This is a genomic window from Ruegeria profundi (assembly GCF_020171505.1).
Lineage (GTDB): Bacteria > Pseudomonadota > Alphaproteobacteria > Rhodobacterales > Rhodobacteraceae > Ruegeria > Ruegeria profundi.
In genome coordinates, this window is the sequence record NZ_JAIUZS010000004.1 from 170,747 (window position 1) to 226,812 (window position 56,066).

57 protein-coding genes and 3 tRNA genes (2 of these 60 running past the window's edge) are annotated in these 56,066 nt (G+C 57.8%); 24 read left to right on the forward strand and 36 right to left on the reverse strand.

Translation table 11 applies throughout. The features are described 5' to 3' along the window. From LCM21_RS11140 to LCM21_RS11150, 3 genes are all read right to left on the reverse strand, one after another. Nucleotides 1-273, reverse strand: the start of a protein-coding gene (locus tag LCM21_RS11140) for a UDP-N-acetylglucosamine--N-acetylmuramyl-(pentapeptide) pyrophosphoryl-undecaprenol N-acetylglucosamine transferase (protein WP_224890678.1). 825 nt of this gene lie to the left of the window's left edge; the window shows 273 of its 1,098 coding nt (coding positions 1-273); its start codon is at nt 271-273; its stop codon lies beyond the left edge, outside the window. Next, the gene (ftsW, locus tag LCM21_RS11145; RefSeq protein ID WP_068335700.1) at nt 273-1,436 is read right to left on the reverse strand and encodes a putative lipid II flippase FtsW; all 1,164 of its coding nucleotides are present in this window, start codon (nt 1,434-1,436) and stop codon (nt 273-275) included. The genes LCM21_RS11140 and ftsW overlap by 1 nt, the downstream gene beginning before the upstream one ends. Before the next feature lie 169 nt (nt 1,437-1,605). Beyond that, nucleotides 1,606-1,899: an antibiotic biosynthesis monooxygenase family protein gene (locus LCM21_RS11150; protein ID WP_224890679.1), complete on the reverse strand. Its 294-nt coding sequence runs from the start codon at nt 1,897-1,899 to the stop codon at nt 1,606-1,608. Between the two features lie 140 nt (nt 1,900-2,039). Here LCM21_RS11150 and LCM21_RS11155 point away from each other — a divergent pair, with 140 nt between their 5' ends. Beyond that, complete coding sequence (locus LCM21_RS11155; RefSeq protein ID WP_224890680.1) at nt 2,040-3,218, forward strand: BaiN/RdsA family NAD(P)/FAD-dependent oxidoreductase; 1,179 nt, start codon at nt 2,040-2,042, stop codon at nt 3,216-3,218. On the opposite strand, the gene LCM21_RS11160 is transcribed toward LCM21_RS11155, so the two are convergent. The 9 genes from LCM21_RS11160 to mraZ form a co-directional block, all read right to left on the reverse strand. Then, nucleotides 3,215-3,589, reverse strand: coding sequence for a glycine zipper family protein (locus LCM21_RS11160; RefSeq protein WP_224890681.1), 375 nt, complete (start codon nt 3,587-3,589; stop codon nt 3,215-3,217). The two genes, LCM21_RS11155 and LCM21_RS11160, sit on opposite strands and share 4 nt — an antisense overlap. A gap of 105 nt (nt 3,590-3,694) precedes the next feature. Further along, nucleotides 3,695-5,095, reverse strand: coding sequence for a UDP-N-acetylmuramoyl-L-alanine--D-glutamate ligase (gene murD, locus LCM21_RS11165; RefSeq protein WP_224890898.1), 1,401 nt, complete (start codon nt 5,093-5,095; stop codon nt 3,695-3,697). Between the two features lie 150 nt (nt 5,096-5,245). Further along, nucleotides 5,246-6,328, reverse strand: a complete 1,083-nt coding sequence (gene mraY / locus LCM21_RS11170; protein WP_068335706.1) for a phospho-N-acetylmuramoyl-pentapeptide-transferase — start codon at nt 6,326-6,328, stop codon at nt 5,246-5,248. 24 nt (nt 6,329-6,352) lie between these two features. Continuing rightward, on the reverse strand, nt 6,353-7,747 hold the full coding sequence (locus tag LCM21_RS11175) for a UDP-N-acetylmuramoyl-tripeptide--D-alanyl-D-alanine ligase (protein WP_224890682.1): 1,395 nt from the start codon (nt 7,745-7,747) through the stop codon (nt 6,353-6,355). Next, complete coding sequence (locus LCM21_RS11180) at nt 7,744-9,225, reverse strand: UDP-N-acetylmuramoyl-L-alanyl-D-glutamate--2,6-diaminopimelate ligase (RefSeq protein ID WP_224890683.1); 1,482 nt, start codon at nt 9,223-9,225, stop codon at nt 7,744-7,746. The genes LCM21_RS11175 and LCM21_RS11180 overlap by 4 nt, the downstream gene beginning before the upstream one ends. Nucleotides 9,226-9,246: 21 nt before the next feature. After that, nucleotides 9,247-11,034, reverse strand: coding sequence for a peptidoglycan D,D-transpeptidase FtsI family protein (locus LCM21_RS11185; protein ID WP_224890684.1), 1,788 nt, complete (start codon nt 11,032-11,034; stop codon nt 9,247-9,249). Further along, a complete protein-coding gene (gene ftsL / locus LCM21_RS11190; protein WP_224890685.1) occupies nt 11,031-11,399 on the reverse strand; it encodes a cell division protein FtsL in 369 nt (122 codons plus the stop codon). Before ftsL ends, LCM21_RS11185 begins: the two co-directional genes overlap by 4 nt. Next, nucleotides 11,396-12,388: a 16S rRNA (cytosine(1402)-N(4))-methyltransferase RsmH gene (gene rsmH, locus LCM21_RS11195; protein ID WP_224890686.1), complete on the reverse strand. Its 993-nt coding sequence runs from the start codon at nt 12,386-12,388 to the stop codon at nt 11,396-11,398. The genes ftsL and rsmH overlap by 4 nt, the downstream gene beginning before the upstream one ends. Before the next feature lie 4 nt (nt 12,389-12,392). Then, nucleotides 12,393-12,896 carry a division/cell wall cluster transcriptional repressor MraZ gene (gene mraZ, locus LCM21_RS11200; RefSeq protein ID WP_224890687.1) on the reverse strand — a complete coding sequence of 168 codons (504 nt, stop codon included), beginning with the start codon at nt 12,894-12,896 and terminating at the stop codon, nt 12,393-12,395. A 908-nt stretch (nt 12,897-13,804) separates the two neighbouring features. Between mraZ and LCM21_RS11205 the strand changes: the two genes are divergently transcribed. Continuing rightward, on the forward strand, nt 13,805-14,029 hold the full coding sequence (locus LCM21_RS11205; protein WP_068336363.1) for a DUF1127 domain-containing protein: 225 nt from the start codon (nt 13,805-13,807) through the stop codon (nt 14,027-14,029). Between the two features lie 516 nt (nt 14,030-14,545). On the opposite strand, the gene LCM21_RS11210 is transcribed toward LCM21_RS11205, so the two are convergent. Beyond that, on the reverse strand, nt 14,546-16,939 hold the full coding sequence (locus LCM21_RS11210; protein WP_224890688.1) for an ATP-dependent helicase: 2,394 nt from the start codon (nt 16,937-16,939) through the stop codon (nt 14,546-14,548). Nucleotides 16,940-17,281: 342 nt separating this feature from the next. On the opposite strand from LCM21_RS11210, the gene LCM21_RS11215 reads away from it, so the two are divergent. From LCM21_RS11215 to LCM21_RS11225, 3 genes are all read left to right on the forward strand, one after another. Beyond that, entirely contained in the window at nt 17,282-18,418 is a 1,137-nt protein-coding gene (locus LCM21_RS11215) for an alpha-hydroxy acid oxidase (RefSeq protein ID WP_224890689.1), read from the forward strand. Between the two features lie 145 nt (nt 18,419-18,563). Then, nucleotides 18,564-22,001, forward strand: a complete 3,438-nt coding sequence (locus tag LCM21_RS11220; protein WP_224890690.1) for a pyruvate carboxylase — start codon at nt 18,564-18,566, stop codon at nt 21,999-22,001. A gap of 72 nt (nt 22,002-22,073) precedes the next feature. Continuing rightward, complete coding sequence (locus LCM21_RS11225) at nt 22,074-22,457, forward strand: MAPEG family protein (RefSeq protein ID WP_224890691.1); 384 nt, start codon at nt 22,074-22,076, stop codon at nt 22,455-22,457. Nucleotides 22,458-22,472: 15 nt separating this feature from the next. On the opposite strand, the gene LCM21_RS11230 is transcribed toward LCM21_RS11225, so the two are convergent. Next, entirely contained in the window at nt 22,473-22,625 is a 153-nt protein-coding gene (locus LCM21_RS11230) for a hypothetical protein (protein ID WP_224890692.1), read from the reverse strand. Nucleotides 22,626-22,774: 149 nt separating this feature from the next. Between LCM21_RS11230 and LCM21_RS11235 the strand changes: the two genes are divergently transcribed. The 3 genes from LCM21_RS11235 to LCM21_RS11245 all read left to right on the forward strand — a co-directional run bounded on the left by LCM21_RS11235 (nt 22,775) and on the right by LCM21_RS11245 (nt 23,906). After that, nucleotides 22,775-22,849 (forward strand) — tRNA-Gly (locus LCM21_RS11235). Nucleotides 22,850-22,882: 33 nt separating this feature from the next. Beyond that, nucleotides 22,883-22,957: transfer RNA gene (locus tag LCM21_RS11240), tRNA-Gly, on the forward strand. A gap of 82 nt (nt 22,958-23,039) precedes the next feature. Continuing rightward, nucleotides 23,040-23,906 carry a GNAT family N-acetyltransferase gene (locus LCM21_RS11245; RefSeq protein WP_224890693.1) on the forward strand — a complete coding sequence of 289 codons (867 nt, stop codon included), beginning with the start codon at nt 23,040-23,042 and terminating at the stop codon, nt 23,904-23,906. On the opposite strand, the gene LCM21_RS11250 is transcribed toward LCM21_RS11245, so the two are convergent. After that, entirely contained in the window at nt 23,903-24,142 is a 240-nt protein-coding gene (locus tag LCM21_RS11250; protein ID WP_068335738.1) for an Lrp/AsnC family transcriptional regulator, read from the reverse strand. The genes LCM21_RS11245 and LCM21_RS11250 overlap by 4 nt on opposite strands. A gap of 154 nt (nt 24,143-24,296) precedes the next feature. Between LCM21_RS11250 and hisB the strand changes: the two genes are divergently transcribed. Then, on the forward strand, nt 24,297-24,884 hold the full coding sequence (gene hisB, locus LCM21_RS11255) for an imidazoleglycerol-phosphate dehydratase HisB (RefSeq protein WP_224890694.1): 588 nt from the start codon (nt 24,297-24,299) through the stop codon (nt 24,882-24,884). Next, nucleotides 24,885-25,523: an imidazole glycerol phosphate synthase subunit HisH gene (gene hisH, locus LCM21_RS11260; RefSeq protein ID WP_068335743.1), complete on the forward strand. Its 639-nt coding sequence runs from the start codon at nt 24,885-24,887 to the stop codon at nt 25,521-25,523. It abuts the gene before it with no gap. 3 nt (nt 25,524-25,526) lie between these two features. Here hisH and LCM21_RS11265 read toward each other — a convergent pair whose 3' ends face one another. Then, nucleotides 25,527-25,928, reverse strand: coding sequence for a DUF2147 domain-containing protein (locus tag LCM21_RS11265; RefSeq protein WP_068335745.1), 402 nt, complete (start codon nt 25,926-25,928; stop codon nt 25,527-25,529). A 135-nt stretch (nt 25,929-26,063) separates the two neighbouring features. Here LCM21_RS11265 and hisA point away from each other — a divergent pair, with 135 nt between their 5' ends. After that, complete coding sequence (gene hisA, locus LCM21_RS11270) at nt 26,064-26,786, forward strand: 1-(5-phosphoribosyl)-5-[(5-phosphoribosylamino)methylideneamino]imidazole-4-carboxamide isomerase (protein WP_224890695.1); 723 nt, start codon at nt 26,064-26,066, stop codon at nt 26,784-26,786. Between the two features lie 332 nt (nt 26,787-27,118). Here hisA and LCM21_RS11275 read toward each other — a convergent pair whose 3' ends face one another. Beyond that, nucleotides 27,119-27,511, reverse strand: coding sequence for a DUF302 domain-containing protein (locus LCM21_RS11275; RefSeq protein WP_224890696.1), 393 nt, complete (start codon nt 27,509-27,511; stop codon nt 27,119-27,121). Between the two features lie 576 nt (nt 27,512-28,087). On the opposite strand from LCM21_RS11275, the gene hisF reads away from it, so the two are divergent. From hisF to LCM21_RS11290, 3 genes are all read left to right on the forward strand, one after another. Next, nucleotides 28,088-28,849, forward strand: a complete 762-nt coding sequence (hisF, locus tag LCM21_RS11280; RefSeq protein ID WP_224890697.1) for an imidazole glycerol phosphate synthase subunit HisF — start codon at nt 28,088-28,090, stop codon at nt 28,847-28,849. Beyond that, the gene (locus tag LCM21_RS11285; RefSeq protein WP_224890698.1) at nt 28,846-29,163 is read left to right on the forward strand and encodes a phosphoribosyl-ATP diphosphatase; all 318 of its coding nucleotides are present in this window, start codon (nt 28,846-28,848) and stop codon (nt 29,161-29,163) included. Before hisF ends, LCM21_RS11285 begins: the two co-directional genes overlap by 4 nt. A 73-nt stretch (nt 29,164-29,236) precedes the next feature. Continuing rightward, complete coding sequence (locus tag LCM21_RS11290) at nt 29,237-29,803, forward strand: hypothetical protein (RefSeq protein WP_224890699.1); 567 nt, start codon at nt 29,237-29,239, stop codon at nt 29,801-29,803. 2 nt (nt 29,804-29,805) lie between these two features. Here LCM21_RS11290 and LCM21_RS11295 read toward each other — a convergent pair whose 3' ends face one another. The 4 genes from LCM21_RS11295 to rlmB form a co-directional block, all read right to left on the reverse strand. Continuing rightward, complete coding sequence (locus tag LCM21_RS11295) at nt 29,806-30,276, reverse strand: CoA-binding protein (RefSeq protein WP_224890700.1); 471 nt, start codon at nt 30,274-30,276, stop codon at nt 29,806-29,808. Nucleotides 30,277-30,474: 198 nt separating this feature from the next. Then, nucleotides 30,475-30,927, reverse strand: coding sequence for a YHS domain-containing (seleno)protein (locus LCM21_RS11300; RefSeq protein ID WP_224890701.1), 453 nt, complete (start codon nt 30,925-30,927; stop codon nt 30,475-30,477). 106 nt (nt 30,928-31,033) lie between these two features. Further along, nucleotides 31,034-31,315 carry a hypothetical protein gene (locus LCM21_RS20860; protein ID WP_224890899.1) on the reverse strand — a complete coding sequence of 94 codons (282 nt, stop codon included), beginning with the start codon at nt 31,313-31,315 and terminating at the stop codon, nt 31,034-31,036. A gap of 14 nt (nt 31,316-31,329) precedes the next feature. Further along, on the reverse strand, nt 31,330-32,103 hold the full coding sequence (gene rlmB / locus LCM21_RS11310; RefSeq protein ID WP_224890702.1) for a 23S rRNA (guanosine(2251)-2'-O)-methyltransferase RlmB: 774 nt from the start codon (nt 32,101-32,103) through the stop codon (nt 31,330-31,332). A 115-nt stretch (nt 32,104-32,218) separates the two neighbouring features. On the opposite strand from rlmB, the gene LCM21_RS11315 reads away from it, so the two are divergent. Then, a tRNA-Tyr gene (locus LCM21_RS11315) sits at nt 32,219-32,302 on the forward strand. 250 nt (nt 32,303-32,552) lie between these two features. On the opposite strand, the gene LCM21_RS11320 is transcribed toward LCM21_RS11315, so the two are convergent. After that, complete coding sequence (locus tag LCM21_RS11320) at nt 32,553-33,074, reverse strand: DUF2478 domain-containing protein (RefSeq protein ID WP_224890703.1); 522 nt, start codon at nt 33,072-33,074, stop codon at nt 32,553-32,555. A 230-nt stretch (nt 33,075-33,304) separates the two neighbouring features. Here LCM21_RS11320 and LCM21_RS11325 point away from each other — a divergent pair, with 230 nt between their 5' ends. Next, nucleotides 33,305-33,991: a hypothetical protein gene (locus LCM21_RS11325; protein WP_068335772.1), complete on the forward strand. Its 687-nt coding sequence runs from the start codon at nt 33,305-33,307 to the stop codon at nt 33,989-33,991. Nucleotides 33,992-33,994: 3 nt separating this feature from the next. Here LCM21_RS11325 and LCM21_RS11330 read toward each other — a convergent pair whose 3' ends face one another. The 3 genes from LCM21_RS11330 to LCM21_RS11340 form a co-directional block, all read right to left on the reverse strand. After that, nucleotides 33,995-34,399, reverse strand: a complete 405-nt coding sequence (locus LCM21_RS11330; protein WP_082677456.1) for a c-type cytochrome — start codon at nt 34,397-34,399, stop codon at nt 33,995-33,997. A 133-nt stretch (nt 34,400-34,532) separates the two neighbouring features. Continuing rightward, nucleotides 34,533-35,219 (reverse strand): ABC transporter ATP-binding protein, encoded by a 687-nt coding sequence (locus LCM21_RS11335; protein WP_224890704.1) that lies wholly within the window; start codon nt 35,217-35,219, stop codon nt 34,533-34,535. Next, nucleotides 35,212-36,507, reverse strand: coding sequence for a lipoprotein-releasing ABC transporter permease subunit (locus LCM21_RS11340; RefSeq protein WP_224890705.1), 1,296 nt, complete (start codon nt 36,505-36,507; stop codon nt 35,212-35,214). The genes LCM21_RS11335 and LCM21_RS11340 overlap by 8 nt, the downstream gene beginning before the upstream one ends. Nucleotides 36,508-36,884: 377 nt before the next feature. Between LCM21_RS11340 and LCM21_RS11345 the strand changes: the two genes are divergently transcribed. Further along, entirely contained in the window at nt 36,885-37,235 is a 351-nt protein-coding gene (locus tag LCM21_RS11345) for a hypothetical protein (protein WP_224890706.1), read from the forward strand. A gap of 5 nt (nt 37,236-37,240) precedes the next feature. Here the strand turns inward: LCM21_RS11345 and LCM21_RS11350 are convergent, their stop codons facing one another. Together LCM21_RS11350 and proS are read right to left on the reverse strand one after the other, a co-directional pair. Then, nucleotides 37,241-38,152, reverse strand: coding sequence for a glycosyltransferase family 2 protein (locus LCM21_RS11350; RefSeq protein ID WP_224890707.1), 912 nt, complete (start codon nt 38,150-38,152; stop codon nt 37,241-37,243). After that, on the reverse strand, nt 38,136-39,476 hold the full coding sequence (gene proS, locus LCM21_RS11355) for a proline--tRNA ligase (RefSeq protein ID WP_224890708.1): 1,341 nt from the start codon (nt 39,474-39,476) through the stop codon (nt 38,136-38,138). The genes LCM21_RS11350 and proS overlap by 17 nt, the downstream gene beginning before the upstream one ends. A 167-nt stretch (nt 39,477-39,643) precedes the next feature. Here proS and LCM21_RS11360 point away from each other — a divergent pair, with 167 nt between their 5' ends. The 5 genes from LCM21_RS11360 (at nt 39,644) to LCM21_RS11380 (ending at nt 45,430) form a co-directional block, all read left to right on the forward strand. Then, nucleotides 39,644-41,008, forward strand: coding sequence for an FAD-dependent oxidoreductase (locus LCM21_RS11360; RefSeq protein ID WP_224890709.1), 1,365 nt, complete (start codon nt 39,644-39,646; stop codon nt 41,006-41,008). Further along, complete coding sequence (locus LCM21_RS11365; RefSeq protein WP_224890710.1) at nt 41,008-41,982, forward strand: isopenicillin N synthase family dioxygenase; 975 nt, start codon at nt 41,008-41,010, stop codon at nt 41,980-41,982. Before LCM21_RS11360 ends, LCM21_RS11365 begins: the two co-directional genes overlap by 1 nt. 90 nt (nt 41,983-42,072) lie before the next feature. Continuing rightward, nucleotides 42,073-43,146 (forward strand): AI-2E family transporter, encoded by a 1,074-nt coding sequence (locus tag LCM21_RS11370; protein WP_224890711.1) that lies wholly within the window; start codon nt 42,073-42,075, stop codon nt 43,144-43,146. Continuing rightward, the gene (locus LCM21_RS11375; protein ID WP_224890712.1) at nt 43,147-43,836 is read left to right on the forward strand and encodes a P-loop NTPase family protein; all 690 of its coding nucleotides are present in this window, start codon (nt 43,147-43,149) and stop codon (nt 43,834-43,836) included. It begins immediately after the preceding gene. A gap of 49 nt (nt 43,837-43,885) precedes the next feature. After that, nucleotides 43,886-45,430, forward strand: a complete 1,545-nt coding sequence (locus tag LCM21_RS11380) for a Ppx/GppA family phosphatase (RefSeq protein WP_224890713.1) — start codon at nt 43,886-43,888, stop codon at nt 45,428-45,430. Between the two features lie 3 nt (nt 45,431-45,433). Here LCM21_RS11380 and LCM21_RS11385 read toward each other — a convergent pair whose 3' ends face one another. The 6 genes from LCM21_RS11385 to scpA all read right to left on the reverse strand — a co-directional run bounded on the left by LCM21_RS11385 (nt 45,434) and on the right by scpA (nt 50,872). Beyond that, on the reverse strand, nt 45,434-45,808 hold the full coding sequence (locus LCM21_RS11385) for a hypothetical protein (protein ID WP_224890714.1): 375 nt from the start codon (nt 45,806-45,808) through the stop codon (nt 45,434-45,436). A 38-nt stretch (nt 45,809-45,846) separates the two neighbouring features. Next, on the reverse strand, nt 45,847-46,824 hold the full coding sequence (locus tag LCM21_RS11390) for an endonuclease/exonuclease/phosphatase family protein (RefSeq protein WP_224890715.1): 978 nt from the start codon (nt 46,822-46,824) through the stop codon (nt 45,847-45,849). A gap of 5 nt (nt 46,825-46,829) precedes the next feature. Beyond that, nucleotides 46,830-47,510 carry a molecular chaperone DjiA gene (locus tag LCM21_RS11395; RefSeq protein ID WP_068335816.1) on the reverse strand — a complete coding sequence of 227 codons (681 nt, stop codon included), beginning with the start codon at nt 47,508-47,510 and terminating at the stop codon, nt 46,830-46,832. 45 nt (nt 47,511-47,555) lie between these two features. After that, nucleotides 47,556-48,044: a GNAT family N-acetyltransferase gene (locus LCM21_RS11400; RefSeq protein WP_224890716.1), complete on the reverse strand. Its 489-nt coding sequence runs from the start codon at nt 48,042-48,044 to the stop codon at nt 47,556-47,558. After that, on the reverse strand, nt 48,041-48,643 hold the full coding sequence (locus LCM21_RS11405) for a VOC family protein (protein ID WP_224890717.1): 603 nt from the start codon (nt 48,641-48,643) through the stop codon (nt 48,041-48,043). Before LCM21_RS11405 ends, LCM21_RS11400 begins: the two co-directional genes overlap by 4 nt. 102 nt (nt 48,644-48,745) lie before the next feature. Beyond that, complete coding sequence (gene scpA / locus LCM21_RS11410) at nt 48,746-50,872, reverse strand: methylmalonyl-CoA mutase (protein ID WP_224890718.1); 2,127 nt, start codon at nt 50,870-50,872, stop codon at nt 48,746-48,748. Between the two features lie 168 nt (nt 50,873-51,040). On the opposite strand from scpA, the gene LCM21_RS11415 reads away from it, so the two are divergent. After that, nucleotides 51,041-51,487, forward strand: coding sequence for a DUF4174 domain-containing protein (locus tag LCM21_RS11415; protein WP_224890719.1), 447 nt, complete (start codon nt 51,041-51,043; stop codon nt 51,485-51,487). Nucleotides 51,488-51,554: 67 nt separating this feature from the next. On the opposite strand, the gene LCM21_RS11420 is transcribed toward LCM21_RS11415, so the two are convergent. Together LCM21_RS11420 and LCM21_RS11425 are read right to left on the reverse strand one after the other, a co-directional pair. Continuing rightward, nucleotides 51,555-53,600 (reverse strand): acetyl-CoA carboxylase biotin carboxylase subunit, encoded by a 2,046-nt coding sequence (locus tag LCM21_RS11420; protein ID WP_224890720.1) that lies wholly within the window; start codon nt 53,598-53,600, stop codon nt 51,555-51,557. 114 nt (nt 53,601-53,714) lie between these two features. Beyond that, nucleotides 53,715-53,918 (reverse strand): hypothetical protein, encoded by a 204-nt coding sequence (locus LCM21_RS11425; RefSeq protein WP_224890721.1) that lies wholly within the window; start codon nt 53,916-53,918, stop codon nt 53,715-53,717. 641 nt (nt 53,919-54,559) lie between these two features. Here LCM21_RS11425 and LCM21_RS11430 point away from each other — a divergent pair. Further along, nucleotides 54,560-55,717 (forward strand): DcaP family trimeric outer membrane transporter, encoded by a 1,158-nt coding sequence (locus LCM21_RS11430; RefSeq protein ID WP_224890722.1) that lies wholly within the window; start codon nt 54,560-54,562, stop codon nt 55,715-55,717. Between the two features lie 87 nt (nt 55,718-55,804). Here LCM21_RS11430 and LCM21_RS11435 read toward each other — a convergent pair whose 3' ends face one another. After that, on the reverse strand, nt 55,805-56,066 hold the 3' portion of the coding sequence (locus tag LCM21_RS11435) for a hypothetical protein (RefSeq protein WP_068335833.1). It continues 92 nt past the right edge of the window; the window shows 262 of its 354 coding nt (coding positions 93-354); its start codon lies beyond the right edge, outside the window; the stop codon is at nt 55,805-55,807.

Here is a 56,066-nt window from a genome sequence, read left to right on the forward strand (position 1 = left end):
GCGCATCATCTGCATTGCCATGCTGGTCACGCCGCCCGCAATCTTGGGTCCGACCAGCGCCTTGGCGGCCAGACCACCGCGCGCGAATGTGGCCGAGGACGCCTCAACAATCTCGGTCGAATGCGGAAAACCAAGAGTATAACGCGCACCACGCGGGTCGGTGGACAGACGCACGCGCCACCCCTTGTTCAGCATCGCCTCGGCCAGCGCCTGCGCGGGGAACATATGCCCGCCGGTGCCGCCCGCAGCAATCAGAAGATACGGTTTGCTCATCAACCTCGTCCGCGCAGAATGTCACCGAATTCGCCCTGAGGGCGGGTCCGGGTGAAGGCCAGCAACATGCCAACCGCAATACCACCCGCAATAAGTGACGAGCCGCCATAGCTGACAAACGGTAGCGTCATGCCCTTGGCGGGCAGCAACCGCACTGCGACCCCCATGTTGATCATGGCCTGAACGCCAAAAATGCAGGCCAAACCGGTACCGGCCAGACGGATGAACATATCCCGTTCGCGCATCAGGCGCAGCAACGACCGCACGACGATCAGCGCGTAGAGCGCAATGATGATCAGGACCAGAACAAGGCCGTATTCTTCGGCCGCAACCGCAATGATGAAATCCGTGTGCGCGTCGGGCAGTGACCATTTCACCTGCCCCTCGCCTACGCCAACACCGAACAATCCACCTTCACGGATGGCGTTGGTGGCATAGCCGATTTGCGTGGTCGGATCGACTTCCTGATTCAGAAATCCATCTATGCGACGGGCAAAATGTTCTGAATTCGAGTAGGCCAGCATACCGGCCAGCACGACCGCCCCGGCCATCCCCACCAGCAGCAGCATCGGCGCCCCGGCCACGAAGTACATCACGCCCCAGCCGAACAAAATCAAACAGGCCTGCCCGAAGTCGGGCTGTAATACCAACATACCAACGATCGCCATGCACAACGCAAACGACCAAAGCCGCCCCGGAGGGCCGTTAATTTCCTGCGATGCGGCCAGCAACCATGCGGCCACGACGATAAAGCCGGGCTTCAAAAACTCCGATGGTTGCAACGAGCCAAAACCCAGCGAGTACCAGCGCACGGCGCCTTTACCAAAATCGGTGCCAAAAACGGGCAGAAAGACCAGCGCCACGAAAGCACCCAAAAACCCAAGAATGGCCAGACGCCGAACCAGCGTCGGCGACATCATCGAGGTCAACAGCATCGCAATCAGCGCCAATCCACCAAAGATCGCCTGACGTTCGACATAGTGGAATGGATCAAACCCGTTGCGGCCTGCCAGCGGTGGCGATGAAGCCAACCCAAGCAACAGCCCGATGACAAACAGGATCAGCACGCAGGACATGGTCCAGCGATCAATCGTGCGCCACCATTTTGGTAGAATCGGTTCACCGCGCTGGTCCTGGACCGCGCCATACACCATCTCAGTCATGAGATACCGCCACTCTCTGCCTCATCCGCGCCTCGTTTTTCGAGGTCTACTAATGAGTCTACAGGGATTTTGGCATTTGGGCCAGCAGAATGAGGGCGCAACAGCGGAATTTGGCCCCCAAAGCCGCCGTTCCGGGTAAGGAAGATAGTTTCCTATCCCGCAGACCTACTTATTCGACAAGATCGTAGTGCTTGATCGTCCGGGATTCGACCAATTCAGCCTCGGCCGGGTCAATATGCGGGCTGTTGTAATCCTCACCCACAAAGGCCTTTAACGCATCCAGGCTGCGCCAGACCATAACGAAACTAAACTCGCGCGGCGTTTCCGAACGCGGAGCACCGGGAAGGACCTCAACAATTCCTTGTGTGTTTTTCATTAGGGGTATCGCGGTCTCGTGGAAGAACTCTGAGAACTCCGCCTCTTTACCGGGTCGAACCGTGACTTGGAAAATGCGCACGATCATTGGGGTGCCCTCCTTCAGCGCAGATCTGTCTCGATGTCTGCGCCTGCAGAAGTTTACCACAACACCTCTCATTTCCCTTACATGGGCTTTCTGGTCTGCTTCCACTTGATATCCGGCACAATTCACGCCATGCGCTGCCCATGACCTTTGATACGATCATCCTGGGGGCCGGTGCTGCCGGCATGATGTGCGCGGCCCATTGCGGCGGGCGCGTTCTGGTGATCGACCATGCAAAAGCCCCGGGTGAGAAAATCCGCATCTCGGGCGGTGGGCGCTGCAACTTTACCAATATGTATGCTGGACCCGACAACTTCTTGTCGCAGAACTCTCATTTCTGCAAATCCGCATTGGCGCGCTACACACAGTGGGATTTCATCGATCTGGTTGGGCGCCACAAGATCGCGTGGCATGAGAAAACCTTGGGCCAACTGTTTTGCGACGGGTCGTCTAAGCAAATTATTCAACTGTTGCTGTCCGAGATGGACCGCGCCGGGGCTGAGCTGTGGCTGCGCACCGAGTTGAAGGACCTGCGCAAGACAGACTCAGGGTTCATGTTGGATTTTGACCGCGAGGGGCAGCGCCTCAACGTGACCTGTACCAATCTGGTCCTGGCTACAGGTGGCAAGTCAATCCCCAAGATGGGTGCAACCGGGCTGGCCTATGATATTGCCCGCCAGTTCGGCCTGCGGATCACCGATACGCGCGCCGCGCTTGTGCCCTTAACATTCTCGGACGGTAAGTTCAAAGACCTGTCCGGTGTATCCTTGCCCGTACGTCTGTCCAACGACCGCACCAGCTTTGACGAGGCGCTGCTTTTCACCCATCGCGGCCTTAGCGGACCGGCGGTTCTGCAGCTGTCGTCCTATTGGCGCGAAGGTGAAGCGATCCGGGTCAACATGATCCCTGATCTGCCCCTGTTTGACCTGCTGCGAGATCAGCGACAGGCCGCAGGCCGCAAGGCGTTGACCACCGAATTGGCGCGTCACCTTCCCGCGCGGCTTGTGGATTACCTGTCCCAGAATATCCAGATGCAGGGCAATCTGGCCGATCAGCCCGACTCTGCGCTGACCAAGTTAACCGCAGCGCTCAGCAACTGGGAACTGACCCCCTCAGGCACCGAAGGCTATCGCACTGCCGAGGTCACGCTGGGCGGGATCGACACTGATGACCTGTCTTCAAAAACAATGGAGGCCAGGAATGTCCCCGGCCTCTATGCAATTGGTGAAGCGGTCGATATCACCGGGTGGCTGGGCGGCTACAACTTCCAGTGGGCGTGGTCCTCTGGCCATGCCGCCGGAACAGCCATCGCAGCCCATTAGCCTACGACGTTATAGCCACGTCCGCGCATGCAGTTGCGCACGATGACTTCCTGGTTCTGGGTGTTGTTGATCGCACTTGCGCCAGCCCCAACCAAAGCACCCGCGGCCGCTGCACGGCCCAGATTGTCGCTGCTGTCCTGAATGATTGCAGTCGTTGCCGCGGCACCCGCGGCACCAACCGCTGCCGCACCGGCGGTTCTGCCGTCCACAGTGCCTTGTGTTCTTGCCAAGGCCTGACAATTCGCCAGGTCGGATTGGTAATTCGGTCCAACTGGCCCATCAACGATTGGGACATAGTTTGCGCCCACATTCGTGCAGGCGGCAACCGCCAGACAAGCGGGAAAGATTAATGAAAACTTACGGTATGGCATAGTCATAACCTCGTGTTGCATTTGCCCGAAGCCAAACGCAATTGCCAAGGCGCGTCAAGCTGATAGCACCCTAGCTTGGCCCAACAGGCGGTCTATTGCAAATGGCTATTCCGCAAGCCTTTGCCGAACCTGCGCAGTAAAGTCTTCTCCGCGCTGTTCGAAGTTGTCGTATTGATCAAAACTGGCCGCTGCCGGTGCAAGCAACACTGTCTCTCCTGGTTGCGCATCGGCCATGGCTTGCGCAACGGCTTCCTCCATCGTTGTGCAGACCTGCGCCTCAGCTTTTAGCTGCATGGCAAAGCCAGCAGCCTCTCGCCCGATCACGTAGGCTTTTATCACTTGGTCTGCTGCGGCGTTCAGGGCGGCCAAGCCACCTTCTTTCTCAAGTCCGCCGCAAATCCACCTGATCTTCTTGAAGGCATTCAAAGCCCTCAGCGCACTTTCCACGTTGGTGGCCTTGGAGTCGTTCACATAAGTCACGCCGTTAGCTTCGGCGATGATCTGGCTTCGATGTGGCAAGCCGGGATAGCTGTAAAGCGCATCCTCAATCACACGCGGTGCAAGACCTAGGGCGCGACAGGCCGCATAGGCGGCGCAGGCGTTCTGATGATTATGCGCGCCCGGTAACCCCTTGATCTGGCGCAGGTCAATTGATCCAGCCTGCCGCCCTTTTCGATACTCGGACAGAAAGCCCTTGCGCGCAAAGACCTGCCACCCCGGCCCAGTCAGCTTCCGCGATACCGAGATACGGATGACACGATCGTCAACCGGCCCTTCCGAAAGCTGCCCCGCCAAGAACGCGCCTTCTTTTTCATCCACCCCGATGATGGCGCGGTCTGGGCCACCCTCGGCAAACAAACGACGTTTGGCTGCAAAATAGCCGCCCATCCCCCCATGCCGGTCCAGATGATCTGGTGAGAGATTGGTGAACACGGCCACGTCTGGCGTCAACGCGCGCGCCAGCTCGGTCTGATAGCTGGAAAGTTCAAGAACAACGACGGACCCATCCCCGCCGGGTTCGATATCCAACACTCCGCGTCCGATATTGCCCGCCAACTGCGCCTCACGCCCAGCTTCGGTAAGAATGTGATGGATTAGTGCCGCAGTGGTCGATTTCCCATTCGACCCCGTCACCGCAATCACACGCGGCGGAGTGTCATAGCTGTTCCATTCTGGCCCTGCAAAGGACCGGAAAAACAGCCCTATGTCGTTGTCTACCGGAACGCCTGCCTCTAGCGCGGCTGCCACAACCGGGTTTGGTTCGGGATAAAGATGCGGAATACCCGGCGACACAATCAGCGACGCGACCCCTTCGAAAGCACCGTTGCGAAGCAGATCGACACAGACGAGCCCTTCGGCTTCGGCCCTTTCCCGCGCGGCTGGATTGTCATCCCAACAAAGCGGCTCGGCCATGCCAGCCCGCAATGCGCGGGCCGCGGCCAGACCTGACCGACCAAGCCCCAGAACCGCAACCTTCTGACCCGAGAACCCTTTCACAGGGATCATGCCACCCACCTTTTTCTGACGTCCAATTCGCCGCCACACTGCGCAGAAGAAATCACCGATGGCAAGGGCAGCAAAAGGCTCGCGCATCAGCGCGAGCCGGGCCCAACAGGTGGCAGGTGGACCGCAGGTCCGCCGAACCTGGCGGGAGCGTTACCGGACCTTCAAAGTCGCAAGACCAATCATCGCAAGGATCAGCGAGATAATCCAAAAGCGGATCACGATTGTCGGCTCAGCCCAGCCCTTTTTCTCATAGTGATGGTGTATTGGTGCCATCAAGAAAACACGCCGCCCGGTTCGTTTGAAATACAGCACCTGAATGATCACACTCAGCGCTTCGACCACGAACAACCCACCGACTACCGCCAATACCAGCTCGTGCTTGGTCGCCACTGCGATCGCGCCCAACGCGCCGCCCAGTGCCAGCGATCCGGTATCGCCCATGAACACAGCCGCGGGCGGGGCGTTATACCACAGAAACCCAAGACCGCCCCCAAACAATGCTGCGGTAAAGATCAGGATTTCTCCGGTTCCCGGCACGTAATGCACATCCAGATACTCGGTGAAGTCGACCCGCCCGACGGCATAGGCGATGACACCCAAGGTCGACGCCGCGATCATTGCCGGCATGATCGCCAGCCCGTCCAGACCATCAGTCAGGTTCACTGCATTCGCCGCCCCTACGATAACCACGACCGCAAAGGGAATATAGAAAACCCCAAGGTTGACCAGAGTGTCCTTGAAGACCGGAACCGCCATCTGGTTCTGCAAGGCTTCGGGATGATGCAATGACGCCCAAAGCGACGCCAGAACGGCAATTATCACGCCCAGCGCCAGTCGCATCCTACTCGACACACCCTTGGTGTTCTGTTTCGATACCTTGGCGAAATCATCCGCAAAACCAATCGCCGCATATGCCAGCGTCACGAACAGCACCATCCAAACATAAGGGTTGTCCCACCGCGCCCAGACCAGCGTTGACGTCACCAACGCGCCAACAATCAGCAACCCGCCCATCGTGGGCGTTCCTGCCTTGGAAAAATGCCCCTCGGGTCCGTCATCCCGGATTGGCTGACCCTTACCTTGCTTCTTTCGAAGCACGTTGATCAGGGGCTTGCCAAAGATGAACCCAAAAATCAGCGCCGTCAAAAAGGCCCCGCCCGCACGGAACGTGATATAGCGGAAGAGGTTAAAGAAATCGCCTCCATCCGACAGGGCGGTCAACCAATACAGCATGTCAAAACCTTTCCAACGCGGCGATCATAAGCCAGGCGCGCTCCCTTGCCCCATTTTCCGCAAACCGTCAACAATCTGAGCCAGCGCCATGCTCAGTGAACCCTTGGCCAAAACCGTGTCGCCTGCGCGGACCAGCTCCGGCAGATGCTTAGCCATTTCGGCGCTGGTTTCACACCACCGCCCACGCTTGTCTTTGGGCAGCGCATCATGCAGCGCCTTCATCAGCGGACCAATACTATGGACTTGATCCACCCGCGCCATCGCGCCAATGCCTGCCAACCCGGCATGCATGGCGACTTCCTGTCCGCCCAATTCCTTCATATCCCCCAGAAACGCAATCCTGCGCGCAGCTTTCGACGCCGCGAGAACGTCCAGCGCAGCCTCCATCGAGGTGGGGTTGGCATTATAGCTGTCGTCCAGCAGCTCGATTTCGCCCCCTGTAGCCAAGGGTAAGATTTCGCGCACGCCCCTACCCTTGACCGGCGACCATTGCTTCAGGCCAGCGATTGCGTCGTCAAGATCAACGCCCATCTCAACGCAGGCCGCCAGAGCACCCAGAGCGTTCATGGCGAAATGAGCGCCCGCCGACTGCACATCGTATGTAAAAGCCTGGGTTTCCAATGTTGCATCGGCGCGGACCGAGCCGTTTACTTGTGCAACGCCGGTCAGGACGTAATCCGCGGCCTTGCGGCCAAAATCGACGATCTTTGCACCCTGATCCCGCGCGGTCTGGCGCAGAATGTTTGCATATTCGATATCGGCATTCACGATGGCCACACCGCCGGGTTCAAGCCCTTCGAAAATCGCGGCTTTTTCATGAGCGATGCCTGCAACTGAATCAAAAGCCTCCAGATGCACCGCCGCCACGGTCGTAACCAATGCGACATGCGGCCGTGCCTGACGGGCCAAGGGCGCAATCTCTCCGGGGTGGTTCATTCCGATCTCGATCACGGCGAATTCGGTATCGCGCGGCATCCGCGCCAACGTCAGTGGTACGCCCCAATGGTTGTTGTAGCTGGCGACGCTGGCATGAGTTTTTCCCTGCGTTTCAAAGATGGTGGCCAGCATTTCCTTGGTCGACGTCTTTCCCACACTACCGGTGACACCCACCACCCGCGCCCCGGTGCGGGCGCGCCCGGCCTTGCCCAGCGCCTCTAGCCCGGCCTGGACATCCGCGACAACAAGCAACGGTGCGTCTTGGGAAACGCCATCAGGGATGCGCGACACGAGCGCTGCTCCAGCGCCCTTTTCCAAGGCCTGCGCTACGAAATCATGCCCGTCACGCGCGGCTTTCAACGCTACAAACAGGTCGCCGGGTTGGAGGGTTCTCGTGTCGATCGACACGCCATTCACGTCCCAGTCGGTTGTTGCATGCCCGCCGGTGGCTTCGGCAGCCTCGGCTGCGGTCCACAGCGTCATGCCACCCTCCCATCCAGCGCGGCCACGCTGATGCTGGCTTGTTCCACGTCGTCAAACGGCAAGACCTGATCGCCGACAATCTGGCCCGTTTCGTGCCCCTTCCCTGCAATCAGCAGCGCGTCACCGGGTTGGAGCGCATCAACGCCGCGCAGGATGGCCTCGGCGCGGTCACCCACTTCGGTGGCGTCGGGTGCGCCCAAAAGGACAGCGGCGCGGATGGTCGCCGGATCTTCGCTGCGAGGGTTGTCGTCAGTGACAAACACAACATCTGCGTGATCAGCGGCGGCTTTGCCCATGAGCGGACGTTTGGTTGCATCGCGATCCCCTCCAGCACCGACAATCGCAATCAGGCGCCCCATGACATGCGGTCGCATCGCCTTTAGCGCCGTCGCTACAGCATCTGGCGTATGGGCATAGTCGACAAAAACCGTTGCTCCGTTCTGGCGTGTGGCAGCCAGTTGCATCCGGCCCCGGACAGTCGTGAGATGAGGCAAGGTTTCGAACACGCGCTCGGGGTCGTCACCCGCCGCGATGACCAGACCACAGGCCAGCAGAATATTTTCGGCCTGGAACCCGCCGATCAGATTCAAGCGCGCTTGGAGCACTTTGCCTTGCCAGGAAAAGCGCAAATCCTGCCCGGTTGCATCAAAACGCTGGCCTATCAAGCTCAGATCGGCATCGCCCGACCCAACCGTAAGAACCGATTGCCCGCGCGCTTCGGCGATTTTGCGGACGTCTGCGCCTTTGGGGTCGCTCATATTGATCACAACGGTGCCGTCCTGCGGCAGAACACGGTCGAACAGCCCGGCCTTGGCGGCAAAATACGCCTCGAAAGTTTCGTGGTAATCCAGATGGTCCTGCGAAAAGTTCGAAAATCCTGCGGCGGTCAGATGCACACCGTCCAAACGGCGCTGTTCGAGCCCGTGCGAGGATGCCTCCATCGCGGCATGGGTCACACCGTTTTCTGCGGCCTCGGCCAGGCAACGATGCAACGTAATGGGTTCCGGCGTGGTATGCGCCAGCGGGGTTGTCCATGCCCCTTCGACACCCGTGGTCCCAAGGTTGACGGCCGAATGTCCAAGCTCGGTCCAGATTTGGCGGACAAAGGTGGCGACCGAGGTCTTCCCATTGGTTCCTGTAACAGCAACGATGGTCTCAGGCTGCACGCCGAACCAAAGGGCGGCGCACCCGGCCAGTGCCTGACGCGGGTCTTCGGCCACGATCAGCGCGGCGTGCGACGCGGCCAGCTCCTCAGCGGCAATTTCAGCACCCTTGGCGTCTGTCAGGATCGCCGCAGCCCCCATCCGCAAAGCATATTGGATGAACTCTCCACCATGCACGCGGGTACCGGGCAAAGCGGCAAAAAGGAAGCCGTCCTTTACCTCGCGGCTATCAACGGCAAGGCCAGTGATGTCGGGATTTGCACCACCCCGGGCGGTCAGGGCCAATTGGCTGAGTGTTTTTGTCCTTGTGCCCATGCCCCACCTCTACCGCACAGCCTAATTCGAGGTCAGGGTTATAGCAGCGCTCGCCTCAGGCTCAAGCCGGGGGCGCAGGCCCAATAATGGTGCAATGCGTCCAATCAACTCGGCGGCAACGGGAACTGCCGTCCAACCCGCCGTCCGACGCTTTTCACCATAGGCAACGATGGACGGTTCATCCAACGTCACGATCAGCACATATTTGGGATCGTACGCGGGGAAGAAGGTCGCAAAAGTGGCAATCACCTTGTCATCGTAATAGCCACCGCGCGGTTTGGACTTGTCCGCCGTGCCTGTTTTGCCGGCCACATCATATCCCGCGACATCGCCAAAGCTTGCAGTTCCATCCGTCACCACGCGGCGCAGCATATTCTGCGCTTGTTTGGCCGCGTTCTCTGACATGACGCGCGGGCCATATTGCGGCCCGTTCTTGCGCAGGATGGTCGGGCTGACATAGTGACCGCCATTGGCAATCGCCGCATACCCCGCAGCCAGATGCATCGGGCTGGTCGAAAGACCGTGGCCATAGGAAATGGTTACAGTGCTCAGTTCGCCCCATTTCTTGGGCTTCAGCGGTTCGCCCCCGGCTGCCTCGACGATTTCAAAAGGCGTAGGCTTGAACATACCCAGCGCCTCAAGGAAATCCTGCTGGCGTTTTGCACCGATCTGCAAGGCCAGCCGCCCGGTCCCCCGGTTCGAGCTGTGGACGATCACGTCCGCCACGCTGATCTTGCCGTAATTCTTGCCGTTGAATTCACCGATCGGGAAACGCCCGATCCGCATCGGACCCGAGGTGTCGATGATCGTTTCGGAATTCACCAAGCCCAACTGCACCGCCTGAGCGGCCGTGAAAATCTTGAAAACCGATCCCAGCTCGTAAACGCCCTGCACATAGCGGTTGAACAGCGGACTGTCCGAGGGGTCAAAGCCCGATGTAGGCGGGCGTGGGCGGTCGTTCGGGTCGAAAGACGGTAGCGAAGCAGCCGAGACGACCTCACCCGTATGCGCGTTCATCAACACGGCGGACGCGCCCTTGGCATTCATGATCTTCATGCCGCCGTAAAGCACCTGCTCGACCGCAGCCTGAACGGTCAAATCCAGCGACAGCTGCAGAGGCTTGTTGCCGTTGGCCGGGTCACGCAGATAGTCGTCGAATTGCTTTTCAACGCCCGCGACACCAATCACCTCGGCGGCGCTGACGCCTTCGCGGCCAAAGCCCGAGCCGCCCAGAATATGCGCGGCCAGCTTGCCGTTGGGATAAAGCCGCATCTCACGCGGGCCGAACAGGATGCCGGGGTCGCCAATGTCATGGACGGCCTGCTTCTGCTCGGGCGAGATGCGTTTCTTGATCCACAGGAATTTACGATTTCCGGTGAAGTCTTTGATCAGGCGTTCTTTTTCAAGATCAGGGAAGATCGCAACCAGTTGATCGGCGGCGGCCTCGGGGTCGATCATCAAAGGGGGCTGCGCATAGACCGAGTAGGTATCCAGATTAGTCGCCAGAATACGGCCTTCGCGATCGACGATATTTGCGCGCTGCATGGCAATCGCGGCACCGGGGGCACTGGCCAGCGGCTCTTGCGCCTCGGACGTGGCGAGCATCCCCATCCGCACCCCGACTACCGAGAACGCGCAGAAAAAGAAGAGACCCAATACCAAAAGACGCCCTTCGGCACGAGCGCGGGCACGGTCTTTCATATCCTCATGACGCTGGCGGATATTTTCTCGTTCAATTGCCTTGGGGTTTTCGCCCCGCGCGCGGGCGTCAAGAATACGGGCCAGAGGGCGCAGCGGTGTCCGTGTCATGGAATCTGCACCTCACCCAGCGCCTGAGTGCTGGTAATGGCCTGTAACTCGATCGGATCAACGATGGGCAGGTCCGGGTCCTCGGCATAGGCAACCTGATCGGCCCGACCGAATTGTTCGGCGCGCAGTGGCAACAAACCCAGACGTTCAAAGTTCAGATCCGCTAGTTCGCGCAGCCGGTCAGGCCGGTTGAGATAGGCCCATTCAGCGTTCAATACAGCCAAACGCACCTGCGCGATCCCGATCTCGCGCTGCAGTTTCTGCGTTTCCTTGACCACCTGTTGAGTGCGGAAGTTTTCCTGATATGCCCAAAGCGCCAGCCCAAACACGGACAAGGCAGTCAATACATACAAAACACTCTTCATTTCATCCTTCCCCCGAGTTGCGGCATCCCAATGGCGCGGGCCTCAATTTCCCCCGCCGGAGCATCTGTCCGCACCGCGACACGCAATTTAGCCGAGCGCGCACGCGGATTTTCCTGCAATTCCTGCGCATCTGGTCCAATGGCCTTGCGTGTTTTGAGCGTGAATTGCGGCTGCTCCTGTTCCACCTCAGGCGCATAGCGGTTGGCACGCCCCGTCTTGCCCGCACGTGACTGAAAGAACCGTTTGACCATCCGATCCTCGATCGAATGAAAGGTGACCACGGCCAACTGCCCACCGGGTCTCAATGCCCGTTCAGCGGCCATAAGGCCTTGGAATAACTCTTCGTATTCTGCGTTCACCGCAATCCGAAGCCCTTGAAAGCTGCGCGTCGCAGGATGAGACTGGCCGGGTTTCGGGCGCGGCAGGCAGGATTCGATGATTTCAGCTAAACGCAGGGTCGTGGTGATCGGGTCCTGTGCCCGCGCTGTCACAATGGCCTTCGCGATCCGGCGGCTGGCGCGCTCTTCACCATAGTGGAAAAGAATATCCGCCAACTGCGCCTCGGTTGCCGTGTTGACCAAATCAGCGGCGCTTTCACCTTCCTGGCTCATCCGCATGTCCAGCGGACCGTCTTTCATGAAAGAAAACCCGCGCTCGGCTTGATCCAACTGCATGGAGGACACGCCAAGGTCCAACACTACCCCGTCCAGGTCCAAAGCGTATTCATCCATCCGCGAAAAAACGCCTTGTTGCATCACCAGCCGGTCGCCATAGGCAGACGCCCACGCTGCAGCCATTTCAAACGCCAAAGGATCACGATCAACGGCGATAACCTTGTCAGCTCCAGCGTCCAACAGGCCGCGTGTGTACCCGCCCGCACCAAAAGTGCCGTCCAGCCAAACTCCCGACACCGGCGCAACGGCGGCCAGTAACGGGCGCAGCAGAACAGGGATGTGAGGTTTGTCAGAAGGGGTTTCAGCGTCGGCCATGCCGCTACGCCTCCCCGACGCCATCTAGGAATTCGAGGGGGTCAAAGTCCTCAGGCTGTTCATCCAGCCATTCCTCGGCTGCGGCAAGCTCTTCCGACTCGTAAGTTTCGGGCTTCCAAATCTGAAACGTGTCGCCAGCAGCAATAAAAAACGCCTCGCCCTCTAGCCCGATCTTAGTCCGCAGCTTGGCCGGTAGAACAAGACGCCCTGTCTCATCGACTGTGGTGGGAAAAGACTGCCCGTGAAACATGCGCTGCAGCATTTTTCGTTGCATCGAGCCGCGCGGCAAGGCGTCAATCTTCTCATCGACGTCGTCAATCGCCTGCATGGTATAACATTCAAGGAATTTCCGCCGGTGGTCCCCGTACACAATTACAAGCTCTGGATTGTCTCCGGGCTGCCAATTGGGGTCCGACGATTCAAGCACGCGGCGAAAAGAGGCCGGGATCGAGACCCTGCCCTTCGTATCCACCTTGTGGTGGCTTTCACCTCTGAACCTGCGCGCCAAGACGACTGTCCCTTTCGCTTGCGCCCCACCAAATCTTCACGTCCCCCGGATGAAAAACGGCGGGTTGATCTGCTGCCACTGATCAACCCGCCGCATTAACCCGCTGTGCGGGATGTCCAGCTGCGCGCGCCACCTGGGGGGATGTCTGCTCGCCCGCGCGCCGGATCTCTGAGTGATGAAAGCGAGATGCCTGTATGAAACCTGTTTTTTTGGTTCGGGGTCGTTTGGCGCCCCATGTGCCTCGTCCTCATCTTATGATTAAGGGATGACATGGGAATTCATGGAAATCAACAAAAACTTTTGCCAATACCTGCATGCGTTGCACCATAACTGAAGCTGACCCAAATGAAAACTAGCCAAGTTAGACTACATTTGGTTAAATTTCCCCCAAGATACACAACTGGTAGCGAAATTGTATCCGTATCCTACATTTCCCACAATTTCCCACTTTTTTTTAAAAGATCATGAGATTCTCCCACTCAAGTGTTCAAAACTGTCCCTAAATGCGTCGAATCACCCCCAGGCCAACGCGCGCAGACAGCAAAACCACCGGATATTTACGACACGCCCATAATTTCCCATGCAGACAGTTACCCGACATCGGTACGAAATCTCGCGTTTCACCGGATTCTCAATTTGCCCAAATTTCAAAGCAACGCGCGTAAAGAAAAAGCAATCTTTAACTCCCCGGTTGCCGCAGGCGTTTGCGTTAACTGCATGGATTGGCCTAAAACCTATATTTTAAAGGCACTTATGTCCATTTTCGACCAACGCGTTGATATCTATGCATTTGCTGCATAGCAGCATTGACCATGTAGGCTGTTGTGCAAGCGCAGCATTCCCTTATCTTCAGTCTCAAGCAAACGCCGGAACACATCGGCAAGAACGAAACTTATCGGGTAACGCAGATGGCAGCAGCAACACATCAAACCGTACTTAAAGGCGCACCGGCGACTGGCTTGTCGTCACTGATCGACGTCGCGAAAGCCCGCTTCCTCCGGTACCGCATCTACCGTCAAACAGTTAACGAACTGTCCGTATTGTCGAACCGCGAGCTGGCCGATCTTGGTCTGCACCGTTCGATGATCCGTCGGATGGCAATGCAGGCGGCAGAAGACTACGTCGCGTCCTAGGCGCGCACTGACATACCGAGATCAGGTCCTTCTCCTCCCTTTTGGACCTGTATTTCAGCGGCGATATCTCTCCTCCTCCCTGATATCGCCGCAATTATACCGGCCCAGGATGCCGGACACTGACACACCGGGTACTCCTCCTCCCTTTCCCGGTGTTGAAAGAGCGCGGCGACGTCTTCCTCCTCCCTGACGTCGCCGCGTCCTTACAGATACCGGGGCTAAACCCGGGTTCAGATGCATCGGGGCGTTTCTCCTCCCTGCCCTGATGTTCAAAGCGCGCGGTGACGTCCTCCTCCTCCCTGACGTCACCGCGTCTTGATAGATACCGGGTCAAACCCGGGTTCAGATGCATCGGTGTTCTCCTCCTCCCTTGCCCTGGTGTTAAAAAAACGGCGGCGTCCCTCCTCCCTGGGAACCGTCGTTTTTCATTTCTCAGGCACGAAAAAAGGCGCCACGGCCAACGCCGGGCGCCCATCACAAAAATCGAGCATGTGCCGAAAGGCACATTCTATTTGGTTAAAAAGGCACGTCGTCCTTGGCGGACAGGAATCGCGAGACCACTTTCTTGATCCCCGCTTTGTCGAAATCCACTTCGACCTTGTCCCCTTCGATGCCGATCACCGCACCATACCCGAATTTCTGGTGAAACACGCGTTCACCCATCGTAAAGCTGGCCACCGCAGTTGCGTCGATCACCGTATTGCGGCTTTCGCGCGGCTGAGAGGTGCCATACTGCCCTTTTCGCGCCTGCATCCGCTTCCACCCCGGGGAGTTATAGACATTCGCTTCAGCCGCGCGGGTTTCGATCCCAGCCGTGGGTTGACCACCGCCGTAAAGCCCCGGAGGTGTTAGCACTTCAACATGATCTTCGGGCAATTCGTCGATGAACCGTGACGGCATTGCGTTCTGCCATTGCCCAAACACGCGCCGATTTGCAGCAAAAGATATCGTACAGACTTCTTCCGCACGGGTGATCCCGACATAGGCCAAACGCCGTTCTTCCTCGAGCCCCTTGATCCCGGATTCGTCCATGGACCGCTGAGAAGGGAATAACCCGTCTTCCCACCCCGGCAGGAAAACAGCCGGAAACTCCAACCCTTTGGCTGCGTGCAAGGTCATGATCGAGACCTTGGCCCCGTCGCCCTCCTGCTCATTATCCATGACCAGGCTGACATGCTCCAGAAACCCTTGCAGGTTCTCGAAATTATCCAGCTGGTTCACCAGTTCTTTCAGATTTTCCAGCCGCCCAGGAGCCTCAGGCGTCTTTTCGTTCTGCCAATGGGCGGTGTAACCGGATTCGTCCAAGATGATCTGCGCCAGTTCAATATGCGAGACCTCAGGCTCTCCAAACCGCATCGGGGCGCCGTCATCAATGACCGAGTCATCGTCCACCTCGATCCGGGACCCGCGCGTCATCGCGTTCCACCGCGCCAGCCCGTCAGTCAACTCACGCAGCGCTTTTCCGCCCTTGCCCTTGATCAACCCATTGTCGACCGCAATACGCGCGCCGTCGACCAGTGACACGCCATGCTCGCGTGCAGTCATTTGGATCGTCTGCTGCGCCTTGTCACCGAGACCCCGTTTCGGCGTATTTACGATCCGCTCGAACGCCAGATCGTCGCCGGGGCTGACCACGAGCCGGAAATAAGCCATGGCATCGCGGATCTCCATCCGCTCATAGAACCGGGGGCCGCCGATCACCTTATAGGGCAGACCGATGGTCAGGAACCGATCCTCAAACGCGCGCATCTGGTGCGAGGCGCGGACCAGAATGGCGATCTCATCCAACCCAATGGGCCGCATACCGCGCGTCCCGCCCTGCATCGCGTCGATCTCTTCACCGATCCAGCGGGCCTCTTCCTCGCCATCCCAATGACCGATAAGCCGAACCTTTTCGCCCTCTTCAGCGTCTGTCCAAAGCTCTTTGCCCAAGCGGCTTTCATTGCCCCGGATCACATTCGACGCGGCGGCCAGAATATGCGGGGTCGAGCGATAGTTCTGCTCCAACCGAACAACGTAGGCACCGGGAAAGTCCTTTTCGAAGCGCAGGATGTTACCCACTTCGGCCCCGCGCCAGCCATAGATCGATTGGTCGTCATCGCCTACGCAACAGATATTTTTATGCGCACCGGCCAGAAGGCGCAGCCATAGATACTGCGCGACATTGGTATCCTGATACTCGTCCACAAGAATGAACCGGAACCAACGCTGGTATTGTTCCAGCACATCCTGATGTGTCTGGAAAATCGTAACCATGTGCAGCAGCAAGTCGCCGAAATCCACTGCATTCAACTCGCGCAGCCGGGTCTGGTACTGCGCGTAAAGCTCAATACCCTTGTTGTTATAGGCTCCGGAATCAGCCACAGGCACCTTATCGGGTGTCAACGCGCGGTTCTTCCAGTCGTCGATGATCCCGGCAAGCATTCGCGCAGGCCAGCGTTTATCATCAATATTCGCCGCCTGAACCAACTGCTTGAGCAAGCGCAGCTGATCGTCCGTATCGAGAATCGTGAAGTTGGATTTCAGATCGACCAACTCGGCATGACGGCGCAGCAGCTTGACGCAGATCGAGTGAAATGTTCCCAGCCACGGCATTCCTTCCGCCGGCTGCCCAAGCAATCGACCGACCCGCTCTTTCATCTCACGCGCAGCTTTGTTGGTGAAGGTCACGGACAGAATTTCGTTCGGACGCGCTCGGCCAGTGTTTAGAAGATGCGCAATCCGGGCCGTCAGCGCCTTGGTTTTTCCCGTGCCCGCACCAGCCAGCATCAGAACCGGCCCTTCCAACCGCTCGACTGCTTCGCGTTGCGCCGGGTTCAGTTCGTCCAGATAAGGCGTGGGGCGTGCAGCCATGGCACGCGCGGATAATGATGCGCCCTCAAAGGCGTCCATTTCGTCGAAACTGCTCATTCGCCCAAACTACGCTGGAAACGCCGCAAGGGAAAGGGTTTGTTCACGGCTTGTTCGCACAATACTGAAAAAAACCCGTCGCATTTCTGATCAATACACCGGGTTTTGCCTGAACCTACTTCACTCCCTTTGCGCCGGAGTACGTGACGGGCCTGGGTTCTGCCAGCTGGCGCGCATAAATCTCTGGGCTATGCATAACAGGTCGAACAGCACCCGGTTTCATCCGGCCTCCGTCGGCACAGTGTTTTGACATCAATAGCCCAAAGGCCCGCTCGTGCATCCTTTCTGGTGGCAGCAGTCTGAAAACCTTGCAGAATCGCGCAACAGGTCGGATCAATTCATATGGACCTTCACAGCTCATTCCCCGGCATTGCCGACCTGAAGCGCCGCGCACGGCGCAGGGTGCCGCATTTTGTATGGGAATACTTGGCAAGCGGCACCGGGACCGAGGCCACCATGCATCGAAACCGGGCTGCTTTGGATGATGTCGAGTTTCTGCCCTCGATCCTGCATGGCCCAATCGAATGTAAGACTGGCACGCGGTTCCTTGGTAGGGACTTTCCCCTGCCCTTCGGTATTGCGCCTATTGGGATGTCAGGGCTGATCTGGCCGAATGCGGAACACTTGCTGGCGCAAGCCGCCGCAGAGGCGGACGTGCCCTATACCCTGTCGACCGTCGCCAGTCAGAGCCCCGAGGACATGGCGCCACATATTGGACAGAATGCCTGGTTCCAGCTTTATCCGCCAAAAGATCCCGAAATCCGTACTGACATGCTGAACCGCGTCAGAAGTGCTGGTTTCACCACACTTGTGTTGACCGTAGATGTTCCCGTCGCCTCTCGTCGGGAACGGCAGGTGCGATCCGGCCTGACCAATCCGCCCAAACTCACCCCGAGGCTACTAGCACAGATTGCCCTGCGTCCCACTTGGGCCTTGGGGATGGCGCGAAACGGGATGCCGCGGATGCGGACGCTCGACAAGTATATCGACAGTCACAGCGCCCGCTCGCCAACGGCGCATGTCGGCTATCTGCTACGCACCTCACCGGATATGGATTACGTGAACTGGCTGCGTGATGCCTGGGACGGACCTTTGATTGTCAAAGGTGTGATGCGCGCAGAAGACGCTGACCGGCTGCAACGGGCAGGAGTTGACGCAATCTGGGTTTCGAATCACGGTGGCAGGCAGTTCGATGGCGCCCCGGCCAGCATTTCCGTGCTGCCCGCCATTCGCGCGGCCACGAACCTGCCGCTTATCTTTGACGGTGGCGTCGAAGGCGGCCTGGACATTCTGCGCGCGCTGGCCCTTGGGGCAGATTTTGTCATGCTGGGGCGCGGTTTTCTCTATGGCCTCGCTGCTTTAGGGGCACGTGGACCGGCCCATGTCATCGACATTCTGAGACAGGATATGCAGGCGAATATGGGGCAGATGGGGTTGGCGCAACTGAATCAGATTAAGACACATGATCACGCCGATTGATGCTGCAATGCAGAGCGGGTAAGAAGTTACCGCTAACAAGCGGCGTTTGCGAGCGTTAACATGCCGGTTCTACCCAGAACGACTGATATACGTGCGCTTATTGTCCGCCTATGACACGGCCAAACAAAAAAGACCGGGACCCGATATGACCGATTTCAAAAAGATATTGATAGCCAACCGCGGCGAGATTGCGATTCGCGTGATGCGTGCGGCGAATGAGATGGGTAAGAAGACCGTTGCGGTTTACGCCGAGGAGGACAAGCTGGGCCTGCACCGGTTCAAGGCGGATGAGGCGTATCGGATTGGTGAGGGGTTGGGCCCGGTTGCGGCCTATCTGTCGATTGACGAGATCATTCGCGTGGCCAAGCAATGTGGTGCGGATGCGATCCATCCGGGCTACGGTTTGCTGTCGGAGAATCCCGATTTCGTGGATGCCTGTGTCCAGAACGGTATCACCTTCATCGGCCCCCGCGCCGAAACCATGCGCGCGCTTGGTGACAAGGCCAGCGCACGTCGGGTTGCGATCGCGGCAGGCGTTCCGGTGATCCCGGCGACCGAAGTGCTGGGCGATGACATGGATGCCATCCGGGCCGAAGCTGCGGAAATCGGCTATCCGCTGATGCTCAAGGCGTCGTGGGGCGGCGGCGGGCGCGGCATGCGCCCGATCCAGTCCGAGGATGAACTGGAGGAGAAGGTTCTGGAAGGCCGCCGCGAAGCCGAGGCCGCATTCGGCAATGGCGAGGGCTATCTGGAAAAGATGATCACCCGCGCGCGCCATGTCGAAGTGCAAATTCTAGGCGACAAGCATGGTGAGATTTACCACCTGTATGAACGCGACTGTTCGGTCCAGCGTCGGAACCAAAAGGTCGTGGAACGCGCCCCTGCCCCGTACTTGTCCGAGGAGCAACGCGCCGAGATCTGCGAGTTGGGCCGCAAGATCTGCGCTCATGTGAACTATGAATGCGCGGGCACCGTCGAGTTTCTGATGGATATGGAAACCGGCAAGTTCTACTTCATCGAGGTAAACCCGCGCGTGCAGGTGGAACACACCGTCACCGAGGAAGTCACCGGCATCGACATCGTTCAGGCGCAAATCCTGATCGCCGAGGGCAAGACGCTGGCCGAAGCCACCGGTGCGGCCAGCCAGGCGGATGTGCATCTGAACGGCCATGCGCTGCAGACCCGGATCACCACCGAGGACCCGCAGAACAACTTCATCCCCGACTATGGCCGCATCACCGCCTATCGCTCGGCCACCGGCATGGGCATCCGTCTGGATGGCGGTACGGCCTACGCCGGGGGTGTGATCACGCGGTATTACGACTCGTTGCTGACCAAAGTCACGGCATGGGCGCCAACGCCCGAAAAAGCCATCAGCCGGATGGACCGGGCGCTGCGCGAGTTCCGTATTCGCGGCGTCAGCACCAACATTGATTTTGTCATCAACCTGCTAAAGCACCCGACCTTTCTGTCGAACGAATACACTACCAAGTTCATCGACACGACGCCGGACCTGTTCACCTTCAAGCGCCGCCGCGACCGGGGCACCAAGGTGCTGACCTATATCGCGGATATCACCGTGAACGGGCACCCCGAGACCAAAGACCGGCCCGAGCCGCGCGCCGACCTGAAAGAGGCCAAGCCCCCTGCGCTCAAGGCCGAACCCCAGATGGGCACGCGCAACCTGCTGGAGCAGAAAGGCCCGCAGGCGGTGGCCGACTGGATGAAGGCGCAGCGGCAATTGCTGATCACCGACACCACCATGCGGGACGGGCACCAATCGTTGCTGGCCACCCGGATGCGGTCGATTGACATGATCCGCGTGGCGCCCACCTATGCCGCCAACCTGCCGCAGCTTTTTAGCGTCGAATGCTGGGGCGGCGCGACGTTTGATGTGGCCTATCGCTTCTTGCAGGAATGCCCGTGGCAACGTCTGCGCGACCTGCGCGAGGCGATGCCGAACCTGATGACCCAGATGCTGCTGCGCGGGGCAAACGGCGTTGGCTATACCAACTACCCTGACAACGTGGTGCAGGAATTCGTGCGCCAGGCCGCGCAGAATATCGATGTGTTCCGCGTGTTCGACTCGCTGAACTGGGTCGAGAACATGCGGGTGGCGATGGATGCGGTCGTTGAAAACGGCAAGATTTGTGAGGGCACCGTTTGCTATACCGGTGATATCCTCGACCCGGACCGTGCCAAGTATGACCTGAAATACTATGTCGGCATGGCGAAAGAGCTGCGCGACGCAGGCGCACATGTGCTGGGCCTGAAAGACATGGCGGGCCTGCTAAAGCCGGCCTCGGCTAAAATCCTGATCCGCGCGCTGAAAGAAGAGGTCGGGCTGCCGATCCATTTCCACACGCACGATACGGCGGGCATCGCCAGCGCGACCATTCTGGCCGCATCCGAGGCGGGCGTCGACGCAGTGGACTGCGCGATGGATGCCTTTTCGGGCAACACATCCCAGGCAACGCTGGGCACCGTAGTCGAGGCGCTGCGTCATACCGAGCGGGACACCGGCCTCGACATCAAAGCGATCCGCGAGATCAGCGATTACTTCGAGGCGGTGCGCGGCCAGTATGCAGCGTTTGAATCCGGCCTGCAGGCCCCGGCCTCCGAGGTGTATCTGCATGAGATGCCGGGCGGTCAGTTCACCAACCTCAAGGCGCAGGCGCGCTCCTTGGGTCTGGAGGAACGCTGGCACGAGGTTGCCCAGATGTATGCCGATGTGAACCGGATGTTCGGGGATATCGTTAAGGTAACGCCGTCCTCAAAAGTGGTGGGCGACATGGCGTTGATGATGGTCAGCCAGGGCCTGACGCGTGCGGACGTTGAGAACCCCGGAACGGATGTGGCCTTCCCCGACTCGGTCATCGACATGATGCGCGGCAATCTGGGCCAGCCTCCGGGCGGGTTCCCCGACACCATCATCAAGAAGGTGCTGAAGGACGAAGCCCCCAATACCGAGCGCCCCGGCAAGCATGTGCCGCCCGTCGACCTGGAAGCCACCCGCGCCGAGCTTTCCGGACAATTGGAAGGGATGCAGGTCGACGATGAGGACCTGAATGGCTACCTGATGTATCCCAAGGTGTTTCTGGATTACATGGGCCGCCACCGGATCTACGGCCCGGTCCGCACCCTGCCAACCAAGACCTTCTTCTACGGTATGGAACCCGGTGAAGAGATCACAGCCGAGATCGATCCCGGCAAGACGCTGGAAATCCGTTGTCAGGCCATCGGCGAGACCGACGAAAAGGGTGAGGTCAAAGTGTTCTTCGAACTCAACGGTCAGCCTCGCGTGATCCGAGTGCCGAACCGGATGGTCACATCGGCCACGCAGGCGCGACCCAAGGCCGAAGTCGGTAACCCCAACCATGTGGGCGCACCGATGCCCGGTGTGGTTGCAACAATCGCCGTGACAGCCGGTCAACAGGTCAAGGAAGGCGACATGCTGCTGACCATCGAAGCCATGAAAATGGAAACCGGGATCCACGCCGAACGCGACGCGACAGTTAAGGCTGTCAACGTCCAGCCCGGCGGTCAGATCGACGCCAAGGATCTGCTCGTCGAACTGGAATAAATGGTTCGACTTTACCAGGAACTACCGGCCGCTCGGGGAACCGGGCGGCTTTTTGCGCAGAAGGAAGAACTAATGCTGACTATATCCCCCATCTACGCCGCGCTTCTGGCGATCCTCTACATCGCCCTCAGCGTGAGAGTCATCAGCCAGCGCTTCAGCGACAAAATCTCTTACGGCGACGGGGGCAGCAAGAACATGATCAAAGCCATCAGAACGCATTCCAACTTCGTCGAATACACGCCTTTTGCGTTGCTGCTGATCGCCATGGCCGAACTGCAAAACGCAGGAGGCCTACTCTTGAATTTGCTTGGGCTGACATTACTGGCCGGTCGTGTTTTTCACGCATATGGCTTTAGCCGCACCCCTCAGATCGTGATTTTACGCCGCATGGGAATGCTGCTGACATTCACCGCCATACTGGTTGCTGCCATAACGAACCTTGCGCTGGCAATGTGACGTGCGTGGCAGGGCTTAACCCGCCAAAATCCGCGTCTCAATCGGTGGGGCTTGCATGAGAATCGGTTCCACCTTGACCACCTCGTTCTCATCCCGGACACAGATCACGGTTGTCAGCACGATTAGTGCCGCCAGAAGGGCCGTTTTTATATCTGCACTGCGTGTCATCTTCCTCTCCTCGAACCGGCCAATTCAACAACGGTCATAGTCTTTCACGTGTGGCGCGGGGATTTCCGTCGAAAGATTTTTCCGGCTTTTTGTGTTTTTCCGCTTGCAGGCTTGCGTGGGAATTTATACATCCCTCCTCACTCAACGGCGCGGGCGTAGCTCAGGGGTAGAGCATAACCTTGCCAAGGTTAGGGTCGGGCGTTCGAATCGCCTCGCCCGCTCCATTGAGAGGTCTTTGGACCACATATGTATCTGATGCGGGCGTAGCTCAGGGGTAGAGCATAACCTTGCCAAGGTTAGGGTCGGGCGTTCGAATCGCCTCGCCCGCTCCAGATACCAAAACTCCAATATAGCCTAGCGTATACGCTGTCTGTGCGCCATTCTGGCGGTACTACGCAACACAGGACATTCACCTTGTCTGAATATGTCATCCGCCCGCTAACTGCTGATGAACTACAGATGGCTGTAGATTGGGCCGGACGCGAGGGGTGGAACCCCGGACATCATGATGCTGCATGTTTCCACAGCACTGATTCCGGCGGGTTTCTGGGCGGTTTTCTGGATGGTGAGATGATCGCCTCGATCTCTGTCGTCCGCTACGACGATACATTTGCATTTCTTGGGTTCTACATCGTTCGGCCCGAGTTTCGCGGTTCTGGCCACGGGCTGGAAATCTGGCGGCATGCGCTGGCAATTTGCAATGCGCTCAACATCGGATTGGATGGGGTCGCCGATCAGCAACACAATTATCGCAAGTCGGGCTTTGCCTTTGCCTACAACAACTATCGTTTCTCCGGAACTGCACGGGACATACTGGCCAAACTGGAAACAGGGCCGGTTGCTCAAATCTCTGATCTTTCCAGCTTTTCAGATGACCTGAGGGCTTATGATCGCAGTCTGTTCCCCGCGCCGCGCGATGTATTTCTTGAGCATTGGCTGAGTGCATCTGGCCATGTCTCAAAAGTGTATGTCGATAGTGGCAGGATAAGGGGGTATGCCACACTACGCCGCTGCCTTCATGGGTACAAGGTTGGCCCCCTGTTTGCGGACACAGGTGAGATCGCAAAGGCGTTGCTTGGCGCAGTTCTTGGCACGCTTCCTGAGAGACAGGGCGCACATGAGGTATTTGTGGACGTGCCTCAGCCCAATGCATCGGCCATGGCATTGGCGGACGAACTTGGGCTGAGCAAGGTGTTTGAAACGGCGCGGATGTATTCGAATCACGAACCAGATATCGACCTGAACCGCATCTTTGGCGTTACGACGTTTGAGCTGGGCTAAAACGCCTTGAACGTCATTGTGGTCAGGGACCGTTCGATATTTGGAATCACCAAAAGGTTTTCGGTGATGAAATGCCCCACATCCTTGTCTTCCGGGATGTAAAGTTTCAGCAGCAGGTCGTATTCACCGCTGGTCGAATAAAGCTCGGAGTGGATTTCGCGCAAGGCGATTTCTTCGGCAACCTTGTAGGTGGTGCCGGGTTTGCAGCGGATCTGGATGAAAACGCAGGTGGACATGGGCCGTGCCTTGTTGGTTGAATTGCTGGCAGGCTGGCATGGGGCGCGCGCGGGCGCAATCCCCTGCAACAGTTTGCACTGATTACCACGTGCGGTCTGGATAAGCCGCCCCAACCCCGTCTATAAGCGCGCCTGTAGCAAAAGGAATTCGCCCATGCGCAGCGCAAAGATCAGCCGTCAGACCGCCGAAACCGAAATCTCGGTCGAGGTCAATCTGGACGGCGCAGGCATATATGACAACCAGACAGGTGTCGGGTTTTTCGATCATATGCTGGACCAGTTTGCGCGCCATTCACTGATCGACATGACGATCCGCGCCAAGGGCGATTACCACATCGACGATCATCACACGGTCGAAGATACCGGCATCGCGCTGGGTCAGGCTTTGACACAAGCCCTTGGCGACAAAAAGGGTATCCGCCGGTATGGCGAGTGCCACCTGCCTATGGACGACGCACAGGTTCGCTGTGCGCTGGACCTGTCGGGCCGCCCGTTCCTGATCTGGAACGTGGACCTGCCGACACCCAAGATCGGCTCGTTCGATACCGAGTTGGTGCGCGAGTTCTTTCAGGCGCTCAGCACCCATGGCGGCATCACACTGCATGTCGACCAGTTGCACGGCTTTAACAGCCACCACATTGCCGAGGCTGCCTTTAAGGCCGTGGCCCGTGCCCTGCGCGTGGCGGTTGAGACCGACCCGCGCAGGGCCGATGCGATCCCGTCCACCAAAGGTGCGCTGTAAATGCTGACAGCCATCATTGATTACGAGAGCGGTAACCTGCACTCGGCCGAAAAGGCATTTCAACGCATGGCACGCGAGGTGGATGCGGGTGAGGTTGTTGTGACCTCGGACGCGGATGTTGTTGCGCGTGCCGACCGTTTGGTTCTGCCGGGCGACGGTGCGTTTCCGGCCTGCGCCGCCGAATTGCGCGGACATAAGGGCATCTATGACGCCATGGTTGAGGCGGTTGAACAAAAAGGCCGACCGTTTCTGGGAATCTGCGTTGGTATGCAACTGATGGCCACGAAGGGCCATGAATACTGTGAAACGGACGGGCTTGACTGGATCGCTGGCGATGTGGTGCGGATTGAACCGTCAGACAAAGCGCTGAAAGTCCCCCATATGGGTTGGAATGATCTGGTGCTGGAAAGCGACCACCCCGTGTTTAGCGGGGTCAACTCCGGCGATCACACCTACTTTGTCCATTCCTACCATTTCCGGGTAAAAAACCCGGCTGAGCGGTTAGCTTACGTGGACTATGGACAAGAGGTCACGGCCGTGATCGGCCGCGACACCATGGTTGGCATGCAATTCCACCCCGAGAAAAGCCAGGATGTGGGCCTGCGTATGATCGGGAATTTCCTGAACTGGGCGCCCTAAGCCTTATTGAACGCGAGTCCAGGTCTGCCCGCGGCAGATCAGGCCACCGGCGACACAGCCTTTGACGGTCAGCTCGTTCTGGCCGTCCAGCGTCATCTTCGAGTTATATGTCTTGTCCCGGTCCGGGGCCCAGATCTTGCCATTGTCATAGCTGCCGCCGCCTTCCGGGATCATATCCCAGATGATCTGCTTGCCTAGGTTCTCATATTCCAACTGCTCGTTCCCATCCGCGTCAAAGGCGGTATCGATGGTGCCGCAAATGGCGCTGCCGCATTCGGCAATCGTGACGTGCAGATAACCGCCGGTATCCCCCGGAGCGGTCTTCCACAGCCCGTCGACAGGATCGGCGGCCAAGGCGGTTGTTGCCAGCACTGCCAAACCCGCCGCAAGAGTAAATGTTTTCATGAGTGTCTCCCTGTTTTGTGGCCAGTCTGGCCCGCCATTCGCCACCGGGCAAGATTGACTTTGCGTCGCGTTGCATCCCCTACCCTGCATGTGCGATACGCCGCGCGAGTAACCTCTGACATAGGGCCGCATAACATGATCCTCTACCCCGCCATCGACCTAAAAGACGGCCAAGCCGTGCGCTTGCTGCGCGGTGAAATGGACAAGGCCACCGTTTTCAACGACGACCCGGCCGCGCAGGCCCGTGCCTTTGTTGACGCAGGGTGCGAATGGCTTCACCTTGTGGACCTGAACGGTGCCTTTGCAGGCGAGCCGGTGAACGCCGCGCCGGTTGAAGCAATTTTGAAGGCCTGCAATGTTCCCGCACAGCTTGGGGGCGGCATTCGTGACATGGCCACGATTGAGACCTGGATCGACAAGGGTCTGGCGCGCGTCATTCTGGGCACCGTGGCGGTTGAGAACCCCGACCTCGTGCGAGAGGCTGCAAGAGCCTTCCCGGGCAAAGTTGCCGTTGGCATCGACGCGCGCAATGGCTTGGTTGCCACCAAAGGCTGGGCTCAAGAAACCAACGTGCAGGTCACCGATCTGGCGCGCAGCTTCGAAGATGCAGGCGTTGCTGCCATCATCTATACGGACATCAACCGCGATGGTGCGATGCAGGGTCCAAATGTCGAAGCTACCGCAGACCTGGCGCGGGCTGTATCGATTCCGGTGATCGCTTCGGGTGGCGTTTCATCGATCGCTGACCTGATCGCGCTGCGCGATTGTGGCGTCGAACTGAACGGAGCGATATCGGGGCGCGCGCTCTATGATGGCGCGATTGACCTGAAAGAGGCGTTGTTTACGCTAAAAAGCTAATCCTAACTGTGACACCGGGTTGGAACATTCGCTCCCCCTGCCTCCAACGGCTTGGAAAGAATGTCTCGGCTTTACCAGAGTGCGGTTCTTTCAAACAGGAAAGATAGAATTTCCAACGATCAGCTCAGCGCGCGCCCGTGCACACAGCGTTCTTTGGCTTGAGTGATACATCAGCGCCGGATTTGCCGCCTTCAAGGTAAGCTGTCCTTTTCCCCTGCGTGCGACGATTCTCGCAAGGCCCGAAAAACGAAAAAGCCCCATAGTCCTGCAATCAAGCAGATTTCGAAGGGTGGGCTGTGCCAACAAGCCGTGTTGCCAGCACAGTCGATCAACTATTGCGCCGCGATTGACGTCAGCTTTGCCAGCGCCCCCCGCATCTTTTCAATGACCGGGGATGCATCAACACCGTCTAGATCATCCATAGTCTCTTTGGGGTCTTCATAGGCCAACCAAACCTGACCGTTTTCGTCCTCGTATGCCTGCACTTTCAGCGGCAAGAATAATCCGGCACGCGGATCAATCTGCATGGCGGGCGTACCCATCGCGGGGTTGCCGAAGATCAGCACCTGGTTGGCTGGAATGGTCAGCCCAACCTTTTCGGCCCCGGCTGCGTGATCGACGCGTGCAAAAACAGTTGCGCCAGCATTACCAACAGCCGCCTCAAACGCATCCAGCGCCTCTGACACCGATTTGTCTGTGCTAACCTTGATGATATCGTCTGCCATAGCTGCGACGGTTCCTCCTAAAACGAAAACAGTTGCCAAAATGAAACTGTGCATCTCATTAATCTCCCGCTGAATTTGGGCGTAAACTTCCCGGGTTTGAATGGTCTTGCAATCACAAGTCCGGCATCACCGACGCGGTGTTTGCCTGTGGCGTCATCTGATTGACCCGTCCAAGAAAACTGGCCCTCGAATCGATCTCAGATCGTAAACAATTTTGGACAAACTTGCAGAGTTTGCACAGATCGAACTCAAAGAAGTGGGATGCCCCGCCTACTTCTGTGTCACAGACCTTATGCAATTCCCCTGCATCTGATTATCCAAGAAGCGATCCAATTTTAGCCGAGCCGTGACAAAAGCCGCATCGACGCATTTGTCGAAGACGAGGAGTGGCAGCCTTTGGTTGCGGACGGTCGGGTTCCTTGGACAGATGACAAGGCCAACCTGTTGTCAGCTCTCAAGATACTGCGCAACGACTGACTGAAGGACAGGCATCCGTCGTTTGGCCGGTGTCACGCTGTTCGGCACTGGCATCGGCGGGGCATTATCGTTAGAGGTGCGGCAACAAAGGATGCCGCCATGCTAAAAACTCGCATCATACCCTGCCTCGATGTCGCTGATGGCCGTGTGGTTAAAGGCGTGAACTTCGTGGGCCTGCGTGATGCAGGCGACCCGGTGGAATCGGCCAAGGCCTACGACGCCGCCGGCGCGGATGAGATTTGCTTTCTGGACATTCACGCCACCCACGAAAACCGAGGCACCATGTTCGACGTGGTTCAACGCACGGCCGAGCAGTGTTTTGTCCCTCTGACTGTAGGCGGTGGCGTGCGCACCAAGGAAGATGTTCGGGCCCTGCTTCTGGCCGGAGCGGACAAGGTAAGTTTCAATTCTGCCGCAGTGGCAAACCCGGACGTGGTCGCCCAGGCAGCGGATCAATTCGGAAGCCAATGCATCGTCTGCGCCATCGACGCCAAGACCGTCAGCCCCGGTAAGTGGGAGATTTTCACCCATGGCGGTCGCAAGCCCACCGGCATCGACGCCGTGGAGTTTGCCAAAACTGTCGTCGCCAAAGGCGCAGGTGAAATCTTGCTGACCTCGATGGACCGGGACGGCACCAAGGCCGGGTTTAACCTGCCGCTGACACGCGCCATCTCGGATGCGGTGGATGTACCCGTGATCGCTTCGGGCGGGGTGGGCAATCTGGATCATCTGGTCGAAGGCGTGACGCAAGGTGGCGCAAGCGCGGTTCTGGCAGCCTCGATCTTTCACTTCGGCGAATATACGATCCGTGAAGCCAAGGAACACATGGCCGCTGCGGGCATCCCGATGAGGTTAACATGAGCATTCTAAGCGATCTCTCCGCCACCATCGAGGCCCGCAAGGATGCTGATCCCGACTCCAGCTGGACCGCCAAATTGTTGGCGAAAGGTCCCGAAAAATGCGCCGAAAAATTCGGGGAAGAGGCAGTAGAAGCCATCATCGAAGCCGTCAAGGGTGACAGGGCGGGCCTCACAGCCGAAGCGGCGGATGTGCTATATCACTTGCTGGTCATGCTGGCGGCACGCAATGTCGCGCTGGATGACGTCCTGAACGAGTTGGAACGGCGGAAAGGGGTCAGCGGCATCGCAGAAAAAGCTGCGCGCCCCAAGGGCTGAACGACAGGGTTCCGTCAACTCGTCCTCACCTTTATGATCAGGTTTGACAGTCAACGGATCATAGGGCCAAGGGATGATCAGGATTATGGCAGCTATGCTGGCCTTTGCGACGCTGACCGCATGCGCGGCCCCGCCCCCGTCAACCGGGAACGAAGTGCAGCGACTCGCCAGTGAAATCCTCAGTCTTGGGCCGGATGTTGACCCGGAAGAGGCAAACCGTGCCTCTCAGATCGCCTATTCCTATACGGCGCAACTGGTGCAGGAATACCAAATCACTGACCCCCCGTTGATCCACAACGCCAAGGTCAACAAGGGCCTGCGCCCGCGGGGGCTGTGCTGGCACTGGGCCGAGGATATTGAGCGCCGGCTCAAGCAAGAGAACTTCCAGACGCTCGAATTGCATCGCGCCATCGCCAATGCGGACAACCCGTTCAGGATCGACCACAGCACCGCGATTATCAGCCGCAGAGGCGAAACACTGTATGACGGTGTAGTGCTGGATCCCTGGCGATACGGTGGGGTGTTGTTCTGGTCTCCGCTGGTGGAAGACACGAAATATGAATGGGTGCCGCGTGACGCCGTGTTGCAGCAACGCCGCGTCGAGCAATATGGTGAGCTTTTACCCTACGTCAGTGAGTAAGATCAGATTTTGGAAGAGATCACGCCGGTCGCAAATCCACCCATGCGCAGTTCACCAAACAGGCGTTGATACTCGATTTTTGGGCATCTGTTCATGATCACGTCCATACCCTGACCTTGCGCCTTGGCGGCGGCATCGGCGTTTTCCACCCCGATCTGCATCCAAACCGTGCGTAGTTTTGGCAGCACGTCCAAGGCTTCGTCGACGATTGGCGGCACCGCCTCGGACCGGCGGAAGATATCGACCATATCAACCGGCTCGGAAATCTCAGACAATGAGGCGCGCACGGTCTGACCGAACAACTCTTTCCCCGCATGGCCCGGATTGACCGGGATAACCGTAAACCCTTTCAACGATAGATACCGCGCCACGTAATAGCTTGGCCGCACCGGATTCATCGACACACCAACTACAGCGACCACCTTGGTACGCTGCAGAATCTCTTTCAGATATTTATCAGGATACTCTGTCATCGCCGCACCATATTCTGGCAAACCAAAAGAAAAAAGCGCCCAGGCCGTGCCTGAGCGCCAGTTGTTGGAACGAGGGACAGTGAAATGACCCGCGGCAGTTCCGTTCCGCGGTCACTGTGTCATTTAGGCATATGATCAGAGAAAAAAAGAGGTTGAGCAAATTTTTGTGATGACAATTCACAAAAATCGACAATTTGCTCATTTGTTGTGAAGAATTCCGGGCCAATGCGCTTCGGCCTTGCGGATATACTCAGCCGAGTCGGTGCGCCACATCCGTTCAACTTCCAATGAATGGGTCATATACAGCCGTCCGCCAACGACTTGCCAGGCCATCGGGTCAGAACCGGTTAGTGATCCGTGGGCCATTGCGTAAGCGCAGTAGCCACCGAACTGAGGCGCAAAGGCGCGTGGATCACGCTCGAATGCCTCACGGTTTTCGGCGGTTGAGAATTGCCATTTAGCCCCCCGCCACACAACTGCGTGTTCCGATTTGCCTTGAATAGGCGCATTCGCGTCAAAGTATGACACCACGTCATACCCCGCCATAGCCGCGTCTTCTGCAACAAAGAAAAACGGCATATCCTGCGCTGTGGCGGCAGGTGCGATCATGGAGGCGGCCGCTGCGGCCAACAGAAAACGACGAGTAAGCATGGCAGAAATCAATTTGATCCTTTCAAATAATCAAATTGCAATTCTTGCGCCTTTGCGAAACCCCAGTTAACGGGTTTGTGATCATCAAAACGACTCTGAGGCCGCTTTAATCAAAGATATCCTCGACGACATCCCATGCCTCTTCCAGAAAGCGAGAAAAAATGGCCTTTCTCTTCTTCTTTTTGTTCTTCCGGTATGCCGTGGGCGCGTTCTTGACGTCTCGTTTTATCTTTTCGTCGTTCAGCTTGCGCTTGGGCACCATTTTGATGTCATGCAGCGGCGCCCCACAACTTGAACAGCTTAGTTCGTGGCGTTTCTGCCCCCTCAGAACCAACGCAGCGCGGGTCCCACAGTAACAGCAGGTGACGATTTTGGACGGGCTTGGAATGGGGGCTCTCCTGTCTACTTGTGCCTTGAGGCATATAGGGCGATTGCGGCTGCATTTGAGACGTTAAGCGACCCAAAACCCCCGGCTGCGTCGATTTTCACCAGTTGATCAACAGTTTCCTTGGTTTTTTGCCGCAGGCCTGGCCCTTCGGCCCCTAGCACCAGCGCAACTGGCTGATCCAGCTTGCCACCCAAGGCCGTTTCAATGGTCTGGTCGGCCTCTCCATCCAGCCCCAGCACCAGGAAACCCATGTTTTGTAACTCAACAATTTTATCCGCCAGATTGCGGACCCGAAGATAGGGTTGACGCTCCAGCGCGCCGCTGGCGGTTTTGGCCAATGCACCCGTTTCGGGCGCCGAGTGGTGCCGGGTGCCGATGACCGCACTGGCCCCCAATACTTCGGCCGAGCGCAGGATCGCCCCGACATTGTGAGGATCTGTTACCCGATCCAGCAAAAGCACGCGTGGATGCTCACGGCCAATGCAGTTTTCCGCCAAACCGCCCCACTCCAGAGGTTTGACCTCAAGAGCAGCGCCCTGATGAACAGAGCCCGGATCAATCGGCGCAGTAAACTTGCGCGGATCAACCATTTCGGCCTCAATCCCCGCAAATTCAATGGCTTCGGCCAATTTGTCCCGCGCATTCCGCGTGACGATCAGGCGCAACTTCTGCCGGTTGGGGTTCATCAACGCGTCGCGCACGGCGTGTATGCCGAACAGCCAGACGGTTTCCGCTGCTGCCGCCTTGCGCGCCTGTTCCTTTTCGACGACCCATTTGGGTTTCTTCATTTCATGGGCCTCCGGGCCGGGACTTCGGTTTCCTGCGTCAAAGCGAAATTTTCCTGTTGACGCTCCTTCAAGGCGCTAGTAATCACGCCTCCACGTCAGGTCAACGCCTGACAGTGGGCGACAGGCCGCAAGGTGTGGCAGGGGACTGTAACTCCCTCGCGGAGACGCACGCCTGGTTCGATTCCAGGGTCGCCCACCATCTTCTTTGTAGAATGATGAAGCTCTTACCACAGCGCATAATCGCTTTCTGGAAGCGCAAAACCGTAGCATTTCATAAATTGGCAAGGCCTGAGAGAAAGCATCTAGAATTGAGATTTTTGCAATTGGGTATCAATGAGTTGAAGAAGATCTTTCTGGATTGATTGCTAAAAAAGCATCGTGACAGGCGCCATCGACCGAAGCCCGACGTAGGTCAATCTGCAAAATTTGCGAGACAAGGGTAGTCTCCGTCAGGCCGCTGCTACCCGCTGTGCGTCAACCCTGTCAAACCACGCTACAATAGATTCAAGGTCAGCCGCGATCTGTTCGGCAGCGCCACCCGCAAACTCCTGAAATTTTTCACTGTTCAGACCATTCACACCAACCAGAACCGGAATGTCCTTTGCCAGTGCCTCGGCAATCACAGGACGAAAGCCGCGCCCGTCAGCCTCATGCTTGCCGAACTTGTTGATGATCAGCAGTTGCGGGGCGTCTTCCAGCGAATTTGTAACCAATCCAACTGCCTGCTCCAATGCCGCCGGGTCCAGTCGGCAGCCGCGCGAATGTTCGCCCAGTGACTGTGAGATACGTATCATCTCACCGTCTGGCAACACGCGGACGTCCATGTCGCATTTGCTGCTATCGGTGCATTCGGTGTTGGTTTGCACCACGCCGGCAAGATGCGCGTCAGCGGCCAGTAGATGCTGTGCAACTTCACTCAGAAGCCGATCGGTCGCGCCGCGGTCGGTGGTTGTAACATAGGCCAGATACATTCAGAGACCCTCGAAGATTAAGCGTGATCATCCAATTAGCACGCCTAACCCTATCCGGCCACTCTTCGTGTTGCGGCACGGGTAACAAAACTATTAGGCGATGATGGCCGTGCAATAAGCTGCCAGCACTTGGATGAGTTCGGACGATCACTGACAGAAATCAGCCGCGTTTTGGCAATGACCCTGTGAAAAGCAGTTGCAGTGCGGGTGCTTGCCATTAGGCTCTGATCATGACCTGTCGCATCCTGATGATGGCTCTTGTTTTGCTAGTGTCCTGCGGTCGCCCGTTGACCGAGCAGGAACGCAGCTTTGCCGATACCGTTCAGGGTGAGACGCTCAACCTGGACCGTGTGCGCCTGGTCGAGGGGGCTCCGGTCGCGCCGGTTACCTTTTATCGCAAATCACGGCCCCGCCTCGCCTGCCGCGAACGCATTCTGCCGCCTTCTGAAGAAGGCATAGTGACCGCAAAACCGGCCGCCGTTGCCCTGTTCAATCGGGTTTATTTCACCCGCGACTGGTATCTTGAGGACTATATGTCCGAATTCCCCGAACAGATGAACCTGATTGCAGCGATGCTTCTTGCGCATGAGTTGACCCATGTCTGGCAATGGCAAAACCGGGAAACCACCGGCTATCACCCGCTGCGCGCCGCAGCCGAACATGGCGGCAACTCGGACCCGTACCTGTTCGATCTCAACACATCGCCGAACTTCTTGTCCTATGGATTTGAACAGCAAGGCGCGATCGTCGAGGAATACGTCTGCTGCCGGGCGCTGGACCCAAAGGCACCCAGAACCCAGCGAATTCACGACATGCTGAGCGTACATTTCGATCTGTCACCACTGCCAGAGCAGTCACGTGACCGCGACATCGTGATCCCGTGGAACGGGGCCAAGACCGAAGGCATTTGCAGATAAGAACTACTGCCCTTGCAGCGTTTCGAGATAGGCGACCAAATCCACGATCGGCTGGCTTGTCAGAATCGGCTGCCCCTCTGGCGTTTTCATTGAGGTATCCTGCCCGTCAAAGTAAGGCCCATAGACCGGCATCGGGCTACCATGGCTGACCAATGGGTCGCGCCCATCGATACGCGCCACCACGCGGGCGGTTGGGAATACGCCATCTTCGTTGGCCAGTTTCGTCAGGTCCGGTGGTGGAATCAACAGAACACCGGCCATTGGGCCTTGCCCGGCTGCATCGATCCCGTGGCACGTTGCACAAAAGTGCCGGTACAACTCGGCCCCTTCCCCGACGTCCTGCGCCGCGGCCTGTGTAGTTGCCATCAGTGTTCCGATAGCAGCTATACGAAGTAGCTGTCTGCTCATCGCATCCTCCTGTCACGATTGACATTTACAGGCTTGCTCGCTGCGGTTCTTGGCACAATGATCCAGATCAACGAAGCAGATCAGCAGTGGCAATAATACAATACGTCTTCATCATGCCGACTGGCGGAGCCCATCACTCAACTTGCCTGAGCACCCCACCTTCCAATCGCAGTTTACGGTCCATCCGGGCGGCAAGGTCCATGTTGTGCGTGGCAATCAGCGCTGACAGCCCTTCTTCCCGCACCAGCGCCATCAGCGCGTCAAACACCTGATCAGATGTTTCGGGGTCCAGATTTCCGGTTGGTTCATCGGCCAGCAAGATTTTGGGGGTGTTGGCCAGCGCTCGGCAGAATGCCACGCGTTGTTGTTCACCCCCTGACAAAGCCGCTGGACGGTGATGCGCGCGCGGCGCAACACCAACGCGGTCCAACAAGGACATCGCCCTATCTTGGGCCGCCTTCTCGGACACACCGTTGGCCAGTTGTGGCAGGGTGATATTTTCCAGTGCCGTGAACTCGGGCAGCAGGTGGTGGAACTGATAAACAAAGCCTACGTCCTGCCGTCGGATCGCCGTGCGGGTCCGATCCCCCTTGCCGTTGACAGTCTTCCCCGCGATTTCCACGGACCCGGCATCTGGCGTGTCCAGCAACCCCGCGATGTGCAACAGGGTAGACTTACCCGCCCCGGATGGCGCCACCAGTGCAACAGCTTCGCCCGCGCGCAACTCCAGATCAGCACCGCGCAGCACTTGAACTTCACCCGGCGTGCCCTTCAGGTAGGTCTTGACCAGCCCGTTCAACCGCATCGTCACATCATTCATACCGCAGCGCCTCAACCGGATTCAGCCGCGCCGCGCGGCGCGCCGGGAAATAGGTAACAAAGAACGACAACCCCAATGATAAACCAATCGCCTTGAGCACATCCGACAGGTGCAACTCGGCAGGCAGGGCATAGATACCGCGAATGGACGGGTCCCAAACGCCGCCACCCATGATGTAGTTCACGAATGAGAATATCGGATCAATATAGATCGCAAACAGGCATCCCAGCAGCACACCCAAAGCAGTACCGATGATCCCTGTGAACGCACCGCAAATGAAGAAGACGCGCAGGACCGAGCCTTCGCTCAGCCCAATGGTACGCAGGATGCCGATATCGCGCCCTTTGTTCTTTACCAGCATGATCAGACCCGAAACGATATTCATCGCGGCGATCAGAACCAGGATAGACAGGATGATGAACATCACGTTGTCTTCAACCTCAAGCGCCCGCAGAAACCCGCCGGATGCGTCCTGCCACGTCCATATCTGGCTGCGCTCTCCGGCGGCTTCGAGGATTGGGATCAGGATCGGCGTCAATTCTTCGGGCCGCTCGACCATTACCTCGATCTCGTCAGCCACACCTTCGCGGTTGAAAAAGCTCTGCGCCTGTTCGAAGGGCATATACACGCGCGTCCTGTCGATATCATATCGCCCGGCCGAGAACACATAGACGACCCGATACGCATTTACGCGCGGCGACGTACCAAAGGCCGTCTTCACTCCGTTGGGCGAGGTCAGCTTGATCGTGTCCCCAACCGTTGCCCCGATACCCCGTGCGACACCTGACCCGATGGCAATGACATCTTCGCCATTCTGAAACTCGGACAGATCACCCACGGCCTGTTCGCTTTCCGCAACGCCGGGCAGGTCCAGCAGGTCATCCGGTTGAATGCCAAACACCTCAACCCCGTTGCTGCGCTCGCGATTGGTGATCAGTACCTGCCCTTTCACCAAGGGCGCTGCACGCTCTACACCGGGAACCTGTGCGATGCGGTCGGCCACGCCATCATAATTCGCAATGGTGCGATCCAGCCGACCCTGAGCATCAAAATTGCCCGCCGAATAAACCGTGACATGCGCATTGGCGCCGAGAATGGTGCCCACGAACTCGGCCCGGAAGCCGGACCGCACAGCCAAGGTCGCAATCAGGGCAAATACGGCCAGCGTGATTCCGATGAGTGAAATCCAGGTCATCACGCTGACGCCGCCCTCGGCCCGGCGGGCACGCAGGTATCGCCAGGCGATCTTCCATTCAAAGGGGGCAAAGGGCGGGGGCGTCTTGGCCATATCTGCTCCGGTTGGTTTTGTTTGGCGCGACACTTTCGGCATTTCCTTGGATGGTCAAGTTGATATCCACCCCCTGCGTCCGGATGGGCGTTTCCGCGACCGCTGCGCATAGTCTTCGACACGAATCATACGAAAAACCATCGCAATTGATCTGGTCAGAGGTGATATCGGCGCGCAACCTTATACCCTTGGTTGTGACGCGCTTCACAGACATCCCAGAATTGTTTCAGGTATGAAGTCAAAAAGGCCGTTGCGTGAGGGACTGAACTCAAAATGCAACAATTTCTTCAGCAATTATATTTCGCCTTTTGCCAATTTTTAGAAATTTTGTCACCCTGAATACAAGGGGGATACCATTTTAAGAGCGGGAGACGCTCATGTTAGTAAAGAGTAATACGGTTTTTTTGGACCCGACTTTGGTCCGAAAGGCATCTTCAGAACTTGATTGTGAAACTGCAGCGCTTTTGCGTGCAACAATTCGCCCTGTGTTTGACACTGCGGCAAGTTGGGCAAGCTTGGCTGACATCCTAAAGGAAAAAGGATACCGTCTGGCATTCCGCGACGGGCGCTTGTGTATCACGGACCGCAAAACCGGGGAAAGAGTGTGCGGGATACGCTTTCTTGGGTTCGAACTGCGTGAATTGGTCAAACGCCTCGGGCGCCCGATCGTCGTGGCACGCGGGAACACTGCAGATGGCGACATTCTGACGAAACGGCCAAAACCGTAACAGACCTAGTAGCTACGCCAGAACTGTGCTTTGCGGCGCAGCGTCTTTGTCAGGCTGTAGAACGCGGCACGGGCAATGGCCGGGCGCGACAGCGTTTTCAACAAAATAGCACCTGAAACCCGTACTGGCAGATGGCCCTGCCTGTACCATCCAATCCTTTGTGCGTCGGTATATCCAGACATATCGCAGAACTGGCTATAGTTTTTCAGCCAGACTGCGGCCATTTCGGCACCTGCGGCATCTGTGTCTGCTGACACTCCTCCGATCCGAAACAGCGATATTGGCCGCTGCAACCGATGGCCGGAATGGCCAGATAAAATCATCCGCAAGACCATGTCATAATCCGCGGCAATGCGGAACTGCAGGTCATGACCACCCATTTCCTGAAAAACCGCCTTTTTCAAAACCATCGCATTATGGCCGAATGGCAGGCGTTGCAGGATGGATTTCGGCGTAAGCCGGCGAGCGTGGCGGCGATTGCCCTCATCATCAAAAAAGACCGTCTCACCGTAAACAAAGTCCGGTTTGTCAGGCTCAAGCGCTTTTTGAACATCCAGCAGGCTGTCGGCGCCCGCAAGCAAGTCATCCGAATTGAGGAAAAGAATATACTCACCCGCGCACCGCTGAACCGCCTGGTTCATCGCATCGTAAAGGCTTATGTCTGCATCGCAGATATATTGCACGGGAATGGGGTTTTCAGTGTCCGCTATCTTTTGAATCGCGGCCTTCAAAAGTTCTTGCGTGCCGTCGTCGGATTGGCCGTCCCAAACCACATGCTCGATGTCGCGGAACTTTTGATCCTGAACACTGTCGAGGGCAGCGAGGATTTGTTCCCCGCGCCCTGCTTCGATCAGGTTTCGCGTTACCGTAACGACCGAGATCAGCGGCCGTTGATCCTGTTCAGGCAATTTGCTCATAGATTTCGGCAACTTTTGTAACGGCGGCTTCGGGGCTCAGTTCTTCGCTTTCGCCGGTCCGGCGGCAGGTCAGCTCGACCACGCCGTTTTTCAACCCCCTCGGGCCAACGGTGATGCGCCAAGGCAGACCGATCAGGTCCATGGTGGCGAACTTGCCGCCTGCCCGCTCGTTCCGGTCATCATAGAGCGGCTCAAGCCCCAGCGCGGTCAGAGCGTCATAGATTTTGTTACAGGCTGCATCCGCTTCTTCATCACCTTGTTTCAGATTGACGATACCGCAATGGAACGGCGTGACACCTTCAGGCCAGATGATGCCCTTGTCGTCATGGCTGGCTTCGATGATCGCGCCGATCAGGCGGCTAACACCGATGCCGTGGCTGCCCATGTGAACGGGAACCGGTTTGCCGTCAGGCCCTTGCACGGTCGCGCCCAGAGGTTCGGAGTATTTGGTGCCAAAATAGAAGATTTGACCAACTTCGATCCCACGCGCCACTCGGCGACGTTCCTCGGGAACTTGATTGAACAACGCCTCGTCATGGGTTTCGTCCGTTCGCGCATATTTCGAGGTAAACTCCTCGAGGATCGCCTGACATTGCTCGCGGTTATCGTAATCAATGTCACGGTCACCAAACGTCAGGTCGGTCACGGCACTGTCATAGAACACCTCAGACTCACCCGTATCGGCCAGAACCAGAAATTCATGCGTATCATCACCGCCAATGGGGCCAGAGTCGGCACGCATCGGGATCGCTTGCAGACCCATACGTTCATACGTGCGCAGATAGCTAACCAGATGGCGGTTATAGGCGTGCAGCGCGTCCTCTTTGGTCAGGTCAAAATTGTACCCGTCCTTCATATAGAACTCGCGTCCACGCATCACGCCGAAACGCGGGCGGATCTCGTCGCGGAATTTCCATTGGATTTGATACAGCGTCAGCGGCAGGTCTTTATAGCTGCTGACATGGCCACGGAAGATATCGGTCACCAACTCTTCGGCGGTCGGCGTATATAGCATGTCGCGGCCATGGCGGTCCTGCATCCGCAGCATTTCCTGACCATAATCATCATAGCGGCCGGATTCACGCCACAGGTCGGCCGATTGCAAAATCGGCATCTGGATCGCGATATGCCCTGCCCGCGCCTGTTCCTCGTGCACGATGTTTTCCAGTTTACGCAGGACTTTGAAACCCAGCGGCAGCCACGAATAAATTCCGGCTGCGGCCTGCTTGATCATCCCGGCGCGCAGCATCAGCCGGTGGCTGACGATCTGGGCCTCGGACGGGGTTTCCTTGAGAACGGGCAGAAAGTAACGGCTGAGGCGCATTTTGAACCTTTAAAGGTGAATTTGGACTTCAAAGCTGCTTATTGCAAAGCCCCGCCGGGGGCAATCGGCATTGGTGATTTTGCCGCCCTCAGGTCAGGTGGCTTTTTGAATTGACCCGTCAGTCAGGTTCTTCAATTGTGACAGAAATGTAAATTTCCGAGGCACCGATGCAGACCATTCAGGAACCCGCCCGTCAAATCCCCGTTGTCCATCAGACCGACGTCCTGGTCGTTGGGTCCGGACCCGCCGGGCTGGCCGCCGCGTTGGCCGCAGCGCGTGCCGGGGCCGAGGTGTCCCTTGTCGACCGGTTCGGCTGTATGGGGGGCAACATCACCGCCGTGGGTGTCGAAGGGTTCGCCTGGTATCGCCACGAACAGACGGTCGAAGCAGGCGGCATCGGCATGGAGTTCGAGACCCGCGCTAAGGACATGGGTGCAGCGGTGCCGGAAAGCCAGTCACTCAGCTATGAGCTGGACAGCGAAGGGTTCAAACTGGTCGCCGACAAGCTGGTCGAAGAGGCTGGTGTGCATCCGATGCTGCACCGTCAATTCGTCGCGCCCATCATGGAGGGCGACCGCATCACCGGCATCATCACCGAATCCAAGTCCGGGCGCGAAGCGATCCTGGCCAAGGTCGTGATCGATGCGACCGGAGACGCCGACGTGGCCCATCGCGCGGGTGCTCCGACCTACAAAACCGCACGCGAAGAGATGATGGCTGCTTCGGTCATGTTTCATCTGGCTGGTGTGGACAAACGGGCCTTTATGGAGGGCGTAAAGGCCGACCCGCAAACCTACAAGGATTGGGGCGGTGGCGGAGAGTGGAATATCGAAACCAGCGGAAAAGAGGACGACATGTTCTCGCCCTTTGTGCACAAGCCGTTTCAGCAGGCTATCGAACAGGGGCTGATCCCGCCGCATCTGAACACGATCGCAGGCACCTGGGGCGCGATGCACGACACGGGCGAGCTGACCTATATGAACCTCATCCACCTCGCCGAAATTGACGGAACTGACCCCGATAGCCTGACACGCGGAGAGATCGAGGGCCGCAGGCAGGCCATGCTCGCCATCGACGCGCTGCGCCGCTTTATGCCGGGTTGTGAAAACGCCCGGCTGCGGAACTTTGGTATGACAATTGGCATCCGGGACACACGCAAGATCGACGCGGTCTACAACATGACCGAGGACGACGCCCGTCATCAGGGCCGGTTCGAGGACACGATCGGCATTTACCCAGAATTCATAGATGGTTATGGCATCCTAATTCTGCCAACCACAGGGCGGTACATGCAAGTGCCCTATCGTTCGATGTTGCCGAAAGGGATAAAGGGGCTGTTGGTCGCGGGCCGTTCGCACGGCGCTGACAAGGTGGCCCATGCCGCCACGCGGAACATGGCGTGCTGTGCGGTTATGGGTCAGGGCGCAGGTATTGCTGCCGCTTTGTCGCTGAAAAGCAATCAAGAGCTTCACGCATTGAACCTTGCGCCAGTTCATACCGAGCTTAACCGCCAAGGTGTCAGGATTCACTGATGGGCCGCATTCCAACGATTGACATCACCCCGCTGAGCGACAAAGGACATCCGGGCTATGACCTGACCGTCAGGCAAGTGATGGATGCCTGCGCGGATATCGGGTTTCTGTCGATCTCTGGAACCGAGATATCCCCCGATACAATCCAACGCATGCGCACCTGCGTGCAGGCCATCTTTGAAATCGACGAAGATGCGAAATGGGAACAGGCGATCACCCGCGAAAACTATCGCGGTTTCATCCCCTTGGGATTTTTCACTCCGAATGATGGGTCTGGCACGGCGGACAAATATGAAGGATACAAGCTGCATTACGAAGTGGCCAATGATGCAGCGATCCGTAGTGAATGCGCCCTTTACGGCCGGAACGTCTGGCCTCCACAGGTGCCTGAGGCGCAGTCCGTCATCCTCGGCTACTGGTCGCAACTGGACCGTGTAGCCGATACCCTGTTGGGCGCGCTAGAGACCGGTCTGGGGCTGCCCGCCCGCCAGTTGCGCGACGCTTTCCGCGATCCGATGACAAATATGACGCTGCTGCACTATCCCCCTCAGGCACCTCATGAGGACGGCTACGGCATCCATCCCCACAAGGACACCGACGCTCTGACCATCATCGCACCCGACCCTGTTGGCGGGCTGGAAGTGCAAACTCATGACGGAGACTGGATCGCTCCCGATTGTCCACCAGGCGGATTTGTCGTCAATATCGGCGACATGCTGGAACTATGGTCAGGCGGGCGGCTCAAATCCACGCCGCATCGCGTGGTGAATCGTTCTGGCCGAGAACGCTATTCCTTCCCCTATTTTGCAGTGCCCCGCCACGACGTAATCGTGGCACCGCTGGTGACGCCCCTACCGGGGTTTGACCGTCCCCCGGTGCATTGCGGCCATTGGTCAGCTGAAACATGGCGCACAAACTGGCCTGATGAGACAGCGAAGGATACAACGCCTGAGCTGGGGACGCTGCGCGATTGACGACCCGTATTGCGACGGACATGAACAGCTTGCATCACAAGGCCGCATACGCCAAGAACGCCAGCAAGAGCCGATAACAAGGGGACAACCATGGCGTTGCCGGTGAAAGATCAACTCAGGTACTGGGGGGTTGCAACCGCAGTTTTTGCCCTGCTGCTCTGGGCGCTTGGCGACGTTCTGCTGCCATTCGTCATTGGCGGCGCCATCGCATATTTCCTTGACCCGATTGCCGACCGGATCGAGGCTTTGGGCCTGTCACGTATGGCGGCGACGGGGATCATCACCATCGTTGGGGTTCTGAGCTTTTTGCTGATCGTTTTGATGGTCGTACCCGCGCTGATCACGCAGCTTGTTGATCTGGTCGACGTGCTTCCAAGCCTGTTCCAAGAGCTACGCGGGTTTATCGAACGGCAGTTTCCTTCAATTCTGGACACCAACTCAAGCTCGCATCAGGCGCTCGTCTCTCTGGGCGAGACTTTGAAAGCAAAATCCGGGGACGTTCTGCAATCGGTCGTAGCCTCTCTTGGTTCGGCCATCAACGTCTTGTTCCTGTTGGTCATTGTCCCGGTTGTCACGGTCTACATGCTGCTGGACTGGGATCGCATGACGGCCCGCGTCGGAGAGCTGCTGCCCCGTGACCACGCCCCCACGATCAAGCGGTTGGCAGGTGAAATTGATGACGTTCTGGCCTCGTTCGTGCGCGGCATGGGGACCGTATGCCTGATACTTGGCACCTATTATGCTGTGGCGCTGATGGTCGTTGGCCTGCAATTCGGCCTGATTGTCGGCTTTATCGCTGGCCTTGTGACGTTCATCCCGTATCTGGGCGCGTTGATCGGCGGTACGCTGGCGATCGGTCTCGCCCTGTTTCAGTTCTGGGGCGATTGGATTCAGATCGGGCTTGTCGCGGGCATCTTTGCACTTGGCCAAGTGACCGAGGGCAATTTCCTCACTCCTAAACTGGTTGGCAGTTCGGTTGGCCTGCACCCGGTCTGGCTGCTGCTTGCCCTGTCGGTCTTCGGCGCATTGTTCGGTTTTGTCGGCATGCTGGTCGCAGTGCCTGTTGCGGCCGCCCTGGGGGTTGTCGCCCGGTTCCTGACCTCAGTCTATCTGGACAGCCGACTATACACCGGCATTGAAGGGCAGCAACAGGAAGACGAGTAGATGGCCCAACAACTGAGTTTCGATCTGCCGGCGAAAACTGCGCTTGGCCGTGAGGATTTCTTTGTCTCCCCCGCCAACGCGCTGGCTGTTGCAATGATCTCGGCCACGTCATGGCCCGGCAATAAGCTGGTACTCAGCGGCCCTGCCGGGGCAGGTAAAACACATCTGGCCCATGTCTGGGCTGCTGAAACCGGTGGGCGGATCATCCAGGCCCGAGACGTGCGCCATCAGGACGTTCCCGAACTGGCCCGCACACCTGTTGCCGTTGAAGACGTGCCGATGGTCGCTGACGATATCGAACAGCAGAAAACCCTGTTTCATCTGCACAATCTGGTACTGGCCGAAGGGCGCGCATTGTTGATGACCGGGCGTTTGGTGCCGAAACTGTGGCAATTACCGCTACCCGATCTTCAAAGCCGGATCGAGGGCGCGCATCACGTGGCGCTTGATCCGCCCGACGATGCGCTTTTGGGCGCGGTGCTGGCCAAGCTTTTCATCGACCGACAGCTGAACCCCGGTCCTGACGTGATTGCTTATCTTGTCAAACACATGGACCGGCGTTTTGAAACCGCGGCCGAGGTCGTGGCGCGGCTGGATCACCTGGCCCTGTCGGAAAAGAGAGAAATTACGCGCGCGCTTGCGGGGCGGGTCCTGAACGCGGATGTGACGGATGTCACATCCGGGAATTGACCCACACGCGGCGATTTCGCATTGTGGCACCGAAATACCTGGAAGAAACATGGATCAGATCGCAGCAACCGACATCCCGGACTGGGGACCTTTCGGAAAACCGTTGTTCGATAATCCTGAGGTCCGCGCCCTGTCGCGGGTCGGTGTGGTCGATGTGGGGTCAAACTCGGTCCGCATGGTGATCTTCGACGGAGCGGCACGATCTCCGGCCTATTTCTTCAATGAAAAAGTGATGTGCGAACTGGGGGCCGGGCTGTCGGAAACCGGGCATCTGAACCCTCGCGGGCGCGTCCGTGCGATGGCAGCTCTGCGTCGGTTCCGGCGGTTGGCGGATGATCTTGGACTGCCCGGTTTGCATGTTGTCGCAACCGCAGCCGTACGCGAAGCCAGCGACGGCGCCGAATTCTGTGAAGAGGTTAAATCGGAAATCGGGCTGAGCGTTCAGATTCTTGATGGTGCTGAAGAGGCGCGGCTGTCGGCGCAAGGCGTATTGCTTGGCTGGCCGGGTGCCTATGGGCTAATTTGTGATATTGGCGGCTCGTCCATGGAATTGGCCGAGATCGGCGCAGGAGAGGTCGGTCACTGTCTGACATCCGCCCTGGGCCCGCTTAAGCTGCGTGACATCAAGGGCGGACGGCGTGCGCGCAAGGCACATATCAAAGAAGCTCTGGAAGACCTGCGGGATCAACTGGGCCCCCAAAGGGATCGTCTGTTCCTTGTGGGCGGCAGTTGGCGGGCATTTGCACGTCTGGACATGCTGCGGCGGGGCTATCCCCTGAACGTTCTGCATGAATACCGCATGACCACCAAACAGGTGCACGAAACCATTAAGTTCATCGAAAAAGGAGATCCGGCCGAGTTACGTAGCCTAGCTGGTGTCTCGGGGTCTCGTATGGCCTTGATACCTTATGCAATGGATGTGCTCGCGCGGTTGATCCGCACGTTCAAACCCAAGGATATCGCGATTTCAAGCTATGGCATACGCGAGGGGTTGCTGTACGAGCAAATGCCGCAAAACCTGCGTGATCGCGATCCACTGATCGAGGCCAGCCGGTTTTCCGAGGCCAAGGACGCGCGCCTGCCCGGTTTCGGCAAGCACCTTTACGATTTCGTCATGCCCCTTTTCAAATCGGCGCCCGCAACGCGAGTGCGTCTGATCAAGGCGGCTTGTCTGCTGCATGATGTAAGCTGGCGCGCGCATCCCGACTATCGGGCCGAGGTCTGTTTCGATTATGTCACCCGCGCCAATCTGGGCGGGCTAAAACACTCTGAGCGGATATTTATCGGGCTGGCCCTGCAACATCGGTATCGCAACAAACGCGAGGGCAACCGCTTTGCGCCATTGTACAAACTGCTGGGCGAGCAGGACCAGAAACAGGCCGAGATTCTGGGTAAAGCCATGCGTTTCGGTGCCATGCTATGGATGCAAAGCGACGCGACGATGGGCACCCTGCGGTATTTCCCCAAAAAGCGCCAGCTTGAACTGAGACTACCCAAAGCGGGGTCCCCATTGTTCACCGAAGTGGCTGAGTCGCGACTGAACTCATTGGCTTCGGCCCTGAAATCCGAAACCCGTGTGATCGTCAGAGGATAAGGGCTAGATCTCTGTCGCCCCGTCAGTTTCTTCCTGGCTCTCCTCGGGCACTTCGGGTTCGTCCGGAATGGGTTTCTTGCGAATGATGATATCGCCATTTGGTAGCATCTCGGGCGCCTCATAGACGCTCCAATCCTCAATCTCATCCGCCAGTTCGGCAAGCGCCGGCCCCAACTCTTGAAAGAAAGACTGCATGGCCGGTCCGAACTTGCCAACGAGACCCTGCAAATCTTCCAGCGCGGGCTCCATTTCCTTGCGCAACCCTTCAAAAAACAGTTCGGCCCCCTGCTCCATCAGGGACTTGCCGGTGTCCTCTTCGGCGTGGGAGGGCAGCGCCAGCGCAACCGAAAGCGCACAGATCGGAATAAGACGTCTCATAGGCACAAGTATAGGGGCTGCTGTCCGTTGATGAAAGGCTACAGCTCAATATCCAGTGAGACGGGAAAATGGTCAGATGCGGTCAGTAAAGCGTGGTGCAAGTCGGTCATGGCGCGGCATTTTTTATCTTGGAACGGGTGCCAAATGCGCCAGACCGGTCGCCGCGCACGCAGGTTTTCGCTAACCATGATGTAGTCCAGCAAAGCCTCAAGATGCTGCCCATTATCAAGGTCAAAACGGGCCGTTGATGGTATTGGATTCACCTGTCCGGCGTGAGGATCGAACAAGCCAGTCTGCAACAGAATTTCGACCGAGGATCGACCAAAAAGGTTTTCGAACTCATCCAACCCCGGCCCGTCATTCAGATCACCCAGCAGGATAACGTGCTCACCGACCGCGATATGTTGTGAAATCCGGCGCGATAACCATACTGCCTGCGCAAGTTGTTTGCGGCGGTTTGCGATCGAAATTCGAATTGCCTCATCCCGCGATTCGGCCCCGTGCGGCGCTTTGGATTTCAGATGCGCACCAATCAGGCGCAGGTGCACCCCGGATCGTGTTTTAACCGCCAGCTCCATCGGAGGTTTGGAGAATAAAACTTTGTCCTCGGTCGCGTCGATATCCAGGTCAATTCGAAACACATCGTCAAACCTGGGGGCCGTGTCGTCGCCTGCAATCGGATCATGCCTTACGGTCATCACATCGGGGTCGTACAGCAGGGCTAGTTCCTGGTGAGTTTCGTTTGCAAAACCCATCGCCGCATGCGAGGTGCGCAGGTCAAATGCCTCGGCAAAGTTCAGCAAGGCGCGGATGGTATCCTGTGTTCTGCCGGTGTTTGGGGCTTCGACGATCACGAATGCATCTGCGTCTACCGCTGTCAGAACCTTGGCGATGGCCTCAACTTGCTGTGCCTTGGTGATGTTAAGACGACCCGACCAGCTGTCATTGACGATCAGGTTGTCGTTTCGGTCAAACAAATTGGCGAACCATTCGATATTATAGGTCGCGAACCGCATCCCTGTCAGGCCTGCGCGCCGTTGATTTCGTCCCACGCGCGATTTATGTCGATCATCTTCTTTTCGGCAAGTCGAATGGCTTCTTCAGGCACCCCGCGCGCCATCATCGCATCGGGATGGGTTTCACGCACCAACTGCCGCCAGACCTTGCGGATATCTGGCAGTGGCATGTCGCGCGGCACACCCAGAACTGTGTACGGATCACTCGGCGCGTCAGGAACAAATCGTGTGCGCAAAGCCAGGAACTGAGCCTCAGTCTGGCCGAAAATCCGGCTGACTTGCTCCAGAAACTCATTCTCGTTCGGATGATAGAACCCATCCGCCATGGCGATGTGAAAAAGCCCCTCCATCAGATCGCAAAGCGTGGTCGCATCATCTTCGAACATACGGGCGATTTTTCGGGCGTAATCCTGATATCCGGCGACATCGGTTCGGGCCATATCAAAGACGCGGGCCGCGTTGGCTTCGTCCTTGCGCGCAATCTGGAAGACTTCCCGGAACGCAGTAACCTCATCCCGTGTCACCTGCCCGTCAGCCTTGGCCATTTTTGCACCCAACGCAATCACGGCAATCGCAAACGCGACCGAGCGTTCCGGCGGGGCGCGCAGTTTTTCAAATACAGCCGTCAGGCTTTCACCTTGGGAAAGCGCGCTCAGCGCGTCGGATATACGAGTCCAGATCGACATGGGTGCACCCTATCGCTCTTGTTCACCACTGTCAGGTGCGACCGATCACCCTGAGGCGAGAATTTTCTGCATCAACAAAAGATTCAAACGTTTTCCCCACTTAAGGCCGACCTCGGGCATGTGGCCAACTTGCCTGTAGCGAAGCGCGGCGTGAAACGCGACCGCGCCCGCATTGGCCGAAGAAATTCCTGCGACCAGAACGTGTATGCCCTGTTTCCGCGCAGCATCCTCAAGCGCGGACAACAAGGCGCGCCCGGTCCCCTGCCCACGCGCCTCTGGAGCCAGTTGAATGCTATGCTCGCGGCATTCCGCATATCCCGGCCCGTTTCGAAATGCGCCATAGGTCGCAAACCCCAGAACCTGTGCGTTTTCTTCAGCCACCAGAAAGGCGGGACCGCGTGCTTGGATATCCTTGGCTACGGCATCAACCTCACGCTCGTCAGTAGTGAATGTCACCAGCGTTTCGCGAATGATCGTGTTGGTGATTTCCGCGATTGCAGCTGCATCCCCGATCTGGGCTTGACGGATGTTCATTCGAGAACACGCGGACCATGAGGCGTTTCAAATTCAGCACGCAACGCGGCTGGACCGGTGTCGAACACCACGGTTTCCATATCTCCGATCAAGCGCGCCAAATCCAGAGCGTCGGGGTGGAAAACCACCAGTCGCTTTAAGCGGCAGCCGCTGTCTTCAAGCATCTTGGCCGGGTGAAGGTCACCATGCCATCGGATCAGTGCCGGAAACAGGTTATCGAAAGGCAGTCGCCCATTGGCAGGCACCGCCATTTGCCACCTCAGCGCGCCTCGGGCCAGCTCGACCGGCTTTCCTGCATCATCGGGCAAGATGGACAATGCCGCATCAATGTCCGAGACCCGACAAATCCAGTTTGTCAGCCGGGCTGAGCCAGAAAACCGGTCAAGGTCGAACCACCTTGTACGCTGTGGCTGGGGCGCATTGGGGTCGATTGCAATCGCCTCTAGGTACAACCCATCGCGCAACCCCAGCAGCCGGTTATGCGTGCCAAAAGTTTCATGTTTGCCGCCACCTTGAAGCGGCACCCCCAAGACGTGTTCGATATGGGCGGCTGCCTGTTCCAGTGTCTCACCCGCAACGGCCAAATGATCCAGCAACACGTGCGACCTCCATCAAAAACGACCAGACCCGTATGGTCTGGTCGCATGTACCCACCACTTGCAGAGGATCACAAGATTTTTCAGATAAAAACCCGGCTGATCTTAAGCTTTGGCTTCTCTGATGAGCCGCAGAATATCTTGTGCTGCATTGGGGATGTTCGTACCTGGGCCAAAGATCGCCTTAACGCCGTGATCATAGAGGAACTGGTAGTCCTGCTGCGGGATCACACCGCCGCAAATGACAATGATATCCTCGGCACCGGCTTTCTTCAGTTCCTCAACCAATTGCGGCGCCAGCGTCTTGTGGCCCGCGGCCTGAGAGGAGATGCCGACAACGTGCACGTCATTGTCCAAAGCATCCTGCGCAGCCTCGGCAGGGGTCTGGAACAGCGGGCCAACGTCCACGTCGAACCCGATATCCGCAAAGGCTGTGGCGATCACTTTGGCACCGCGGTCGTGACCGTCCTGCCCCATTTTGACAACCAGCAAACGGGGGCGGCGACCTTCGGCCTCGGCGAAGTCTTCGATGGATTTCTGAATCGCGGCAAAGCCTTCATCGCCCTCATAGGCAGCGCCGTAAACGCCAGCCAGTGTTTTTACTTCGGCGCGATGACGGCCGAATTCTTTCTCCATTGCCATGCTGATCTCTCCTACGGATGCACGGGCGCGGGCGGCCTCAACGGCGGCGGCCAGCAAATTTCCACCCTCGCGGGCGGTAGTGGTCAGATTGTCCAACGCCTGTTGGCACGCGGCGTCGTCGCGGGTGGCACGGATGCGTTCCAGTCGCGCGACCTGGGCTTCACGCACGGCGACATTGTCGACATCCAGAATATCGATCGGGTCTTCCTGTTCCTTGCGGTACTTGTTGACGCCTACGATGACTTCTTCGCCCCTGTCGATCATGGCCTGACGGCGGGCAGCGCTTTCTTCGATCCGCAGCTTGGGCATGCCACTGGCCACCGCCTTGGTCATGCCGCCCATCTCTTCGACCTCTTCCATCAGAGCCCAGGCTTTTTCGACCAGCTCATTGGTCAGGCTCTCGATATAGTAAGACCCCGCCAACGGATCGACCACATCGGTCACACCGGTTTCTTCCTGAAGCACCAACTGCGTGTTCCGCGCGATGCGGGCGGAGAAGTCAGTCGGCAGCGCGATCGCCTCATCCAGCGCATTGGTGTGCAGCGACTGGGTGCCGCCGAGAACCGCGCTCATCGCCTCGTAGGCCGTGCGGATCACGTTGTTATAGGGGTCTTGTTCCTGCAACGACACACCAGACGTCTGGCAGTGCGTGCGCAGCATCTTTGACCGTTCAGACTTCGCACCAAAATCTGTCATCACCCGGTGCCACAGCGTGCGGGCGGCACGCAGTTTTGCGATCTCCATGAAGAAATTCATGCCAATGGCAAAGAAGAAGGACAGACGGCCCGCGAACTTGTCAACGTCCATCCCGGCCTGTGTCGCGGCGCGAACATATTCACGTCCATCCGCCAGCGTGTAAGCCAGTTCCTGTACGAGGTTCGCCCCAGCCTCTTGCATGTGATAGCCGGAAATTGAGATTGAGTTGAATTTCGGCATCTCGTTCGACGTGTATTCGATGATATCCGAGATGATCCGCATCGACGGCTCGGGCGGGTAGATGTAGGTGTTGCGCACCATGAACTCTTTCAGAATGTCGTTCTGAATGGTTCCGGACAGGACGGATTTGTCGTGGCCCTGCTCCTCTCCTGCAACGATGAAGTTTGCAAGAATCGGGATCACCGCGCCGTTCATCGTCATCGAGACCGAGACCTTGTCCAGCGGAATGCCGTCAAACAGGATTTTCATATCCTCGACACTGTCGATGGCCACACCGGCCTTGCCGACGTCACCAACCACGCGCGGATGATCGCTGTCGTATCCTCGGTGCGTCGCCAGGTCGAAAGCGACGGAAACGCCCTGTTGGCCCGCCGCCAGATTTCGGCGATAGAACGCGTTGGATTCCTCGGCGGTCGAGAAGCCTGCATACTGCCGGATTGTCCAAGGGCGCCCGGCATACATCGTGGCCTTTACCCCGCGTGTAAACGGACCAAACCCCGGCAAAGACCCCATATGCGGCAAATTGGCGGTATCTTCTTGCGTATAGAGCGGTTTGACATCGATGCCTTCCAAGGTTTCCTTGGTCAGATCTTCCAGCGGACGCCCGCGCAGCTCTTTCTCGGCTAGGGCTTGCCAGTCTTTGGTATCGGTCATGGCGATTTCCTTTTCTTTATTCGGGTCGCGTCGGAAGGTCATCCGCGCGATGTGATATCCGACAGGGCCGGTTCAGGCCCGGTCAAACGCAAGTTTTTGAACGCCGCGTGCATTTCGTCGGTCGCATTCACAAACACAGGGGCTATATTCAACCCAACAGGAGGACTTATGACACGAACGCTTGCCCTTGTTTTCTTGGTACTATTCCCGCTGGCCGCAGTGGCTGCCGACGGGTCTGCACCGGCAGAGGATGACTTCGTCCGGCCCGTTGGCGACAGCGAACTCAGCGAGTTTCTGTGGGTCAGTCGACCCATCATCGTCTTCGCCGACACGCCCGCCGACCCGCGGTTCCAGCAACAGATCGACATGCTGGTCGAAGGCGAAGCAGCCATGCGGGACCGCGATGTGGTCGTGCTGACAGATACAGACCCGGCCGCGCTCTCTCCGATCCGATCGGAATTGCGACCGCGCGGGTTCCAGATGGTGTTCGTCGACAAGGACGGTGTGGTCAAACTGCGCAAACCCGCACCATGGAGCGTGCGCGAGATTGGCCGTTCAATCGACAAGACGCCCCTGCGCGAACGCGAGATCCGCGAGCGACGCGAGGGCGGGTGAACAGCCTCACCCCACCCGGCGCAAGGCGCCGGGACCATCCGGAGATATGGCGAACACAAGGTCATGGTCATTCGAATTCGATAATCACATCGTCCACGGCAAGGCTGTCGCCCGGGCCAGCGTTGATCTTGGCAACGACACCCTTCTTTTCGGCCCGCAGGATGTTCTCCATCTTCATCGCCTCGACCGTGCACAGCGCCTGACCTTCCTGCACCTCTTGCCCCACTTCGACATCGATCTTTACGATCAGGCCGGGCATCGGACAGAGAAGCATCTTGGATGTATCAGGCGGAAGTTTCTCGGGCATCAGTCTGGCCAGTTCCGCCTGACGCGGACGGCGCACATGCACCTTCAGGTCCGCGCCGCGGTTTCGCACACGGAACCCGCCCGAGATTTTGCCGACCTTCATCACCAGAGGATTGCCATCCACGTCAACTAAAGCCAATTGATCGCCGGGGGTCCAGTCCGATGAGACACGCAGAGTCTCACCATCATCGAATTTGACCGTCGCACCCTGTTTGTCGGCTTTGACCTTCACATCAAATTCCAACCCCTGCAACGCGACGTTCCACCGCTTGCCCACCTTGCGCTCGTGATTGTCCATACGGCCCGAGACACGTGTGCGGCGAATCTCGGCCACCCGATGCATCGCCGCGCAAGAGGCCGCGATCCTGCGCAGATCAGCTTCGGACAGTTCTACGCCAGCAAACCCGTCCGGGTATTCCTCAGCAATGAAGGCGGTGGTCATATCGCCGCTGATGAATTTCGGGTGGTCCATCACAGCAGACAGAAACGGCAGGTTATGACCAATGCCTTCCACCTCAAAGCTATCCAGCGCCACGCGCATCGCCTCAATCGCAGCCTCACGCGTCGGAGCCCAAGTACAAAGCTTGGCGATCATCGGGTCATAATACATGCTGATCTCGCCACCTTCGTAGACGCCCGTGTCGTTGCGGACCGCGGCCTCACCCGTGGGCGCATCCCCCTGCCATTTGCCGTTTACCAGCATCGGACCAGCGGCGGTTTCCTGCGGGGGGCGATACCGGGTCAGACGACCAATCGAGGGTAGGAAGTTGCGGTACGGGTCCTCGGCATACAGGCGGTTTTCAATCGCCCAGCCAGTCAGGGTTACATCATCTTGCGTGATCGTCAGCTTTTCACCTGCCGCCACGCGGATCATCTGTTCAACCAGATCGACACCGGTGATCAGTTCGGTGACGGGGTGTTCGACCTGAAGGCGCGTGTTCATTTCCAGGAAGTAGAAGTTCTTTTCCCCATCGACGATGAACTCAACTGTGCCCGCACTGGCGTAGTTCACGGCCTTGGCCAGCGCGACCGCCTGTTCCCCCATCGCCTTGCGCGTTTCTGGATCAAGGAAGGGCGACGGCGCCTCTTCAACTACCTTCTGGTTGCGACGCTGGATCGAGCATTCACGCTCGCCCAGATAGATCCCGTTGCCGTGGGTGTCGCACAAAACCTGAATCTCGATATGGCGAGGTTGAGTCACGAATTTCTCGATGAAAATCCGGTCGTCCCCGAACGAGTTCGCAGCTTCGTTCTTGGATGACTGGAAGCCTTCGCGCGCTTCTTCATCATTCCAGGCGATCCGCATACCCTTGCCGCCGCCCCCGGCGCTGGCCTTGATCATGACCGGATAGCCGATTTCGTTTGATATCTTAACCGCCTCATCCGCGTCTTGGATCAGCCCCATATAGCCCGGGACTGTCGATACACCTGCATCCTGAGCGATCTTCTTCGAGGTGATCTTGTCGCCCATCGCCTCAATCGCACCTTTCGGAGGTCCAACAAACGCAACCCCTTCCGCCTCAAGCGCCTCGGCGAATTTTGCATTTTCTGACAGGAAGCCATAGCCGGGGTGTACCGCTTGGGCACCGCTTTGCCGAATGGCGTCCATCACCTTGTCGATGACAATGTAGGACTGGTTCGCAGGCGGCGGCCCGATGTGCACCGCCTCATCCGCCATCGAAACATGCAGCGCGTTCTTGTCTGCATCTGAGTAAATGGCGACCGTGCCGATACCCATCTTGCGCGCGGTTTTTATAACGCGGCAGGCGATCTCACCCCGGTTGGCGATCAGGATCTTGTTGAACATGGAACGTCCTTTGTCTTGGTGTTTTGGAAACGCGAAACGCCGCCACAGGGTTTTAGCCCCATGACGGCGTCTTGCGCGATTACGGTCAGAGCGACAGGCGCCCCGAAGTCTGTATTAGTAACAGTTCCGTTGTGTTTTGCAGAATAGCACGTTGCCGGCGGCACCCACCGCGGCGCCGACGAACGGATCGGCGCTGAGGACCGCCGCGCCCAGCGCGCCTGCGCCCCCGCCCAACAGCGCCTGTTCGCCGGTCGAGTCACCACAGGCCGCGAGGCCCGTACAGGTCGCAACGGCCAGGAAGAATTTTGAGAATCGCATACGCTCTGCCTCTTTTCAGTTATTGATTCACTGAAGCGCAGATGCAGCAACCGGGGGTTGATATTCAATATCAAGCGCGGTTTTTTCGGGTTTTGCGCAGGTTTATGCCGTAGGTCGCGCGCAAAGAAAAACGCGGGCAAGACGTTGTGGGTTTCACAAGCCTGCCCGCGCAAGGAAGGGGTACGGAATAGTAGGTGCTTGTGCGGCGCAGGCAAAGTAGAGCCGCACGGCACAGGTAGAATGCACGCGGCGTAACAGGCGGCAAAGACTGAAGTGTTACCTGTTGGGATTCCGGCTGGAATCTGCCCATGCAACAAAACGCCGCGCAAATTAGTGCCGAGAGAAATAGACCTCGACGCACATGCCCCAAGGCGCGTCACCGTCACAATTCTGTTACACGCGGCGACAATCAAAGCACGCTGCAAAATTACGTTAACGCTATCAGTCTTCAGCAATTCGGCAGGAATTTTCGGTGGTAACAGGGTTTTAGCAGCGGCCATCACAGCAGCGTGATTTTTAATCAAGAAATTCGCACATTTCCTTGAATTATAAATAGTTTTTCGTCTCAGTCTCGTGATTTCCTTGAATAACCGCTGCGTGAAAATGTGCGCGTGCATAATTGCACACAAGGAAACACCCAAATGAAAAGACGAAATACGAAGGCAATCCTGCTCACTGCAACAGTACTGAGTGCAACGAGCACGCTTGCCTTTGCCGAAGACGCACAAACCCAAGCCGAGCTGGAAGCTCTGCGCGCCCGGGTTGAAGCTCTCGAAGCCAATAGCGCCGGTTCCGGAACCGGGGACCTTCGTGTCGGTAGCACATCCCTGGATGTCTACGGCTACGTCAAAGCCGACTTCTTCTATGACTTCGACTTCGACCAAGGCGACACAGCCTTTGTGAACGTTATCGGTGAACCCTCTCGCGCCACCAACGGAAAATTTGGCGCCACTGTTCGCCAATCGCGGATTGGATTGCGCACTCTCACGCCCAGCGAAATCGGTGACATCGGTGGACAGTTGGAAGTTGACCTGTTTGGCTCGAGCGGCACCGCCGAATTCCGGATACGCCATGCCAATATCACGATCGGTGACCACTGGCTGATCGGTCAGACCTGGACGAACTTCATGGCGCTGGACTCTTATCCCCGCACGGTTGAATTCAACGGACCTGTTGGCGTTCTCTTTGCCCGGACACCGCAGGTGCGCTACACCGGCAAACTCGGCGCGCACACCACGTTCACCGCGTCTGTCGAAGAAAACGTCGGCTCCTCGAGGTCGGATGACCCTGTTCTGACGGCCGCTGTCGAGTTCAAAAACGATAAGTACAGCGCCCGTGCGGCTGCGCTTTACAGCAAGGCGAAGTCCGCCGATGGCAATACCGAGGTTGACCAAACCGGCTTCACTGTCGGCGCCACGGCCAAACTCTGGAAAGGTGGGCTTTTCACGGCCAACTACACCGACGGCGAGGCGATTGGCCCGTACCTGATCGGTGGCGGTGATGCGATCGTTGGTGGCCGGGCCAACGACGCGGACGGCTACTCGCTTGAGCTCCGCCAGGACATAGGGGAAAAACTGAACATCGGTATCGCCTATGGTAGCGAAGACTATGACCTTGCGAGCTCGACCGGTACGCTGGCTTTCACCGAACTCGAAACGATCCACGTCAACGCGTTCTACAAAGCCACGGATAACCTGACCCTGAGCGCCGAATACTTCTACGGCGAGCGGAATGACGCGCCTACGGGCCGGGATTTCGACGGCGACCGTATTCAGCTTGCCGCGCAGCTGAACTTCTAAGCACACAGCCCTGCCCTGCCCGACACCGGGCAGGGTTTTTTCCGAAGACACGTTCGGGTGGGTATGCACTACAGCGGCCTGCACGGCTTAACGCACCTCGTTGAAAATATCCGGAAACGATATGCGCGCCGCGTCCACATCTATCACCAGCAAGGCCTCGTAGCTGGCCGGATCAAACGGATCTTCGGCAGCAATGACTTCGCGCTCGAATAGCCAACTCAGCCGACCCGCGTCCAAGTTGCCGCGTTCGAAAGGTTGGTCGCCAAAATGCTGCCACAGCGCCTCCATGAAGGCCGCATCGGCACGACGGTCTGCGGGCTTGCGATCCCGGAACCGTTCGCGCCGAGAG

Coding starts and splice junctions, on each gene's coding strand:
- LCM21_RS11275 (WP_224890696.1), bottom strand. CDS start 27,511: ATGGCAGACGATATCATCAAGGTTAGCACAGACAAATCGGTGTCAGAG.
- LCM21_RS11360 (WP_224890709.1), top strand. CDS start 39,644: ATGCAGACCATTCAGGAACCCGCCCGTCAAATCCCCGTTGTCCATCAG.
- LCM21_RS11375 (WP_224890712.1), top strand. CDS start 43,147: ATGGCCCAACAACTGAGTTTCGATCTGCCGGCGAAAACTGCGCTTGGC.
- LCM21_RS11290 (WP_224890699.1), top strand. CDS start 29,237: ATGATCAGGATTATGGCAGCTATGCTGGCCTTTGCGACGCTGACCGCA.
- LCM21_RS11340 (WP_224890705.1), bottom strand. CDS start 36,507: ATGGCCAAGACGCCCCCGCCCTTTGCCCCCTTTGAATGGAAGATCGCC.
- LCM21_RS11325 (WP_068335772.1), top strand. CDS start 33,305: ATGACCTGTCGCATCCTGATGATGGCTCTTGTTTTGCTAGTGTCCTGC.
- LCM21_RS11350 (WP_224890707.1), bottom strand. CDS start 38,152: ATGAGCAAATTGCCTGAACAGGATCAACGGCCGCTGATCTCGGTCGTT.
- ftsW (WP_068335700.1), bottom strand. CDS start 1,436: ATGACTGAGATGGTGTATGGCGCGGTCCAGGACCAGCGCGGTGAACCG.
- LCM21_RS11155 (WP_224890680.1), top strand. CDS start 2,040: ATGACCTTTGATACGATCATCCTGGGGGCCGGTGCTGCCGGCATGATG.
- LCM21_RS11420 (WP_224890720.1), bottom strand. CDS start 53,600: ATGTTCAACAAGATCCTGATCGCCAACCGGGGTGAGATCGCCTGCCGC.
- LCM21_RS11385 (WP_224890714.1), bottom strand. CDS start 45,808: ATGAGACGTCTTATTCCGATCTGTGCGCTTTCGGTTGCGCTGGCGCTG.
- LCM21_RS11345 (WP_224890706.1), top strand. CDS start 36,885: ATGTTAGTAAAGAGTAATACGGTTTTTTTGGACCCGACTTTGGTCCGA.
- LCM21_RS11285 (WP_224890698.1), top strand. CDS start 28,846: ATGAGCATTCTAAGCGATCTCTCCGCCACCATCGAGGCCCGCAAGGAT.
- rsmH (WP_224890686.1), bottom strand. CDS start 12,388: ATGGCCGACGCTGAAACCCCTTCTGACAAACCTCACATCCCTGTTCTG.
- LCM21_RS11225 (WP_224890691.1), top strand. CDS start 22,074: ATGCTGACTATATCCCCCATCTACGCCGCGCTTCTGGCGATCCTCTAC.
- LCM21_RS11230 (WP_224890692.1), bottom strand. CDS start 22,625: ATGACACGCAGTGCAGATATAAAAACGGCCCTTCTGGCGGCACTAATC.
- LCM21_RS11150 (WP_224890679.1), bottom strand. CDS start 1,899: ATGATCGTGCGCATTTTCCAAGTCACGGTTCGACCCGGTAAAGAGGCG.
- LCM21_RS11180 (WP_224890683.1), bottom strand. CDS start 9,225: ATGGGCACAAGGACAAAAACACTCAGCCAATTGGCCCTGACCGCCCGG.
- LCM21_RS11175 (WP_224890682.1), bottom strand. CDS start 7,747: ATGACGCTGTGGACCGCAGCCGAGGCTGCCGAAGCCACCGGCGGGCAT.
- hisA (WP_224890695.1), top strand. CDS start 26,064: ATGATCCTCTACCCCGCCATCGACCTAAAAGACGGCCAAGCCGTGCGC.
- LCM21_RS11295 (WP_224890700.1), bottom strand. CDS start 30,276: ATGACAGAGTATCCTGATAAATATCTGAAAGAGATTCTGCAGCGTACC.
- LCM21_RS11160 (WP_224890681.1), bottom strand. CDS start 3,589: ATGCCATACCGTAAGTTTTCATTAATCTTTCCCGCTTGTCTGGCGGTT.
- murD (WP_224890898.1), bottom strand. CDS start 5,095: ATGATCCCTGTGAAAGGGTTCTCGGGTCAGAAGGTTGCGGTTCTGGGG.
- LCM21_RS11330 (WP_082677456.1), bottom strand. CDS start 34,399: ATGAGCAGACAGCTACTTCGTATAGCTGCTATCGGAACACTGATGGCA.
- hisB (WP_224890694.1), top strand. CDS start 24,297: ATGCGCAGCGCAAAGATCAGCCGTCAGACCGCCGAAACCGAAATCTCG.
- LCM21_RS11370 (WP_224890711.1), top strand. CDS start 42,073: ATGGCGTTGCCGGTGAAAGATCAACTCAGGTACTGGGGGGTTGCAACC.
- hisF (WP_224890697.1), top strand. CDS start 28,088: ATGCTAAAAACTCGCATCATACCCTGCCTCGATGTCGCTGATGGCCGT.
- mraY (WP_068335706.1), bottom strand. CDS start 6,328: ATGCTGTATTGGTTGACCGCCCTGTCGGATGGAGGCGATTTCTTTAAC.
- LCM21_RS11215 (WP_224890689.1), top strand. CDS start 17,282: ATGGACCTTCACAGCTCATTCCCCGGCATTGCCGACCTGAAGCGCCGC.
- LCM21_RS11265 (WP_068335745.1), bottom strand. CDS start 25,928: ATGAAAACATTTACTCTTGCGGCGGGTTTGGCAGTGCTGGCAACAACC.
- LCM21_RS11335 (WP_224890704.1), bottom strand. CDS start 35,219: ATGAATGATGTGACGATGCGGTTGAACGGGCTGGTCAAGACCTACCTG.
- LCM21_RS11400 (WP_224890716.1), bottom strand. CDS start 48,044: ATGAACATCCGTCAAGCCCAGATCGGGGATGCAGCTGCAATCGCGGAA.
- LCM21_RS11205 (WP_068336363.1), top strand. CDS start 13,805: ATGGCAGCAGCAACACATCAAACCGTACTTAAAGGCGCACCGGCGACT.
- LCM21_RS11395 (WP_068335816.1), bottom strand. CDS start 47,510: ATGTCGATCTGGACTCGTATATCCGACGCGCTGAGCGCGCTTTCCCAA.
- proS (WP_224890708.1), bottom strand. CDS start 39,476: ATGCGCCTCAGCCGTTACTTTCTGCCCGTTCTCAAGGAAACCCCGTCC.
- LCM21_RS11300 (WP_224890701.1), bottom strand. CDS start 30,927: ATGCTTACTCGTCGTTTTCTGTTGGCCGCAGCGGCCGCCTCCATGATC.
- scpA (WP_224890718.1), bottom strand. CDS start 50,872: ATGACCGATACCAAAGACTGGCAAGCCCTAGCCGAGAAAGAGCTGCGC.
- LCM21_RS11430 (WP_224890722.1), top strand. CDS start 54,560: ATGAAAAGACGAAATACGAAGGCAATCCTGCTCACTGCAACAGTACTG.
- LCM21_RS11365 (WP_224890710.1), top strand. CDS start 41,008: ATGGGCCGCATTCCAACGATTGACATCACCCCGCTGAGCGACAAAGGA.
- LCM21_RS11250 (WP_068335738.1), bottom strand. CDS start 24,142: ATGTCCACCTGCGTTTTCATCCAGATCCGCTGCAAACCCGGCACCACC.
- hisH (WP_068335743.1), top strand. CDS start 24,885: ATGCTGACAGCCATCATTGATTACGAGAGCGGTAACCTGCACTCGGCC.
- LCM21_RS11220 (WP_224890690.1), top strand. CDS start 18,564: ATGACCGATTTCAAAAAGATATTGATAGCCAACCGCGGCGAGATTGCG.
- LCM21_RS11185 (WP_224890684.1), bottom strand. CDS start 11,034: ATGACACGGACACCGCTGCGCCCTCTGGCCCGTATTCTTGACGCCCGC.
- LCM21_RS11320 (WP_224890703.1), bottom strand. CDS start 33,074: ATGTATCTGGCCTATGTTACAACCACCGACCGCGGCGCGACCGATCGG.
- rlmB (WP_224890702.1), bottom strand. CDS start 32,103: ATGAAGAAACCCAAATGGGTCGTCGAAAAGGAACAGGCGCGCAAGGCG.
- LCM21_RS11380 (WP_224890713.1), top strand. CDS start 43,886: ATGGATCAGATCGCAGCAACCGACATCCCGGACTGGGGACCTTTCGGA.
- ftsL (WP_224890685.1), bottom strand. CDS start 11,399: ATGAAGAGTGTTTTGTATGTATTGACTGCCTTGTCCGTGTTTGGGCTG.
- LCM21_RS11425 (WP_224890721.1), bottom strand. CDS start 53,918: ATGCGATTCTCAAAATTCTTCCTGGCCGTTGCGACCTGTACGGGCCTC.
- LCM21_RS11390 (WP_224890715.1), bottom strand. CDS start 46,824: ATGCGGTTCGCGACCTATAATATCGAATGGTTCGCCAATTTGTTTGAC.
- LCM21_RS11415 (WP_224890719.1), top strand. CDS start 51,041: ATGACACGAACGCTTGCCCTTGTTTTCTTGGTACTATTCCCGCTGGCC.
- LCM21_RS11210 (WP_224890688.1), bottom strand. CDS start 16,939: ATGAGCAGTTTCGACGAAATGGACGCCTTTGAGGGCGCATCATTATCC.